This window comes from Variovorax sp. 160MFSha2.1, assembly GCF_048305075.1.
GTDB lineage: Bacteria > Pseudomonadota > Gammaproteobacteria > Burkholderiales > Burkholderiaceae_C > Variovorax > Variovorax guangxiensis.
Map to the genome: position 1 here is coordinate 6550974 of NZ_CP157624.1, position 56135 is coordinate 6607108.

The 56135-nt window shown below is 68.7% G+C and carries 48 protein-coding genes (2 of these 48 cut by a window edge); 20 read left to right on the forward strand and 28 right to left on the reverse strand.

Annotation, left to right across the window (positions count from 1 at the left end):
• The 3 genes from secF to yajC form a co-directional block, all read right to left on the reverse strand.
• Positions 1-481 carry the 5' portion of a protein translocase subunit SecF gene (secF, locus tag ABL838_RS30350; RefSeq protein WP_126021111.1) on the reverse strand. The gene continues 473 nt to the left of window position 1, outside the view, so only the first 481 of its 954 coding nucleotides appear in the window; it begins with the start codon at positions 479-481; the stop codon falls past the left edge of the window.
• Between the two features lie 24 nt (positions 482-505).
• Entirely contained in the window at positions 506-2389 is a 1884-nt protein-coding gene (gene secD / locus ABL838_RS30355; protein WP_418123312.1) for a protein translocase subunit SecD, read from the reverse strand.
• A gap of 78 nt (positions 2390-2467) precedes the next feature.
• The gene (gene yajC / locus ABL838_RS30360; RefSeq protein ID WP_093196024.1) at positions 2468-2797 is read right to left on the reverse strand and encodes a preprotein translocase subunit YajC; all 330 of its coding nucleotides are present in this window, start codon (positions 2795-2797) and stop codon (positions 2468-2470) included.
• Positions 2798-3160: 363 nt separating this feature from the next.
• On the opposite strand from yajC, the gene ABL838_RS30365 reads away from it, so the two are divergent.
• Positions 3161-4249, forward strand: coding sequence for a PDDEXK nuclease domain-containing protein (locus tag ABL838_RS30365; RefSeq protein ID WP_418123313.1), 1089 nt, complete (start codon positions 3161-3163; stop codon positions 4247-4249).
• A 22-nt stretch (positions 4250-4271) separates the two neighbouring features.
• Here the strand turns inward: ABL838_RS30365 and ABL838_RS30370 are convergent, their stop codons facing one another.
• Positions 4272-7883 (reverse strand): indolepyruvate ferredoxin oxidoreductase family protein, encoded by a 3612-nt coding sequence (locus ABL838_RS30370; RefSeq protein ID WP_418123314.1) that lies wholly within the window; start codon positions 7881-7883, stop codon positions 4272-4274.
• Between the two features lie 175 nt (positions 7884-8058).
• Here ABL838_RS30370 and ABL838_RS30375 point away from each other — a divergent pair, with 175 nt between their 5' ends.
• Entirely contained in the window at positions 8059-8559 is a 501-nt protein-coding gene (locus ABL838_RS30375) for an Lrp/AsnC family transcriptional regulator (protein WP_418123315.1), read from the forward strand.
• Positions 8560-8565: 6 nt separating this feature from the next.
• Here the strand turns inward: ABL838_RS30375 and ABL838_RS30380 are convergent, their stop codons facing one another.
• The 5 genes from ABL838_RS30380 to ABL838_RS30400 all read right to left on the reverse strand — a co-directional run bounded on the left by ABL838_RS30380 (position 8566) and on the right by ABL838_RS30400 (position 12491).
• A complete protein-coding gene (locus ABL838_RS30380; RefSeq protein ID WP_418123316.1) occupies positions 8566-10251 on the reverse strand; it encodes a M28 family metallopeptidase in 1686 nt (561 codons plus the stop codon).
• A 190-nt stretch (positions 10252-10441) separates the two neighbouring features.
• The gene (locus ABL838_RS30385) at positions 10442-10801 is read right to left on the reverse strand and encodes a hypothetical protein (RefSeq protein ID WP_418123318.1); all 360 of its coding nucleotides are present in this window, start codon (positions 10799-10801) and stop codon (positions 10442-10444) included.
• Positions 10802-10904: 103 nt separating this feature from the next.
• Positions 10905-11288, reverse strand: coding sequence for a roadblock/LC7 domain-containing protein (locus ABL838_RS30390; protein WP_418123320.1), 384 nt, complete (start codon positions 11286-11288; stop codon positions 10905-10907).
• Positions 11285-11827 (reverse strand): GTP-binding protein, encoded by a 543-nt coding sequence (locus ABL838_RS30395; RefSeq protein ID WP_184639425.1) that lies wholly within the window; start codon positions 11825-11827, stop codon positions 11285-11287. The genes ABL838_RS30390 and ABL838_RS30395 overlap by 4 nt, the downstream gene beginning before the upstream one ends.
• 13 nt (positions 11828-11840) lie before the next feature.
• Positions 11841-12491, reverse strand: a complete 651-nt coding sequence (locus ABL838_RS30400) for a hypothetical protein (protein WP_418123322.1) — start codon at positions 12489-12491, stop codon at positions 11841-11843.
• 280 nt (positions 12492-12771) lie between these two features.
• On the opposite strand from ABL838_RS30400, the gene ABL838_RS30405 reads away from it, so the two are divergent.
• The 11 genes from ABL838_RS30405 to ABL838_RS30455 all read left to right on the forward strand — a co-directional run bounded on the left by ABL838_RS30405 (position 12772) and on the right by ABL838_RS30455 (position 23605).
• A complete protein-coding gene (locus ABL838_RS30405) occupies positions 12772-13536 on the forward strand; it encodes a basic amino acid ABC transporter substrate-binding protein (RefSeq protein WP_418123324.1) in 765 nt (254 codons plus the stop codon).
• A gap of 89 nt (positions 13537-13625) precedes the next feature.
• Entirely contained in the window at positions 13626-14396 is a 771-nt protein-coding gene (locus ABL838_RS30410) for an amino acid ABC transporter permease (RefSeq protein WP_418125931.1), read from the forward strand.
• A gap of 29 nt (positions 14397-14425) precedes the next feature.
• Entirely contained in the window at positions 14426-16051 is a 1626-nt protein-coding gene (locus ABL838_RS30415) for an MFS transporter (RefSeq protein WP_418123325.1), read from the forward strand.
• A 178-nt stretch (positions 16052-16229) separates the two neighbouring features.
• Positions 16230-17051 (forward strand): creatininase family protein, encoded by an 822-nt coding sequence (locus ABL838_RS30420; RefSeq protein WP_418123327.1) that lies wholly within the window; start codon positions 16230-16232, stop codon positions 17049-17051.
• On the forward strand, positions 17048-17860 hold the full coding sequence (locus ABL838_RS30425) for an ABC transporter ATP-binding protein (protein WP_418123329.1): 813 nt from the start codon (positions 17048-17050) through the stop codon (positions 17858-17860). The genes ABL838_RS30420 and ABL838_RS30425 overlap by 4 nt, the downstream gene beginning before the upstream one ends.
• Complete coding sequence (locus ABL838_RS30430) at positions 17838-18728, forward strand: ABC transporter permease (protein WP_418123331.1); 891 nt, start codon at positions 17838-17840, stop codon at positions 18726-18728. The genes ABL838_RS30425 and ABL838_RS30430 overlap by 23 nt, the downstream gene beginning before the upstream one ends.
• The gene (locus ABL838_RS30435) at positions 18718-20103 is read left to right on the forward strand and encodes an FAD-binding oxidoreductase (protein ID WP_418123333.1); all 1386 of its coding nucleotides are present in this window, start codon (positions 18718-18720) and stop codon (positions 20101-20103) included. Before ABL838_RS30430 ends, ABL838_RS30435 begins: the two co-directional genes overlap by 11 nt.
• 59 nt (positions 20104-20162) lie before the next feature.
• Positions 20163-21191: an ABC transporter substrate-binding protein gene (locus tag ABL838_RS30440; protein WP_126021091.1), complete on the forward strand. Its 1029-nt coding sequence runs from the start codon at positions 20163-20165 to the stop codon at positions 21189-21191.
• Between the two features lie 155 nt (positions 21192-21346).
• Entirely contained in the window at positions 21347-21937 is a 591-nt protein-coding gene (locus ABL838_RS30445) for an NAD(P)H-dependent oxidoreductase (RefSeq protein ID WP_184639409.1), read from the forward strand.
• Between the two features lie 31 nt (positions 21938-21968).
• A complete protein-coding gene (locus ABL838_RS30450; RefSeq protein ID WP_418123336.1) occupies positions 21969-22943 on the forward strand; it encodes a PDR/VanB family oxidoreductase in 975 nt (324 codons plus the stop codon).
• Positions 22940-23605, forward strand: coding sequence for a TetR family transcriptional regulator C-terminal domain-containing protein (locus ABL838_RS30455; RefSeq protein WP_418123338.1), 666 nt, complete (start codon positions 22940-22942; stop codon positions 23603-23605). Before ABL838_RS30450 ends, ABL838_RS30455 begins: the two co-directional genes overlap by 4 nt.
• Here ABL838_RS30455 and ABL838_RS30460 read toward each other — a convergent pair.
• From ABL838_RS30460 to mdeB, 10 genes are all read right to left on the reverse strand, one after another.
• Entirely contained in the window at positions 23598-24083 is a 486-nt protein-coding gene (locus ABL838_RS30460; RefSeq protein WP_418123340.1) for a RidA family protein, read from the reverse strand. The two genes, ABL838_RS30455 and ABL838_RS30460, sit on opposite strands and share 8 nt — an antisense overlap.
• Complete coding sequence (locus tag ABL838_RS30465; protein ID WP_418123342.1) at positions 24080-25279, reverse strand: amidohydrolase family protein; 1200 nt, start codon at positions 25277-25279, stop codon at positions 24080-24082. The genes ABL838_RS30460 and ABL838_RS30465 overlap by 4 nt, the downstream gene beginning before the upstream one ends.
• Positions 25276-26097, reverse strand: coding sequence for a 2-oxo-tetronate isomerase (gene otnI / locus ABL838_RS30470; protein ID WP_418123344.1), 822 nt, complete (start codon positions 26095-26097; stop codon positions 25276-25278). Before otnI ends, ABL838_RS30465 begins: the two co-directional genes overlap by 4 nt.
• Before the next feature lie 12 nt (positions 26098-26109).
• Complete coding sequence (locus ABL838_RS30475) at positions 26110-26778, reverse strand: aldolase (protein WP_418125932.1); 669 nt, start codon at positions 26776-26778, stop codon at positions 26110-26112.
• An 8-nt stretch (positions 26779-26786) separates the two neighbouring features.
• Complete coding sequence (gene otnK, locus ABL838_RS30480; RefSeq protein WP_418123346.1) at positions 26787-28058, reverse strand: 3-oxo-tetronate kinase; 1272 nt, start codon at positions 28056-28058, stop codon at positions 26787-26789.
• 4 nt (positions 28059-28062) lie between these two features.
• Positions 28063-29076, reverse strand: a complete 1014-nt coding sequence (denD, locus tag ABL838_RS30485; RefSeq protein WP_418123348.1) for a D-erythronate dehydrogenase — start codon at positions 29074-29076, stop codon at positions 28063-28065.
• Between the two features lie 20 nt (positions 29077-29096).
• A complete protein-coding gene (gene ltnD, locus ABL838_RS30490) occupies positions 29097-30041 on the reverse strand; it encodes an L-threonate dehydrogenase (RefSeq protein WP_418118449.1) in 945 nt (314 codons plus the stop codon).
• Positions 30042-30199: 158 nt separating this feature from the next.
• Positions 30200-31525 carry an MFS transporter gene (locus ABL838_RS30495; RefSeq protein WP_126021080.1) on the reverse strand — a complete coding sequence of 442 codons (1326 nt, stop codon included), beginning with the start codon at positions 31523-31525 and terminating at the stop codon, positions 30200-30202.
• 130 nt (positions 31526-31655) lie between these two features.
• Positions 31656-32432 (reverse strand): FadR/GntR family transcriptional regulator, encoded by a 777-nt coding sequence (locus tag ABL838_RS30500; RefSeq protein ID WP_184639389.1) that lies wholly within the window; start codon positions 32430-32432, stop codon positions 31656-31658.
• Positions 32433-32498: 66 nt separating this feature from the next.
• Positions 32499-35153 (reverse strand): alpha-ketoglutarate dehydrogenase, encoded by a 2655-nt coding sequence (gene mdeB, locus ABL838_RS30505; RefSeq protein WP_418123350.1) that lies wholly within the window; start codon positions 35151-35153, stop codon positions 32499-32501.
• Between the two features lie 105 nt (positions 35154-35258).
• On the opposite strand from mdeB, the gene ABL838_RS30510 reads away from it, so the two are divergent.
• Positions 35259-35726 carry an Lrp/AsnC family transcriptional regulator gene (locus ABL838_RS30510; RefSeq protein ID WP_184639385.1) on the forward strand — a complete coding sequence of 156 codons (468 nt, stop codon included), beginning with the start codon at positions 35259-35261 and terminating at the stop codon, positions 35724-35726.
• A gap of 121 nt (positions 35727-35847) precedes the next feature.
• On the opposite strand, the gene ABL838_RS30515 is transcribed toward ABL838_RS30510, so the two are convergent.
• Positions 35848-38094 (reverse strand): PhoX family protein, encoded by a 2247-nt coding sequence (locus ABL838_RS30515; RefSeq protein ID WP_184639383.1) that lies wholly within the window; start codon positions 38092-38094, stop codon positions 35848-35850.
• Positions 38095-38252: 158 nt separating this feature from the next.
• The gene (locus ABL838_RS30520) at positions 38253-39401 is read right to left on the reverse strand and encodes a murein transglycosylase A (RefSeq protein WP_418123353.1); all 1149 of its coding nucleotides are present in this window, start codon (positions 39399-39401) and stop codon (positions 38253-38255) included.
• Between ABL838_RS30520 and ABL838_RS30525 the strand changes: the two genes are divergently transcribed.
• From ABL838_RS30525 to ABL838_RS30535, 3 genes are all read left to right on the forward strand, one after another.
• Positions 39400-39564: a hypothetical protein gene (locus tag ABL838_RS30525; protein ID WP_165909574.1), complete on the forward strand. Its 165-nt coding sequence runs from the start codon at positions 39400-39402 to the stop codon at positions 39562-39564. The genes ABL838_RS30520 and ABL838_RS30525 overlap by 2 nt on opposite strands.
• Before the next feature lie 195 nt (positions 39565-39759).
• Positions 39760-40419: an OmpA family protein gene (locus ABL838_RS30530; RefSeq protein WP_126021074.1), complete on the forward strand. Its 660-nt coding sequence runs from the start codon at positions 39760-39762 to the stop codon at positions 40417-40419.
• Positions 40420-40507: 88 nt separating this feature from the next.
• Complete coding sequence (locus tag ABL838_RS30535; RefSeq protein WP_126021073.1) at positions 40508-41071, forward strand: OmpA family protein; 564 nt, start codon at positions 40508-40510, stop codon at positions 41069-41071.
• 108 nt (positions 41072-41179) lie between these two features.
• Here ABL838_RS30535 and ABL838_RS30540 read toward each other — a convergent pair whose 3' ends face one another.
• The 4 genes from ABL838_RS30540 to ABL838_RS30555 form a co-directional block, all read right to left on the reverse strand.
• The gene (locus ABL838_RS30540) at positions 41180-41806 is read right to left on the reverse strand and encodes a response regulator transcription factor (RefSeq protein ID WP_126021072.1); all 627 of its coding nucleotides are present in this window, start codon (positions 41804-41806) and stop codon (positions 41180-41182) included.
• 124 nt (positions 41807-41930) lie between these two features.
• Complete coding sequence (locus ABL838_RS30545; protein WP_418123356.1) at positions 41931-43973, reverse strand: two-component system sensor histidine kinase NtrB; 2043 nt, start codon at positions 43971-43973, stop codon at positions 41931-41933.
• A gap of 135 nt (positions 43974-44108) precedes the next feature.
• On the reverse strand, positions 44109-44924 hold the full coding sequence (locus ABL838_RS30550) for a carbon-nitrogen hydrolase family protein (RefSeq protein ID WP_418123358.1): 816 nt from the start codon (positions 44922-44924) through the stop codon (positions 44109-44111).
• Complete coding sequence (locus tag ABL838_RS30555) at positions 44921-49120, reverse strand: YhdP family protein (RefSeq protein WP_418123360.1); 4200 nt, start codon at positions 49118-49120, stop codon at positions 44921-44923. The genes ABL838_RS30550 and ABL838_RS30555 overlap by 4 nt, the downstream gene beginning before the upstream one ends.
• Positions 49121-49145: 25 nt before the next feature.
• Here ABL838_RS30555 and glnE point away from each other — a divergent pair, with 25 nt between their 5' ends.
• Positions 49146-51959 (forward strand): bifunctional [glutamate--ammonia ligase]-adenylyl-L-tyrosine phosphorylase/[glutamate--ammonia-ligase] adenylyltransferase, encoded by a 2814-nt coding sequence (glnE, locus tag ABL838_RS30560; RefSeq protein WP_418123362.1) that lies wholly within the window; start codon positions 49146-49148, stop codon positions 51957-51959.
• Positions 51952-53127 carry a septal ring lytic transglycosylase RlpA family protein gene (locus ABL838_RS30565; RefSeq protein ID WP_418123364.1) on the forward strand — a complete coding sequence of 392 codons (1176 nt, stop codon included), beginning with the start codon at positions 51952-51954 and terminating at the stop codon, positions 53125-53127. The genes glnE and ABL838_RS30565 overlap by 8 nt, the downstream gene beginning before the upstream one ends.
• A 3-nt stretch (positions 53128-53130) precedes the next feature.
• Here the strand turns inward: ABL838_RS30565 and ABL838_RS30570 are convergent, their stop codons facing one another.
• The 3 genes from ABL838_RS30570 to ABL838_RS30580 form a co-directional block, all read right to left on the reverse strand.
• The gene (locus ABL838_RS30570; protein ID WP_126021066.1) at positions 53131-53592 is read right to left on the reverse strand and encodes a carboxymuconolactone decarboxylase family protein; all 462 of its coding nucleotides are present in this window, start codon (positions 53590-53592) and stop codon (positions 53131-53133) included.
• Positions 53593-53682: 90 nt separating this feature from the next.
• The gene (locus tag ABL838_RS30575) at positions 53683-54573 is read right to left on the reverse strand and encodes an RNA polymerase sigma-70 factor (protein WP_184639367.1); all 891 of its coding nucleotides are present in this window, start codon (positions 54571-54573) and stop codon (positions 53683-53685) included.
• Between the two features lie 94 nt (positions 54574-54667).
• Positions 54668-55525, reverse strand: coding sequence for a ferritin (locus ABL838_RS30580; protein WP_093195975.1), 858 nt, complete (start codon positions 55523-55525; stop codon positions 54668-54670).
• Positions 55526-55654: 129 nt separating this feature from the next.
• On the opposite strand from ABL838_RS30580, the gene ABL838_RS30585 reads away from it, so the two are divergent.
• Positions 55655-56135: the 5' portion of a glutathione peroxidase gene (locus ABL838_RS30585; RefSeq protein WP_184639364.1), read on the forward strand. Its footprint extends 134 nt past the window's final position; 481 of the gene's 615 nt are visible here — the first part of the coding sequence; its start codon is at positions 55655-55657; its stop codon lies beyond the right edge, outside the window.

Genomic DNA, 56135 nt, shown 5'->3' on the forward strand with positions numbered 1-56135 from the left:
CCAGCGCGAACTTCCACTCGAAGCGGAACGCCAGGTAGATCATGATGCCGACGACCACCATGCCCAGCGCCTTCAGGCCGTTGGTGGTGAGTTCGTCGCCGACCTGCGGGCCGACGAATTCGTTGCTGCGCAGTTCCACCGACGGGTCGGCCGCCTTCAGCGAGTCCATCACCTCGGCGCTCTGCTGGGCGGAGGTCACGCCCTTCTTCACCGGCAGGCGGATCTGCACCGACTTGCCGAAGCTCTGCACCTGCACTTCGGTGTAGCCCAGCTTGCCGACGATGTCGCGTACCTTGCCGACGTCGGCCGACTGGTTGTAGGCGACTTCCATCACCGTGCCGCCGGTGAACTCCACCGACAGGTGCAGCCCGCGGTGGAACAGGAAGAACACCGCCAGCGCGAACGTGACGACGGAGACGATGTTCAGCACCAGCGCGTGGCGCATGAACGGAATGGTCTTGTGGATGCGGAAGAATTCCATGGCTGTGCGTCCTTCTTCTGCCGCTTACTTGATTTCGGCCGCGGCCGTGCCGTCGGTCGAGGGGCGCCACACCGTACCGATGGACACCGACTTGAGCTTCTTCTTCTGGCCGTACCAGAAGTTCACGAGGCCGCGCGAGAAGAACACGGCCGAGAACATCGAGGTGACGATGCCGATGCAGTGCACCACCGCGAAGCCGCGCACCGGGCCCGAGCCGAAGGCCAGCAGTGCGATACCCGCGATCAGCGTGGTCACGTTGGAGTCCAGGATGGTGCCCCAGGCGCGTTCGTAGCCCGCGTGGATCGCCGCCTGCGGCGACGCCCCGTTGCGCAGTTCCTCGCGCACGCGCTCGTTGATCAGCACGTTGGAGTCGATCGCCACGCCGATGGCCAGGGCCATGGCCGCGATGCCCGGCAGCGTGAGCGTGGCCTGCAGGATCGAGAGGATGGCCACCAGCAGCAGCAGGTTGACGGCCAGCGCGATCGACGAGAACAGGCCGAACAGCGCGTAGTAGATGCACATGAACACCATGATCGCGGCGAAGCCGTACATCACGCTGTCGAAGCCCTTCTTGATGTTCTCGGCACCCTGCGTCGGGCCGATGGTGCGTTCCTGGATGATTTCCATGGGCGCGGCCAGCGAGCCGGCGCGCAGCAGCAGCGCGAGGTCGTTGGCCTCGGCCACGCTCATCGAGCCCGAGACCTGGAAGCGGTTGCCCAGTTCGCCGTTGATCGAGGGAGCCGTGAGCACTTCGCCCTTGCCCTTCTCGAAGATCAGCATGGCCATGCGCTTCTTGTAATTCTCGCGGCTGACGTCACGCATGATGGTGCCGCCCTTGGAGTCCATGGTCAGGTCGACCTTGGGCTGGTTGCTCTGCTGGTCGAAGCCGGGCTGCGCGTCGGTGAGGTTCTCGCCGGTGACCAGCACCTGCTTCTTCACGATCACAGGGCGACCCGAGCGGTCGAGGAACTTCTCGGAGCCGAAGGGCACCGGGCCGCCGCTCAGTTCGGCGGCGCGGCCTTCGGCGCTTTCGTCCACCAGGCGCATCTCGAGCGTGGCGGTGCGGCCGATGATGCGCTTGGCCTGGGCCGGGTCCTGCATGCCGGGCAGTTGCACGACGATGCGGTCGATGCCCTGCTGCTGGATCACGGGTTCGGCCACGCCGAGTTCGTTGATCCGGTTGTGCAGCGTGGTCACGTTCTGCTTGAGCGCCGCGTCCTGGAAGCGGCGGGCGGCCTCGGGCTTGATGCTGGCCACGATGCGCCATTCGCTGCCCTGCTGGGTCTCGACGGTGCTCAGGTCTGGCATCTGGTCCTGGATCAGGCGCCGGGCGATCTCGACGCTGTCGGCGTCGCGCAGGGTGATCTCGACGGTCTGGCCGTTGCGGTTCACGGCGCTGCCGCGCACCTTCTTCTCGCGCAGGCCCATGCGGATGTCGCCGGCGAAGGACTCGGCCTTCTTGTCGAGCACGCCGCGCATGTCGACCTGCAGCAGGAAGTCGACGCCGCCGCGCAGGTCGAGGCCCAGGTACATCGGGAAGGCGTGCAGCGCCGTCAGCCACGAGGGCGAGCGCGACACGAGGTTGAGCGCCACCGTGTATGAAGCGTCGTCGGCGTCGGGCACCAGCGCCTGCTGGAGCGTGTCGCGCGCCTTGATCTGGTCGTCGGTGGTCGCGAAGCGGGCGCGCACCGCGGTGGGTTCGAGGGTCAGCAGGTCGGGCGTGAGGCCCGCCGTCTTGAGCAGCCCCTCCACCTTGGCCTGGGTCGACGCGTCGATCTTGACGGTCGACTTGGCTGCCGACACCTGCACCGCAGGCGCCTCACCGAAGAAATTGGGGAGGGCGTAGATGAGCCCCACGAGCAGCACGACCACGATGATCGCGTACTTCCAGACCGGGTAACGGTTCATGAGAAAGCGCTTTTTCTGAAACGGAACACGGCGTGAATTGGGGCCCCGCGCCCGAAGGCGCAAGGTCAGCTCACGCCTTTATTTGACGGTGCCCTTGGGCAGGACCTGCACTACCGCGCTGCGCTGGATCTTGATCTCGACGCCGTTGGCGATCTCGAGGCCCAGGTACTGGTCGTTCAGCGAGGTGATCTTGCCGAGCAGGCCGCCGGCGGTGGCGACTTCGTCGCCCTTGGCGAGCGCCTCGATCATGGCGCGGGCTTCCTTCTGGCGCTTCATCTGGGGCCGGATCATGACGAAGTACAGCACCACGAACATCAGCACCAGCGGCAGCATGCTGCCGAGCGAGGACATCATGTCGCCGCCGCCTGCAGCGGGCGCGGTCTGGGCGAAAGCAGAGGAAATGAACAAGAGAGTCTCCAGCAGAGGGAAGAGAAAGAAAACGTGTGGGAGCGCGGGCCACGCCCGCGGTTCCTTGGGGTTCGCGGCCACGCGGGATGCGGGTGCGCCAAGTCAAAGCGCGGCGGGGCCTGGCCGCGCACAGCACCGGGCATTGTATTCGGCGCGGATGGCCGCCCGGAGCGCTTATCCGGCGCGGCGGGGAGGGCTTTCAGCAAGCTTCCGGGCACCGCATTTGCTACACATTTGATAGCAACCTCAAGGGGCGTTCCCGACTTTTGACTTTTTTGCGGACTGCGCCCATTGCGCGAGGAAGCTTGGGTCCACGGCCGCCGGAGAATTCCCGCCGCACCACCCGAAAAGCAAGGAGCCTTCATGAGCAAGCGCAACAGCTTGACGACAGCCAGCGCCACACCGGCGCTTCACAAGGAGCCAGGCGCCCTCCTCGCGGACCTGCGGCAATTGATCGAGCAGGCCCGGCAGGCGGCCGTCGCCTCCGTGAACGCGGGGATGACGCTCATGTACTGGCGCATCGGCCAGCGCATTCGCACCGAAGTGCTGGGAGGCCGGCGCGCCGGCTACGGAGAAGAAATTGTCGCAACGCTGTCACGACAATTGGCGAGCGACTACGGCCGCGGCTTCGAAGAGAAAAACCTCCGGCGCATGGTGCAGTTCGCCGAGGTGTTCCCGTCCGAGCAAATTGTCGTACCGCTGGTGCGACATTTGAGCTGGACGCACTTTCTCGCACTGCTGCCGGTCAAGGACCCGCTCGCGCGCGACTTCTATGCACAGATGTGCCAGTTGGAAGGCTGGAGCGTTCGCACGCTGCGTGAGCGCATCGGCTCGCTGCTCTACGAACGCACTGCGGTGTCGCGCCAGCCCGACGTGCTGATCCGCCAGGAACTCGACGAGCTTCAGCGCCAGAACTCCACCGAGCCGGCACTACTGCTGAAAGATCCTTATGTGCTCGACTTCCTGGGCCTGCAGGACCGCCACCTGGAGAAGGATCTCGAGGACGCCATCCTGCGCGAGTTGGAAAGCTTTCTGCTCGAGCTCGGGGCGGGCTTCAGCTTTGTCGCCCGGCAACGGCGCATCCAGCTCGACAACGACGATTTCTACATCGACCTGCTCTTCTACAACCGCAAGCTGCGCCGGCTGGTGGCGATCGAGCTGAAGCTGGGCGAATTCCGCGCCGAGTACAAGGGGCAGATGGAGCTCTACCTGCGCTGGCTGGCCCGTCACGACCAGGAGCCGGGCGACGCGCCTCCGCTCGGCATCATTCTTTGCACAGGCAAGAAGCAGGAACAGATCGAACTGCTCGAGCTGGACAAGTCAGGCATCCACGTGGCGGAATACCTCACCGTCCTGCCGCCTCGCGAAGTGTTCGAACAGAAGATCCACGGCGCCCTGGTGGCTGCACGCGCCCGGCTGGACGGCCGGCTCGCCGACAACCGGCCCGACTGAGCCGGCCTCCTGCGATCCTGGCTCAGGCCGCCGCGCGCTGCCCCTGCGGGTTGCGCCACTTGGCCATCAGCTCGCTCCAGCGGGTGCGGGCGGCCGCCAGGTTGCGGTCCTTCACGTGGCCGTAGCCGCGGATCTGCTCCGGCAGGCTCGCGATCTCCAGCGCCAGCGCGTGGTTGTCGGCACGCAGGGCGCCGATGACTTCCTCGATGGCGGCGCGGTATTCGCCGATCAGTGCGCGCTCGGTCTTGCGCTCTTCCGTGCGGCCGAAGATGTCGAGCCCCGTGCCGCGCAGGCCCTTGAGCTTGGCCAGCAGCCTGAAGCCAGTCAGCATCCAGGGGCCGAACTTCTGCTTCTGCAGCTGCCCCTTGGAGTTCTTCTTCGCGATGATCGGCGGCGCCAGGTGGTAGTTGAGCTTGTAGTCGCCTTCGAACATGCCCTCGATGCGATCGAGGAAAGTGCGGTCGGTATGCAGGCGGGCGACTTCGTACTCGTCCTTGTATGCCATCAGCTTGAAGAGGTAGCGCGCGACCGCCTCGGTCAGCGCGGTGCTCTTGCCCACGGCCGACTCGGCCTGGCGCACCTTGCCCACGAAGCGCTTGTATTCGTCGGCGTAGGCGGCGTTCTGGTAGCCGGTGAGGAACTCCGCGCGGCGCTCGACGATGCTCTCCACCGACTCGCGCTTCTTGAACTCGATGACCTGCCCCGGGCGCACGCGCTTGACCAGCTCTTCCGGCCGCACGGCTGCCTGGCGACCCCATTCGAAAGCCGCCTTGTTGTTCTCGACGGCCACGGCGTTCAGCTCGATGGCGCGCATCAGCGACTCGTGCGCCAGCGGGATCCAGCCCTTCTGCCAGGCGTAGCCCAGGATCATCGGGTTGACGTAGATGGTGTCGCCCATCAGCGCGGTCGCGGTGGCATCGGCGTCGAAGCTGCCTACGCCGTCCACGCCCACGGCACGCGCGATCTCGGCGGCGCAGGCTTCCTCGGGGTTCTTCCAGTTGGCATTACGCACGAAGGCGGCCGTCGGAGAACTGTGGCTGTTGAGCGCGACGTGCGTGCGCCCTTCGCGCATGCGCGCCATGGTCTCGGCGTTCACCGTGACCAGCGGGTCGCAGGCCAGGATCAGGTCGGCCGCCGCCGTACCCACGCGGGTGGTGCGGATGTCGTCCTGCGTGTCGCCGATGAGCACGTGGCTCCAGGTGGCGCCGCCCTTCTGCGCGAGGCCGGCCGCGTCCTGCGTGACGATGCCCTTGGCCTCGATGTGCGCCGCCATGCCCAGCAGCTGGCCGATGGTGATGACGCCGGTGCCGCCGACGCCCGCCACCACTACGCCCCAGACCCTGCCGCCGGCCAGCGACGGAATCGAGGGTTCGGGCAGCAGGCCGAACTCGGCCGGCGTGGCCGCCTTGTTCTTGCCCTTCTTCTTCAGTTGGCCGCCCTCGACAGTCACGAAGCTCGGGCAGAAGCCCTTGAGGCAGCTCATATCCTTGTTGCAGCTGCTCTGGTTGATGGTGCGCTTGCGGCCGAACTCGGTCTCCAGCGGCTCCACGCTCAGGCAGTTGCTCTGCACGCTGCAGTCGCCGCAGCCTTCGCAGACCAGTTCGTTGATGACCACGCGCTTGGCCGGATCGACCGCCGTGCCGCGCTTGCGGCGGCGGCGCTTCTCGGTGGCGCAGGTCTGGTCGTAGATGATGGCCGTGGTGCCCGGAATGGCGCGGAACTCGCGCTGCACGTCATCGAGCAGGTCGCGGTGCTTCACCTGCACGTGGTCGCCGGGGATGCTCACGCCCTCGTACTTCTCGGGCTCGTCGGTGACGATCACCACCTTCTTCGCGCCCTCGGCATGCAGGCTCTCGGCGATCTGCAGCACCGAGTGCCCTTCGGGCCGCTCGCCGACCTGCTGGCCGCCGGTCATGGCGACCGCGTCGTTGTAGAGGATCTTGTAGGTGATGTTCACGCCCGCCGCGATGCTCTGGCGGATGGCCAGCAGGCCGCTGTGGAAGTAGGTGCCGTCGCCCAGGTTCGCGAAGATGTGCTGGTCGGTGGTGAAGGGCTGCTGGCCCACCCACGGCACGCCCTCGCCGCCCATCTGCGTGAAGCCGATGGTGGAGCGGTCCATCCAGGTCGCCATGAAGTGGCAGCCGATGCCGCCCATCGCGCGCGAGCCCTCGGGCACCACAGTGCTGGTGTTGTGCGGGCAACCCGAGCAGAACCAGGGCTGGCGCGTGGCGTCGGCCACGCCGGTGGAGGCCTGCTGCAGCGCCATCGAGCGCTCCTTGGCTTCCAGGATGGCGAGCTGCGCGTCGATGCGCGCGGCCATGTCGGCGCCGGCCGCGGCCAGGAGGCCGGTCTTCTTCAGGCGCGAGGCGATGGCCTTGGCGATGAGCGCCGGGTTCAGGTCGGCGTTGGCGCGCAGCAACGTGTGCGAGGTCGGGTTGGGCATCGACCATTCGCCGCCCGAGTAGCCCTCGGCCGCATGCACCTCGCCCTCGTCGAACTTGCCGACCACGTTGGGCCGCACGTCGGGGCGCCAGTTGTAGAGCTCTTCCTTGAGCTGGTATTCGATGACCTGGCGCTTCTCTTCCACCACCAGGATCTCCTGCAGGCCGGTGGCGAACTGGCGCGTGAGCTGCGCCTCCAGCGGCCACACCACGCCCACCTTGTGCAGGCGGATGCCGAGCTGGCGGCAGGCCGCGTCGTCCAGGCCCAGGTCGATGAGCGCCTGGCGGGTGTCGTTGTAGGCCTTGCCGCTGGCCATGATGCCGAAGCGGTCGTTGGGGCCCTCGATCACGTTGTGGTTGAGCCGGTTGGCGCGGATGTAGGCCAGCGCGGCGTACCACTTGTAGTGCATGAGCCGGGCTTCCTGCTCCAGCGCGTGGTCGGGCCAGCGGATGTGCAGGCCGCCGGGCGGCATCTCGAAGTCGGTGGGAATGACGATCTCGACGCGGTCGGGGTCGATCATGGCCGTGGCGCTCGACTCGACGATCTCCTGGATCGTCTTCATGCCCGACCACACGCCCGCGAAGCGGCTCATGGCGAAGGCGTGGATGCCCAGGTCCAGGATTTCCTGCACGTTCGCCGGGAAGAACACCGGCGTGCCGCAGGCCTTGAAGATGTGGTCGCTCTGGTGCGCGGCGGTGGAGCTCTTGGAGATGTGGTCGTCGCCCGCCACCGCGATCACGCCGCCGTACTCGGTGGTGCCGGCCATGTTGGCGTGCTTGAAGACGTCGGAGCAGCGGTCCACGCCCGGGCCCTTGCCGTACCAGATGCCGAAGACGCCGTCGAACTTGTTGGTGCCCTGCGGGGAGAAGCCCAGCTGCTGGGTGCCCCAGAGCGCGGTGGCCGCGAGCTCTTCATTGACGCCGGGCTGGAAGACGATGTTCTGCTCTTTGAGGAACTTGCTGGCTTTCCACAGCGCCTGGTCGTAGCCGCCGAGCGGGGAGCCGCGGTAGCCGCTGATGAAGCCGGCGGTGTTCTTGCCGGCCTGCTGGTCGCGCAGCCGCTGCAGCATGGGCAGCTTCACCAGGGCCTGCACGCCGCTCATGAATGCGCGGCCGTAGTCGAGGGAGTACTTGTCGTCGAGCGTGACGGTTTCTAGGGCCTTGCGAATGTGCGCGGGTAGCGGTGCATTCATGTCGTCTGTCTCCGTTTGGCAGGGCCTCGTGGGCCTGGCTGTTTCTGGGTCTGTGCCCGGGTAGGGCACGAGCCCATGATCACGCAAAGTGTATGCCGGGGTTCGCGACAGGTGTTTGCGTTCTTTGCCTGAAAAAACGAGCTTCCAGAAAGAATCTTGCTTAACATCGGCACCCATGGAAAGCATCGACAAGTTCGACCTCGCAATCCTGCAAGAACTGCAGGCCGACGGACGCCTTACCAACGCCGAGCTTGCGCAGCGCGTGGGCCTGTCGGCCGCGCCCTGCTGGCGCCGGGTGCGCGCGCTGGAGGAAGCGGGCTTCATCAAGGGCTACCACGCCGAGATCGACCGCCACAAGATCGGCCTGGGCGTGCTCGCCTTCGTGCGGGTCGATACGGAGCGTGTCACCCACGAGGCCACGCGCCGGCTGGAGGACGCGATCCGCAAGCTGCCCGACGTGATCGCCTGCCACTACATCAGCGGCACCGGCACCTTCGAGCTGCAGGTGGTGGCGCAGGACCTCGACAGCTTCTCTGCCTTCGCGCGCCAGCACCTGATGAACCTGCCGAACGTGAAGGACCTGCACACCAGCTTCTCGCTGGGCGAGGTGAAGGCCAGCAGTGCGCTGCCGCTGGCGCATCTGGACGGCGGCGCCGGCCGGCCTCGCGCGGCCTAGGACGGATCAGCGCCGCTCGGCCCTGCTCGCCTCGCGCACCGCGCGGAATTCCGAAGACTGCCCCCACTCCGGCCAGCGCCGGCTGTTCGCCAGCGTCTCGCCCACGCGGTAGAGCAGTGGCAGGTCGTGCGCCATGCCGGTGAAGGACCAGTCCGCGCGCCACTCGTCGGCCGGCTGGTGGTAGCGCTCGGCGGTGTAGGCCTTGCTGGCCGCCTCGCCGGCCGCGAGGCCGCCGTCCACGAGGTCGTTGCCCGAGGCGAAGGACAGCGCGGGCACGCCGCGCTTGGCAAAGGAGAAATGGTCGGAGCGGAAGAAGTAGCCGGCCTCCGGATGCGGATCGGGCGCGTAGGCCAGACCGAAGCCGCGGGCCTGCTCGACCAGCAGGTCCTGCAGCTGCGAAACCGCGCTGCCCGAGGTGCTGAAGTTGCGCGCCGGGCCTTCGGGGCTGAGCGCGTCCATGTTGATGACGGCCACCGTCTTCCCGAGCGGGTAGAGCGGCTTCGCGCCGTAGAACTCCGAGCCGAGCAGGCCGCGCTCCTCGGCCGTCACCGCGAGGAAGACGACCGAGCGCTCGGGCTTGTGGCGCGCGTTCGCGAAGGCACGGCCCATCTCGATGAGCGCGGCCAGGCCGGTGCCGTTGTCGACGGCGCCGTTGTAGATGCGGTCGCCCTTCGCGTCGGGCGCGCCCACGCCGAGGTGGTCCCAGTGGGCGCTGTAGATCACCGTCTCGTCCGCGTGCTTGCGGCCCTCGACCCGGCCCACCACGTTCTTCGAGACGATCACCTGCCGATCGATCGCGTACTCGGCCGACAGGCTCGCGTCCTTGAGCAGCTGCGGCTGGAACTCGCGCGTCTGCGCCAGCTTCTTCTGCGCCTCGAAGTCCAGCCCCGCGCGGCGCAGCAGCTCGACCGCCACGTCGCGCTGTATCCAGCCCTCCAGCTTCGGATGCACCGCAGCAGGCTGCTCGCGCTCGATGTCGAGCATGGTCGCGGTGTTGGAGTTCTTGACCGTGGCCCAGCCGTAGGCGGCCGGCGCGGTCTCGTGGACGATCAGCACGCCGAGAGCGCCACGGCGCGCGGCCTCCTCGAACTTGTAGGTCCAGCGGCCGTAGTAGGTCATGGCCTTGCCGCCGAAGTCGCCGCTGCCGGTCTCGAAGTCGGGGTCGTTCACCAGCACGACGGCGATCTTGCCCTTGAGGTCCACGCCCTTGTAGTCGTCCCAGCGCCGCTCGGGCGCGCTCACGCCGTAGCCCACGAAGACCAGCGGCGCCTGCTGGATCGACACTGCGGTCGAGCCGTCGAGCGCCGCGCGCACCGCGATCTGCTCGCCCTGCGCCAGCGCGTCGCGCTGTGTGCCCACCTGCAGCGTGATCTGCGGCGTGCCGCGGAACTCGGTCTTCACCAGCGGCACCGACTGCGTCCAGCCGCGCCGGCCGCCTTCGAGATCGCCGCCGGGCACGAGGCCCGCGGCCTTGAACTGCGCGATGAGGTAGTCGACCGTCTTCGCTTCCGCCGGCGTGGCCGGCGCGCGGCCCTCGAAGTCGTCGCCCGAGACCGTCTTCACGATCTGCGAGAGGCGCTGCGGATCGAAGCGCGGCGCCGGAGGGTCGGCCGCGGCCAGCGCGACTGCCGCGCCCGACGCGAGGCCGATGCCACAGAGAAGATGGGAAGCAAGCCGCTGGATCGTCGTCATGCAAGGCTCCTGAACCGCAAAGCCCCGGATGCTAGCCAGCGGGCCGTGCCCTTGCGCCGATGTCCTTCGCGCCGCGCCGAGAACCTTGGTTGTCCCATCGGCGCGCGACAAGCCGGATGGAATGAAAAAGGCCGGCCCCGTGAGGGTGCCGGCCCGGCGATCCGCCCGAGGCCGGGCGACTCGTTCCTGCTCAGAAGCTCATTTCCTTCTCGACGTCCTGCAGCTTGCGGCGGGCCAGCGCGAGGTTCGACTTGGCCTTGTCCAGCACGAAGTAGATGAACACGCCTTCCTTCTGCGCCATCGGGCGCAGCAGGTGGTACTGCTTGCCGAGGGTGATCAGGATGTCCTCGATGGTGTCGCTCAGGCCGAGCGCGCGCATCGTCTTGAGCTTGGCGCGCACCACCTCGGTGTTGCCCGCGGCCGCCACTTCGAGATCGACACCGGTGCCGATGGCGCCGAGCATCATGCCGCTGGCGGAATCGACCACGGCTGCGCACAGGGCGCCGTCGGCGGTCAGGAGGTTTTCGAGGCTGTTCTGGATCGAGGCCATTTCAGTGTTTTCCTGTGGATCGGTTCAAGTCATGCGAATGAAGGGATGAAGCGGGGGCGTCGCATGCAACCCGTCCCCGCCTGATGTTTTTTCTGCAGGCCGCTCAGGGTGCCTCAAGCACGCGAACGCAGGCGGCGGTCCGATACATCACCTGGGCCAGCACGGCGCTAGCGTCGGCGATGACGTTCACCACCAGTTCGGTCTCGCCATTGCGCACCGGGCTGACGAGCGCGAAGCCCTTGTCGGTGGCCACCGTGATGCAGGTGCAGCGGCCCAGCCGCGCCTCCTGCGACACGACGGCGCCGATGGCGGAGATCGAACTCGCCATCGCGGCGATGCGCGCGGGCTCGAAGTGACGCTGGCTGGCGCTGGCGATCTCGAAGCCGTCGGGCGTGGCGATCACCACGGAGGCGATGCCGTTCACGTCTTCCAGCACGCGCAGCACCTCGGCCGCGGCGCGCAGCTTGATCTCGTGGGGAATCCTCATGGCGCGATCTCTTCGTCGAGCGCCTCGATCTGCATCAGCAGCGTCTCGATCAGCGCGACCACGTCGTCCCTGTTGCGCGGATCGGTCGCCATCACCGGCAGCACCAGGCCACGCCCCGCCAGGGCGCGCGCGTAGTCGTCGAGCGTGGGAAAGGGATGGCTGGGCAGCCGGCTCACGCCGATCGCGCAGGGCATCTGCTGGAGCGCGCCCGCGAAGCCGTCGAGGTAGGCAGCGAGGTCGGCGAGCGGGTCGGGCCGGCTGTTGTCGATGAGGATGGCGAAGCCCAGCGCGTCGCGCACCAGGATCTTCCACATGAAGTCGAAGCGGGCCTGCCCCGGCGTGCCGTACAGGCGCAGCCGGTCGCCGTTGTCCAGCGTGACCTGGCCGAAGTCGAGCCCGACGGTGGTGGTGGCCTTGGCGATCGAGGCGTCGGCATTGGCGACCTCGGTGCTGACCGGCGGTGTTTCGCTGATGGCGGCGATGGCCGTGGTCTTGCCCACGCCCATCGGGCCCGTGAAGACGAGCTTGTAGTCCCTCATGGCAGCGCTCCGCTCAGGCCAGCCCGAGGCGCTGCCGGATGCGCGAGAGCAGGCCCTGCTTGCGCCGCGCGGCCTCGCCGCCGGCGTGCGCACGGGACGCGGAAGATGCGGAAGGCGCTGGTGCCTGCTCGGCCCAGGCCAGGGCGCCTTCGCCGTCGAGCAGGCCGAGAAAGGTGCTGCACACCTCGACGTCGACGCGGCCGAGCACGCTGAGGCTCTCGGCCGATTGCATGCTCCTGGCAAGGGCGGCCGCGAGCCGCACGAAGGCCGGATGGCGCCGCAGCGTCGCCTGCGAAGGCCAGCGCACCAGCGAGGCACGCATGCCGGGCGTGCGCACCGCGGCACGCGCGGCTTCGGCGGGCGCATTGCCCGGACCCACCTCGTTGAGCAGCTCCACCAGCTCTTCGGCATAGATGGGCCGCGCGAGCGCGCGGCTCGCGCTCCTGGCGGCGGCGTCGCCGCGGGTCACCATGGGCACCACGAAGCGCGCCCTGAGCGCCTGCCATTCGGAGGCGGGGAAATCGCCGTCCATCAGCAGCAGATCGCAGGATCGCGATTCGCTGACGGTCCAGCGCGAACGGAGATTGGAGCTGAGGCGGACGATGATTCTCAGGAGCTCGACCTCAACCTGAGGGAGCCCCATGACGCCCAGTACGAGAGACATACCTTCTTCTTCCCTGATTACTTGTTTTCAAAGCTTCGCCATTGTTGGTGTTGTTAACTATTGGAGTATTCAAAAACGGGCCGATGCCCGAAATTGGGGCAAGCATCGAGAAGAAATCCACAGCATTTGTTACCAGCAAAGGCGTCGGCGCCACACCCGTGCGAGCCGGAACGCGCCAGGGGCCCCGCGGCCGGGGGCCTAAAATCCCGCACCTTTGCCCTTTTGGATGGCCATAGCCGCCCAAAGCCTCCCCAAAGCCTCATTTCCCCGGAGATACCCCATGAACCGCATCCGGCGCGCCCTGTCGCTAGTTCTTCTTTCCGCCAGCGCGGCCTTCTCGCTGGGCACCCAGGCCCAGAACCGCGAGCTGATCGTGGCCTCCAGCGCCACCTACGCGCCCTTCGCCTTCGAGAACAAGGACAAGCAGATCGTCGGCTTCGACATCGACATCATCAACGCCATCGCCAAGCAGCAGGGCCTGAAGATCAAGATCGTCAACACGCCCTTCACCGGCATCTTCGGCGCGCTGAACAACGGCGACGTCGACCTCGTGATCTCGGGCGTGACCATCAACGAGAAGCGTAAACAGAGCTACGATTTCACGCCGCCGTACTTCGCGGCCCGCCAGCTGATCGCGCTGCCGAAGAACAGCAAGGTCGCCTCGCTGAAGGACCTGGCCGGCAAGAAGATCGCCGTGGTCAGCGCCTCCACCGCCGACGACATCGCCTCGCGCGAGTTCGGCAAGACCAGCCCCGACATCCGCCGCTTCGAAAGCACGCCGCTCATCATTTCCGAGCTGGCCGGCGGCGGCGTCGACGCAGCCATGGGCGACAACGGCGTGATCGCCTACCGCGTGGCGCAGAACCCCGACCTGAAGACGCTGGACGACAAGTCCTTCCCCGAAGAAGGCTTCGGCATCGTCGTGAAGAAGGGCGACAAGCCTCTGCTCGACAAGCTCACTGCCGGCCTCGCCGCCATCCGCGCCGATGGCAGCTACGTGACGATCTACAAGAAGTGGTTCAACAAGGACCCGAACGTGCGCTGAGCCGCACGGCATTTTTCCGAACACGGCCGCGCCCCCACGCGGCCGTTTCGTTTTCAGTTGATTGATCGAGAGAGTTTGAGGACTTGAGCATGGAACAACCGGTGCTGCTGTTCGGATGGTTCCGCTGGGACATCCTGGTCGAATACAAGGACCTGTTCTGGCAGGGCGCATGGATGACGCTGCGCATGACGGTGGTCTGCGTGCTGCTGGGCGCGAGCTGGGGGCTGTGCCTCGCGCTTGCGCGGCTCGCGCATCCGCGCCATGCGCCGTGGACCTGGGTGGCGCGCTTCTTCCTGCGCTGGCCCGCCACGGTGTACGTGAGCTTCTTCCGGGGCACGCCGCTGTTCGTTCAGATCCTCCTGATCCACTTCGCGGTGATGCCGGTGTTCATCCACCCGACCTCAGGCCTGCTGATCGACGGCGAGCTCGCGCGCACGCTCAAGCAGGAGCACGGCGCGCTCATCTCGGGCGTGGTGGCGCTCACGCTCAACTCGGCGGCCTACATCTCCGAAGTGTTCCGCGCTGGCATCCAGTCGATCTCGCGCGGCCAGTTCGACGCGGGCCGCTCGCTGGGCTTCTCGCCCGCGCAGGTGATGCGCTACGTGGTGCTGCCGCAGGCCTTCCGCCGCATGCTGCCGCCGCTGGGCAACAACGCGATCGCGCTGCTGAAGGACACGTCGCTGGTCTCCGCCATCGGCCTCGCCGAACTGGCCTACGCCGCGCGCACCGTGGCCGGCGCGTATGCGCGCTACTGGGAGCCGTACCTCGCGATCTCGGTCATCTACTGGGTGATGACGCTGATCCTCACCACCCTGCTGCGCCGCCTCGAGCACCGCCTGGCCCGAAGCGACAGGGGCTGACGACGGCGGCCGCGCCAAAATAGCGCCACATGCCGCCCATATCCCCCGAAGAGACGCCCATCCCGCCCGCGAGGCCGCAGCCGACGAAGTTCGCGGCCCTCGTGCCCCTGAAGCTCCCCGTGTTCCGCATGCTGTGGAGCACCTGGCTCGTCGCGAACATCTGCATGTGGATGAACGACGTGGCGGCAGCGTGGATGATGACCACGCTCACGTCCTCGCCCATCTGGGTGGCGCTGGTGCAGTCGGCCTCCACGCTGCCGGTGTTCCTGCTGGGCCTGCCCAGCGGCGCGCTGGCAGACATCCTCGACCGCAGGCGCTGGCTGGTGGCCACGCAGTTCTGGCTGGCCGGCACCGCCATCGTGCTGTGCGCCGCGCTGGCGCTCGACCTGATGACCGCGCCGCTGCTGCTGGCGCTGACTTTCGCCAACGGCATCGGGCTGGCGCTGCGCTGGCCGGTGTTCGCGGCCATCGTGCCCGAGCTGGTGCCGCGCACGCAGCTGCCGGCCGCGCTGGGGCTGAACGGCATCGCCATGAACGCTTCGCGCATCGTGGGCCCGCTCACCGCCGGCATGCTGATCGCGAGCGCGGGCAGCATCTGGGTGTTCGCACTGAACGCGGTGCTGTCTGTGGCCTCGGGCTTCGTGGTGCTGCGCTGGCGGCGCGAGCACACGCCCAACCCGCTGGGCCGCGAGAAGCTCGTCAGCGCGATGCGCGTGGGCGTGCAGTTCGTGCGGCAGTCGCAGCGCATGCGCGCGGTGCTCACGCGCATCTCGATCTTCTTCTTCCACTCGACCGCGCTGCTGGCGCTGCTGCCTCTGCTGGCGCGCAACCTCCAGGGCGGCGGCGCGGGCACCTTCACGCTGCTGCTGGCGGCCATGGGCGCGGGCGCGATCGTCGCGGTGCTGTTTTTGCCCCGGCTGCGCCAGGCGATGGGACGCGACCAGCTGGTGCTGCGCGGCACGCTGCTGCAGTCGGGCGCCACGGCTGTGATGGCCTTCGCGCCCAACGCATGGGTCGCGGTGCCGGCGATGTTCTTCGGCGGCATGGCGTGGATCACGGTGGCCAACTCGCTGTCGGTATCGGCCCAGCTCGCGCTGCCCGACTGGGTGCGCGCGCGCGGCATGTCGATGTACCAGATGGCGATCATGGGCGCGAGCGCGATCGGCGCGGCCATCTGGGGGCAGGTGGCCACCGTCAGCTCGCTGGTCGTGAGCCTGTGCGTGGCGGCCGCGAGCGGCACGCTGCTGATGCTCGCGGCGCTGCGCTGGGTGACCGACCTGAGCGGCGAGGACGACACCAGCCCCGCGCAGGCCGGCTGGGCCGTCGGTCCGCCCGCGGAAGCGCCCGAGGAAAGCGGCCGCGTGGTGATCACCGTCGAGTACCTGATCGATCCGGCGCGCGCCGCCGCCTTCCACCTCGTGATGCAGCAGACGCGCCGCGCGCGCCTGAGCCAGGGCGCCATCGGCTGGGAGCTGCTGCACGACATCGCGCAGCCCGAGCGCTACGTGGAGCAGATCGTCGACGAGTCGTGGACCGACCACCTGCGCCGCTTCAACCGTGCGACGGCCAGCGACATGGCGCTGCGCGAACGCAGGCTCGCCTTCCACATCGGCGAGTCGGGGCCGGTCGTCACGCGCTACATCGTGCGGCGCTGACCCGGCACCGCGGCGTGGGCGGGGCCGTGCGGACGGCTATTTCATACCATATGGGCAAATTTGATGGCACGACGCTTGCATGGCGAAATTTGCCGGGTATCCACGGATAGCCCTTCTTTTTTGACCGTATGGATAATTTAAGCCACCGCCACGCCCGGCGGCACGAGGTACACCCACGATGAATCCGCCGCCCCTGCGCAGCCGCTTCTGGTCCGACCTGACCAGCGAAGAGTTCTCCCGCCTCGACCGCGAACGGCTCATCGCCGTGCTGCCGGTGGGCGCCACCGAGCAGCACGGTCCGCATCTGCCGATGTCGACCGACACCGCCACCATCGACGGCATGGTGCGCGCCACGCTGCCGCACCTGCCCGCCGACCTGCCGGTGCTGTTCCTGCCCACCGTGCCCTACGGCAAGAGCAACGAGCATTCGCGCTACCCCGGCACGCTCACGGTGTCGGCGAACACGCTGATCTCGATGTGGAAGGACATCGGCGCCTGTGTCGCGAAGGCCGGCGTGCGCAAGCTGGTGCTCTACAACAGCCACGGCGGCCAGATGAGCGTGATGGACATCGTCGCGCGCGACCTGCGCGAGGAGCACGACATGATGGTCGTGGCCGCCAACTGGTACACGCTGGGCCTGCCCGAGGGCCTGTTCACGGCGCATGAAGGCAGGCACGGCATCCACGCCGGCGACCTCGAAAGCTCGGTGATGCTGCACCTCACGCCTGACTACGTGCGCAAGGACCAGTTCCGCAACTTCAGTTCCATGACCGAGCAGCTGGCCGAGGAGAACAAGTTCCTCTCGATCACGCCCAGCGGCAAGCTCGGCTGGCAGATGCACGACATCAACCCCGCGGGCGCCGCCGGCGACGCCACGCGCGCCACTGCAGAGAAGGGCGCCGCCGTGCTCGACCACGTGGGCCGACGCTTCGTCGGGCTGCTGCAGGAGGTCGACCGCTTCCCGCTCTCGCGCCTGGCCAACCAGCCCGCCTGGAAATGAGCGCCGACGCCACCACCGCCGCCGGCACGCCGCTGGTCGGCCTGCGCAACGTCAGCAAGCGTTTCGCCAACGGCACGCTCGCGCTGCAGGGCATGTCGCTGGACATCGGCGAGCACGACTTCATCAGCTTCCTCGGCCCCTCGGGCTGCGGCAAGAGCACCGCGCTGCGCCTCATCGCGGGGCTCACGCGCCTGAGCTCGGGCGACATGCACTGGAGCGGTGCCGCCGCCGGCACCAAGAACGGCAAGACCGACCGCGACCTGGGCTTCGTGTTCCAGGAGCCCACGCTCATGCCCTGGGCCAAGGTGTTCGACAACGTCTGGCTGCCGCTGAAGCTGGCCGGCACCAGCCGAGACGCCGCCGCGCCGGTGGTGAAGCAGGCGCTGGAGATGGTCGGCCTCTCGCGCTTCGCCGACGTGTATCCGCGCGAACTTTCGGGCGGCATGAAGATGCGCGTGTCGATCGCGCGCGCGCTGGTCACGCACCCGCGCCTCCTGCTGATGGACGAGCCCTTCGCCGCGCTCGACGAGATGACGCGCATCAAGCTCAACAACGACCTGCTGGCCATCTGGCGCGAGCACCGCTTCTCGGTGGTGTTCGTCACGCACAGCGTGTACGAGTCGGTGTACCTGTCGAACCGCATCGTGGTGATGGCCGCGCGGCCCGGGCGCGTGATCGACGAGATCCGCATCGACGAGCCCTATCCGCGCGGCGAAAACTTCCGCACCTCGACCCGTTACAACGCGCACTGCACCGCCGTGTCGCAATCCCTGCATGGAGCCCTGCATGGCGTCGACATCGATCACTGAGCCCGCCGTCGCCGTGCCCGCTTCCGAAGCGGACGCCGCGCCTTCCGAGGCCGCGCTGCGCGCGCACGAGGACCGGCTGCGCCGGCGCGAGTCGATGCTGCGCATCGTGGTGCCCGCGGCCATCGTCGCGCTGCTGCTGCTGGCGTGGGAATGGACGGTTCGCGCCAACAACATCCCGCACTACATCCTGCCCGCGCCCTCGCTCATCATCCGCACGCTGTTCGACAACTGGGAGTCGCTCTCCAGCGCGCTGTGGTTCACCGTCAAGCTCACGCTGCTGGCGCTGCTCGCGGCCATCGTGGGCGGCGTGCTGCTGGCCATTGCCTTCGCGCTGTTCAAGTGGGTGGAGATCGGCCTGTTCCCCATCGCGGTGATCCTGCAGGTGACGCCGATCATTGCGATCGCGCCGCTGATCCTGATCTACGTGTCGAGCACCACGGCCGCGCTGCTGCTTTGCGCATGGATCGTGGCCTTCTTCCCGATTTTGTCGAACACGGTCATCGGCCTGAAGAGCGCCGACAGCAACCTGCGCGACCTGTTCCAGCTCTACAAGGCCTCGCCCTGGCAGACCTTCCGCTACCTGCTCGCGCCGAGCGCGCTGCCCTACTTCATGGCGGGCCTGAAGATCGCGGGCGGGCTGAGCCTGATCGGCGCGGTGGTGGCCGAGTTCACCGCCGGCACGGCGGGCAAGGAGACGGGGCTGGCCTCGCGCATCCTCGAATCGAGCTTCCGCACCGAGATCCCGATGATGTTCGCGGCGCTGTTGCTGGTGTCCCTGCTGGGCATCGTGATCTTCATCGTGTTCGCGGCACTGTCGCGCCTGGTGTTGGGCCACTGGCACGAAAGCGAGATGCGCCGTGAACGCTAGGACGCCCACCCCTGCGCCGGCAGTCGACTGGGACGCCGTGCGCGAGGACCTGCACGGCCTCAATGTGATCACCGCGCCGGGCCAGCGCAAGCAGCTGTCGAAGGACTTCTACTGGTACAGCCCCATCCTCACCGCGCAGCTCGCGGGCTGCGTGGCCGACCTGGTGGTGAAGGTCGGCACCGAGGACGACGTGCGCCAGGCCGCGGCCGTGGCCGCGAAGTGGAAGCTGCCGCTCACCGTGCGCGCGGGCGGCACCGGCAACTACGGCCAGTGCGTGCCGCTGGAAGGCGGCATCGTGCTCGACGTGACGCAGATGTGCCGCGTGCTCGACATCCAGTCCGGCAGCATCCGCGTGGAGGCCGGCGCGCGCATGCACGACATCGACCTCGCCGCGCGCGAGACCGGGCAGGCGCTGCGCATGTGGCCCTCGACCTGGCATGTGGCCTCCATCGGCGGCTTCATCGCGGGCGGCTTCGGCGGCATCGGCTCGTTCCGCCACGGCATCCTGCGCGACCCCGGCAACCTGCTGCGCGCGCGCGTGATGACGGTGGAGCGCGAGCCGCGCGTCATCGAGCTGCACGGCGACGAGATCCAGCAGGTGCACCATGCCTACGGCACCAACGGCGTGATCCTCGACGTGGAAGTGGCGCTGAGCCCGGCCGTCGACTGGGTGCACTGCACGGTGCTGTTCGACACCTACCGCGGCGCGCTCGACTTCGGCATCGCCGCGCAGGCGCCCTCGCTCGACATCTTCCTGCTCTCGACGGTGGAGGCGCGTTTCTCGCCCTACTACACCGCCATGCGCGACCGCTTCCCGGCCGACCGGCACGCGGTGTTCGCGATGGTCTCGCCCGAATCGATGGCCGACTTCCGAGCGCTCGCCGCAGCGCAAGGCGGCACCATCTCGGTCGCTGGCACCGAGGCCGAGCTGCTCGCCGAAGGGCTGCCGCCGGCCTACGAGTGCGCCTTCAACCACACCACGCTGCAGGCGCTGAAGGCCGACCGCGGCTGGACCTACCTGCAGGTGGCCTACGCGCAGCCTTTCGATCCGGCCGTGGTCGAGAGGCACCTGAAGATCTTCGGCGACGACGTGCTGCAGCACCAGGACTTCGCGCGCGCCAACGGCGAGTGCGGCACCTTCGGCATCCTGCTGGTGCGCTGGAAGGGCGAGGCGCACCAGTACGAGGTGATCCGCGAGATCGAGTCGCAGGGCGGCTGCGTGATCTTCAACCCGCACGTCGTGACCATCGAGGACGGCGGCATGAAGACCATCGACACGCAGCAGATCGAGTTCAAGAAGCGCAGCGACCCCATGGGCCTGATGAACCCCGGAAAAACACGCGGATGGCGTGCCGACATGGCCGTCGGGCGCTGAAAAGCCTTAGTCTCCGCATCCCGTACTTTTCAACGAAACCTCCACAGGAGCACGTTCCCATGCGCATTCCCGCCTTCGCTCTCCGTCCGCTCGTTCTCGGCCTCGCCCTCGCGGGCGCCGCCTTCGCCGCGCAGGCGCAGGAAAAAGTGGTGTTCGCCACCAACTGGAAGGCGCAGGCCGGCCACGGCGGCTTCTACCAGGCGCTGGTGGACGGCACCTACAAGAAGTACGGCCTCGACGTCGACATCCAGCAGGGCGGCCCGATGGTCAACAACCGGCCGATGCTGCCGGCCGGCAAGGTCGACTTCCTGATGACCGGCAACCTGCTGCAGTCCTTCGACAACGTGAAGAACGGCGTGCCCACCGTGGTGGTTGCGGCCTTCTTCCAGAAAGACCCGCAGGCCATGTTCGCGCACCCCGGCCAGGGCTTCGACACCTTCAAGGACATGACCAAGGCGCCGGTGGCCTTCATCGGCAAGGACGGCCAGTTCAGCTTCTGGCAGTGGATGAAGTCGGAGCACGGCTTCAAGGACTCGCAGCTCAAGCCCTACACCTTCAACGTGGGCCCCTTCCTGGCCGACAAGAAGTCCATTCAACAGGGCTACGCCATCTCGGAGCCGCTGTCGATCAAGGCCCAGGCCGGCTTCGACCCGGTGGTGCAGCTGCTGGCCGACAACGGCTTCTCGACCTACTCCACCACCATCGAGACGCGCGCCGACCTGGTGAAGACCAAGCCCGAGACGGTGCGCAAGTTCATCGAGGCATCGATCATCGGCTGGAACAACTACCTCTACGGCGACAACAAGGCCGCCAACGAGATGATCGCCAGGATCAACCCCGACTCGCCCGTGGCCTCCTCGCAGGGCTCCATCGAGCTGATGAAGAAGATGGGCATCGTCGACAGCGGCGAGTCGCTCACCAAGGGCATCGGCGCGATGGACGAGGCCCGCGTGAAGGACTTCTACGACAAGATGGTCAAGGCCGGCCTGTACAAGCCCGGCGAGGTCGACCTGTCGAAGGTGGTCACCACGCAGTTCGTGAACAAGGGCGTCGGCATCGACGTGCGCAAGAAGCTCACGGGCAAGTAGGCACACCGGTTTTTCCCGCGGGTCGCGCGGGGCTTGCGCCGGGGTCAGATGCCGGCGCCTGGGTTGCCATAAGGCACCGCGCGGCCTTTCACCCCCTGGGCTCTGACCCCGTCTCGCCGGCGGCCAACAACCGCCGGGCGAACCGGCCCTCAACCATGAAAACGCTCGTCGTCCATTGCCATCCGAACCCTGACAGCTTCAACCACGCGCTCTACCGCACCGCCCTCGAGGCGCTCTCGCCGCGACATCCCGTCAAGGCCATCGACCTGTACGCCGAGGGCTTCGACCCCACGCTGACATGCGAAGAGCGCATCGCCTACCTCGACAACCCCGACCTGATACGCGAGCGTGTGAAACCCCACGTCGAAGCGCTGCTGTGGGCCGAGCACCTGGTGTTCGTGTTTCCCACCTGGTTCCACGGGCCGCCGTCGATGCTCAAGGGCTGGCTGGAACGGGTGTGGCTGCCGGGCGTGGCTTTCCTGCCCGCGCAACGCAAGGGACAGCTCGCGAAGTCGGGCATGCGGCACATCAGGCGGCTCACGGTGGTGACCACCGGCGGCTCGCCGCGCTGGTTCGTGATGGTCATCGGCGACCCGGGCAGGCGGCTCTTCACGCGGGCGCTGCGCGCGCTGTTCGCGTGGCGCTGCAAGGTGACGTGGCTGCAGCTGCACGACATGAACGCCGTCACCGCGAGCGACCGCACCCATTTCATCGAACGCGTCTCGCGCAAGCTGGGCAGCATCTAGGCGGCAGAAACGACCGCAGGGAGACACATCCATGAGCCTCGAACGCACGCTCACCGTCCGCGTCGAACGCATCTCGCGCCAGACGCCCGAAATCCTGGCCTTCGAACTGGCCCACCCGTGGGGCCGGCCGCTGCCTTCCTACGAGGCCGGCGCGCACATCGACGTGCACATGCCCGGTGGCTTCTCGCGCCAGTACTCGCTGGCGCGCGCGCCATCGGCCGCCAGCGCGGGGCGCTACGTGATCGGCGTGAAGCGCGAGCTCGCGAGCCGCGGCGGCTCGGCGTCGATGCACGAGCGCGTGCGCGAGGGCGACCTGCTGCCGATCAGCGCGCCGCGCAACACCTTCCCGCTGCGCGAGGAGGCCACGCACCACCTGCTGCTGGCCGGCGGCATCGGCATGACGCCGCTGCTGGCGATGGCGCAGGCCCTCGCTGCGCGCGGCGCGGCCTTCACGCTGTGCGTGTTCGCGCGCAGCGAGGAGCACCTGGCCTTCGCCGATGCACTGCGCGCCCCGGCGCTGGCGCCGCACCTGCGGCTGCACCTGGACCAGGGCGATGCCTCTTCGCAGCGCATCGACCTGCGCTCGCTGCTGGCCGAGCGCGCTCCCGGCACGCACCTGTACGTGTGCGGCCCCGGCGGCTTCATGCAGGCGGTGCGCGACGCCGCCGCGCACTGGCCCGAGGACGCGCTGCACGCCGAATACTTCGCCGCGCCCACCGACGCGGGCGCGGGCGCGGCCGCCGGCCTGCCCTTCACGCTGAAGCTCGCCAGGCGCGGCATCACGGTGCCGGTGGCGGCCGACCAGACCGCCGTCGACGCGCTGCACGAGGTCGGCATCGACATTCCGGTGTCGTGCCAGCAGGGCCTGTGCGGCACCTGCGTGGTCGAAGGCAATGGCGAGGGCGCCGAGCACCGCGACTTCTGCCTCACGGGCAGCGAGCGCCGCCACAAGGTGGCGCTGTGCTGCTCGCGCGCCAAGGGGCTGGAACTGGAACTGCAGCTGTGAACGCACGCGCCGCGATTACCGAAGAGAGCGACGGCGAAGCCCCCGCTACGCGCGGCCGCTCGCGCAAGTACACGCAGGTGCTCGGCCTCATCAACCAGGCCGCCATCGAGGTGTTCGCGAGCGAGGGGCTGGCCGGCGCGTCGACCCAGGCCATCGCCGACAAGGCGGGACTCTCGAAGGCGCAGCTGCACTACTACATCGACAGCAAGGAGGCGCTGTACCGCCAGGTGCTGCAGGACATCCTCAACGACTGGATCGTGGTGTTCGGCTTCAGCGACGAGGCCTTCGGCCCGCGCAAGGTGCTGGGCGACCTGATCCGGCGCAAGATGATGTTCTCGTTCGAGCACCCGCTGCGCTCGCGCATCTTCACCGCCGAGATGATGCGCGGCGCGCCGGTGCTCAACAGCATGATGGACACGAGCAAGCAGCGCACCGACCAGGCCGCCGCCGTGATCCGCAACTGGATGAGCCAGGGCCTGATGGACGAGGCCGACCCGATGCTGGTGCTGTTCCACATCTGGGCCGTGACCCAGTTCTACGCCGACCACGCGACGCAGGCCGCCTACTTCCGCGACACCGCCCAGCAGGGGGAGGACAAGGACCGGCGCTACCTGATCGAGCAGGTGACCGAGTTCCTGCTCAAGGGCGCGGGCGTCAGGTAGACGAGGAAGACGACGAGAAGGAGGTCCGGGGCAGGAACATGGTGGCTTCGACTTCCACCAGAACCTCGTCGCCCGGCAGGAAGCGCGACACCTCCACCACCGTGCTCACCGGCGGCTCGCCCGGATAGAACAGGCCGCGCACGCGGTTGTAGAAGGCGTAGTGCGGCAGGTGGCGGAAGTACTGCACCAGCTTCACCACGTCTTCCATCGTGCCGCCGTGCTCGGCCGCGATCTGGCGGATGCGCTCCAGCACGAACCAGCTCTGCGCGACGATGGGCGCCTCGAACACGTCCACCGACATCTGGCCGGTGGCATAGCCCACGCTCTGCAGCGCGGTGCGCGCCTCTTCGGGAATGGCGTCGTAGCCGGCGACCGCGCGGCGCGTGGCCGGGTCGACGGCGACCACGCCGCTCATGAAGACGAAATCGCCCACGCGCTTGGCGGCCGCGTAGTTGGCCATCGGCTTGCCCATGCTCATCGTTCGTCGCTCTCCAGTGGCTGGCCGGCGCGGATGACGGTGCGTTGCCGTCCGCGCGGGCCGATCAGTTCATGTTCCCCGGTGGCCGACAGCACCAGCAGGTCGGCCGGGCAGCCCGGCGCGATGCGTCCGTCCCACGCGAGCCCCAGCGCCTTCGCGGGGCTCACGGTGATGGTGTCGAGCCAGTCGTCGGCCGGCGCAAGATGCGCCGCCTGCACGCCGAGGCCGAAGGTCTCCAGCAGGTCGTAGCTGCCGTAGGGATAGAAGGCGTCCTGCACGTTGTCGGTCGCCAGGCTCGCACGCAAGCCCCGTGCCGCCGCCTCGTGGATGCGCGTAATGCCGCGGCTCACCGGCGTACGGTCCCAGGCGCCCTGCAGGTAGAGGTTGGTGGTGGGCAGCGCGACGATGTGGATGCCCGCTCCGGCGCACAGCGCCAGCGTTTCGCCGGCCACAGTGTCGTCCTGCACCGAGAGCGAGCAGGCATGGCCGCAAACCACGCCGCGCCGGAAGTCGCGCGCACGCACCAGCTGGGCGATGCTGCGCAGGCCGGTGGCCTCGACGTCCAGGCCTTCGTCGACGTGGAAGTCCAGCGCCAGTCCGTGCTGCTGCGCGAGGTCGAACACGCGGCCCAGCTTGTGGACGATGCCCTCGTTGCGGTAGACGAAGGCGCCGAGCACGCCGCCCGCGCGCCTCACCTCGCGCGCGATGCGCTCGCCCGCCTCGATGTCGGCGAACAGGTCCAGCGGCGTGAGCGAGACGAACTGCAGTTCGATGCGCCCGCGCCACTCTTCGCGCAGTGCCTCGAACACTGTTAGCGCGGCCGGCGGCTCGGGCTGCACCCAGTCGAGGTGCGTGCGCAGCGCGCGCGTGCCCGACAGCCAGGCGTCGTGCAGCGCGCGCTCCATGCGCAAGCGCAGCGACTCGCCGGTCCAGCTCTCGCGGTGGCGGTTCATGCGGTCGATGGCGACGAACAGGTTGCCTTGCGCGGCGCCCACGTCCTGCACGGTGTAGTTCTTGTCGATGTGCGCATGCGCCTCGACCAGCGCGCTCAGCAGCGTGCCCTTTGCTTGCTGCTGTTGCGCGGCGGCCGTGATGGCGGCGACCTTGTCGCCCTCGATGGTGACGTCGAACAGCTGCGCCTCGCCCGCCGCGAAGCCACGCAGCGGCGCCGGAATGCGCAGCGCTTCGAGCTTCATGCGTGCCGCTGCCGCCACTCGCGCAGCCAGCCCAGCCCGGCCGAGGTGCCGCCGGGCTCCGTGCCGCGCTTCGGCCGGTACTCGCAGCCGACCCAGCCCTGCCAGCCGCACTGCGCCGACACCTCGTCGAGCACGTCGAAGAGGTACGGGTAGTTCTGCTCGCCGATGTCGGGCTCGTTGCGGTCGGGCACGCCGGCGATCTGGATGTGGCCGACGCGACCGGTCGGCAGGTACTTGCGGATCTTCATCGCCACGTCGCCCTCGACGATCTGGCAGTGGTACAGGTCCATCTGCACCTTGAGGTTGGGCGCGCCCACGGTCTCGACGATCTCGTGCGCATGGTCCTGCCGGTTGATGAAGAAGCCCGGGATGTCGCGCGTGTTGATTGGCTCGATGAGCACGTCGCGGCCCGCCTTGGCGGCCTCGGCCGCGGCCCAGCGCAGGTTGTCGACGTACACCGGCTGCAGCGCGTCGCGCTGTTGGCCTGCGGGCACGAGGCCTGCCATGACGTGGATGCGCGGGCAGTCAAGCGCCACTGCGTAGTCGATGGCCTTGGCGATGCCTTCGCGGAACTCGGCCTCGCGCCCCGGCAGGCAGGCCAGGCCGCGCTCGCCGCCGTTCCAGTCGCCCGGCGGCCCGTTGAACAGCACCTGCTGCAGGCCGTTGTGCTTCAGCCGGGCGACGATTTCTTCCTTGGCGAAGTCGTAGGGGAAGAGGTACTCCACGGCCTTGAAGCCGTCCTCCGCGGCGGCGTCGAAGCGGTCGAGGAAGGCGAGCTCCGGGTAGAGCATCGAGAGGTTGGCTGCGAATTGGGGCATGGGGTGTTTTTACTACCAGCGCGCGCCGAAAGTGCGGCGCAGTTCATCGATCTGTCGGGCATCCAGCGGCTCGGGCCTTGCGGCCTGCGCGAGCTGCTGGAGCCTGGCGGTTTCCTCGAGTTCCTCGAGCACGGCCATGGCGGCGCCCGGTGTGTCGTGCCACACGTTGGGGCCCAGGCGCGTGAGCATCACGGCGCGGATCGGCGTGCCGGCCGCGCCGAAGCGCTCGATGGCCTGGGCCACCTGTTCGGCTGCTTCGGGCGCGCCCGGGCGGTGATACGGGATGACCGGCACATGGCCCACCTTCATCACGAAATAGGGCGTGAGCGCGGGCAGCAGTTCGTCGCCGGGCGACTGCAGCGTGAGCGCCACGCAGTGCGTGCTGTGGGTGTGGATCACGCAGGCGGTGTTCGCATCGAAGCTGCGCGCGGCGGCATAGATGCGCGTGTGCAGCGCGATGGTCTTGCTGGCGCGGTCGCCGCCGGTCTGGCGGCCCTGCGCGTCGAGCCGTGCGAGCCGCGCAGGGTCGAGGAAGCCGAGGCAGGCATCGGTGGGCGTGATGAGGAAGCCGCCGTCGTCCAGCCGCACGCTGATGTTGCCGGCCGTGGCATGCACGTAGCCGCGCTCGAACAGGCTGCGGCCGACGCGGCAGATTTCCTCGCGGGCTTCGTTCTCGTTCATGCTCTCGGTCATCCGAGCACTGTAAATGCCTTGGTGAAGAAATCGTCGCTGCCGAAGTTGCCGGACTTCAGCGCGATGTGCAGGCCGGCCTCGGGTGCGGCTTCGGAGCGCGCATGGCACCACGGCACGCCGGGGTCGATCTGCGGGCCGATCTGCATCTGCGCGATGCCCAGCGCCTGCACGCAGGCACCCGAAGTCTCGCCGCCGGCCACCACCAGCCGGTGCACGCCCCTCTCGACCAGTCCGCGCGCGATGGCGGCGATGGTGCGCTCGACCATCGCGCCGGCCTCTTCCACGCCGAGCCGGCCCTGCACCGACTTCACGGAGCCGGCCTCGGCGGTGGAGTAGACGAGCACCGGGCCCTTGTCGATGAGCGGCGTGGCCCACGCCAATGCCTCGGCCGCAACATCCACGCCCGCCGCGATGCGCAGCGGATCGATGGCCAGCGCCGCGCCGCCGCGCTGGATGAAGTCGAGCACCTGCCGGTTGGTGGCGAGCGAGCAGCTGCCCGAGACCACCGCCGACTTGCCGCCCGCCTTGGGCAGCGCGCTCGCCTGCGACGAGGGCGCGAGGCCGAAGTTGGCAGGCAGGCCGATGGCCACGCCCGAGCCGGCCGTCACCAGCGGCATCTTCGCGAGCGCCGGGCCCATGCGCAGCAGGTCGTCGTTCGACACCGCGTCGACGATGGCGATGGAAACGCCCTCGGCCTTGAGCTGCGCGATGCGCTCCCCGATGGCGGCGGCGCCGCGCGCCACCACCGCGTAGTCGACCAGCCCCACCTTGCGCGTGCACTGCGCCTGCAGCACGCGCACGAGGTTCGGGTCGGTCATGGGCGTGAGCGGGTGGTTCTGCATGCCGCTCTCGTTGAGCAGCACGTCGCCCGCGAACAGGTAGCCCTTGAACACGGTGCGCTTGTTGTCGGGGAAGGCGGGCGTGGCGATGGTGAAGTCGCACGCCATCGCGTCCATCAGCGCCTCGGTCACGGGGCCGATGTTGCCTTGGGGCGTGCTGTCGAAGGTGGAGCAGTACTTGAAGTAGATCTGCTGCGCGCCCTGCGACTGCAGCCAGCGCAGCGCGGCCAGAGACTGCGCGATGGCCTCGGCCGGCGCGATGGTGCGCGACTTGAGGGCAACGACCACGGCGTCTACATCAGCATCAAGTGGACCTTCCGGCACGCCGATGGCCTGCACCACGCGCATCCCGGCGCGCACGAGGTTATTGGCGAGGTCGGTGGCGCCGGTGAAGTCGTCGGCGATGCAGCCGAGCACGAGCTTTGCCATGGCGTCAGTCCTTCAGCGCAAGCTTCACCGCTTGCGCGTTCTCGCGCACGTAGTCGCGCAGGATCGCGTCGAAGCTGGCGTCGGCCTTCAGGCCCAGCGCCTCGGCGCGCGCGGCGTGGATGCGGCTGGGCCAGCTGGTGACGATCTTCGCGATGGCGGCATCGGGCTCCCAGTCGATCAGGCCGGTGGCTTCCTTGCCGGCGATGCGTTCGAGCGCCTGCGCCATCTCGCGCACGGTGGTGGTCAGCGCGGGCAGGTTGACCGCCGTGCGAGCGCCCCATTCGGCGGCGCTGGCGGTGGCCGCGCGCACGATGCCGGCGACGGTGTTGCCGGGCGAGGCCAGCGCGACGGGCGTGTCGGGCGACACGGGGCAGCGCGCACGCTCGCCGGCCAGCGGCTCGCGCAGCATGCCGCTCAGAAAGCTGGAGGCCGCGCCGTTGGGCCGGCCGGGGCGCACCGATACCGTCATCAGCCGCACGTTGCGGCCCTGCACGAAGCCCTTGCGCGTGAAGTCGGCCACCAGCTGCTCGCCGATGAACTTCTGGATGCCGTAGCTGTTCTGCGGCGTCGGCAGCGTGGTGTCTTCGATGACGGCAGGCAGGCGCTGCTCGGGCGAATCGCCGAACACCGCGACCGAGCTGGAGAACACGAACACCGGCGCATGGCCCGCGCGGCGCGCGGCTTCGAGCAGGCCGCGCGTGGCGTCGAGGTTGCTGCGCATGCCAAGGTCGAAGTCGGCCTCGCACTCGCCGCTCACGGCGGCGGCGAGGTGGAACACGAGCTGCGTGTCGGCGATGGGCAGCGCGCCGTTCGAAAGCTGCTCCAGCAGGTCGCCCTGCACGAACTGCACGCGCGCGTCGGAAGCCAGGTCGGCGGGCGGCGGCACGCGATCGGCCAGGGTGATGCGCGAGACGGGCTGCGCGGCCGATCCGGCCAGCGCGAGGCTGCCGCCCGCGAGCAGAGTGCGTGCGAGGCGGGCGCCCAGGAAGCCGCAGCCGCCGGTGATGAGGATGTTCATGTGCGTGTCTCTTCTTTCTTTCAGGCTTCTTTCTTCGGACCCGGCACCTCGATGCCGGGGAAGATCTTGATTACCGCGCTGTCGTCCTCGCGAGCGTAGCCCGCCGTCGAGGCCTGCATGAACATCTGGTGCGCGGTGGACGACAGCGGCAGCGGAAACTTGCTCGCGCGCGCCACGTCGAGCACCAGGCCCAGGTCCTTCACGAAGATGTCCACGGCCGACAGCGGCGTGTAGTCGCCCGCGAGCACGTGCGCCATGCGGTTCTCGAACATCCAGCTGTTGCCCGCGCTGTGGGTGATGACCTCGTACAGCGCCGCCGGGTCGACGCCCTCGCGCAGGCCCAGCGCCATGGCCTCGGCCGCCACCGCGATGTGCACGCCGGCCAGCAGCTGGTTGATGATCTTCACCTTGCTGCCCGCGCCCGCCTTGTCGCCCAGCCGGTAGACCTTGGCGGCCATGGCGTCGAGCACCGCGCCGGCCTTCTCGTACGCGGCGGGCCTGGCGGCGGTCATCATCGTCATCTGGCCGCTCGCGGCCTTGGCAGCGCCGCCGGAGATGGGCGCGTCGATGTAGAGGATGCCCAGCTTCTCCAGGCGTGCCTCCAGCGCCACCGACCAGTTCGGATCGACGGTGGAGCACATCACGAAGACGCTGCCGGGCTTCATCGACGCGGCGCAGCCGGGCGTGGTGCCGTCGCCGAACAGCACCGACTCGGTCTGCGCGGCGTTCACCACCACGCTGACCACGATGTCGCATTGCGCGCCGAGCTCGGCCAGCGTGGCGCAGGCCGTGCCGCCTTCTCGCGCGAAGGCTTCGGCGGCCTCGCGGCGCACGTCGAACACATGCGGCGCATGGCCCGCGCGGCGCAGCGACTGCGCCATGCCGGCGCCCATGGCGCCCAGGCCCACGAGGCCGACGACGGGAGTGGCAGCGGAGATGGTGGAAGGGGTCTTTTCTTGGTTCATTGCGTTGCTTCCGTTCAGTTGCAAGGCCGGGCACCCGGTGCGACGCGCCCCGTTCGGGAAACACCGCGGAACCGGCTTTGCCGGGCCGCAGGTGTTGCCCCCGGCGAGGGGGTTGGCGCAGCGACACGAAGTGCGCGAAGCCTGGGGGTGTACTTCATCTAACGGTTGACCAGTTGCTTGGGCGTGAACCACACGCCGATGGCGCCGAGCACCAGCGCGCCGGCCAGCACGTACATGCCGATCTGCGTGCTGCCCGTGAGGTCCTTCAGGTAGCCGATGAGGTAGGGGCTCACGAAGCCCGCGAGGTTGCCCACCGAGTTGATGGCGGCGATGCCGGCGGCGGCGGCCGTGCCCGTGAGGAAGGCGGTGGGCAGCGACCAGAACAGCGGCGCGCAGGTCAGCACGCCGGCCGCGGCGAGCGAGAGGAAGGCCAGCGACACGGCCGTGTTCTGCGTGTACGAAGCGGCCACGGTGAAGCCCACGGCGCCCATCATGGCCGGCACGATCAGGTGCCAGCGGCGCTCCTGGCGGCGGTCGGCGCTGCGGCCGAAGAGGTTCATCGCGACGATGGCGCAGAGGAACGGAATCGCGCTGAGCAGCCCGATGTTCAGGTTGCCCTGCACGCCCGTGGCCTTGACCAGCGTGGGCAGCCAGAAGGTGAGTGCGTACTGGCCCATGACGAAGGCGAAGTAGATGAACGCCATCCACCAGATGCGCGCATCGCGGAACACGCCGGCCACCGAGTGCGGGCCCTTGGCGCCGTGGGCGGCGTCGTTCGCCACCTCGCGCTGCAGCAGGGCCTTTTCCTCGGCGCTGAGCCAGCGCGCCTGGGCGATGCCGTTGTCCAGGTACAGCAGCACCATCACGCCGATGAGCACGGCGGGGATGGCTTCGATGAGGAACATCCACTGCCAGCCGCTCATGGCCGACACGCCATGGAAGCTGTCCATGATCCAGCCCGACAGCGGGTTGCCGAAGATGCCCGCCACCGGAATGGCCGACATGAACACCGCGATGATCCGCGCGCGCCGGTGCGCCGGGTACCAGTGCGTGAGGTAGAGGATCACGCCCGGATAGAAGCCCGCCTCGGCCAGCCCGAGCAGGAAGCGCAGGATGTAGAAGCTCGTGGGCGTCTTCACGAACATGAAGCAGGCCGAGAGCAGCCCCCAGGTGATCATGATCCGCGCGATCCAGATGCGCGCGCCCACGCGGTTGAGCAGCAGGTTGCTCGGCACCTCGAACAGGAAGTAGCCCAGGAAGAAGATGCCCGCGCCAAGACCGAACACGGTTTCGCTGAAACCCAGGTCCTGGCCCATCTGCAGCTTGGCGAAGCCGACGTTCACGCGGTCGAGGTACGCGATCACGTAGCAGAGCATGAGGAAGGGCACGAGGCGCCAGAACACCTTGGAGTAGGCGCGCTTTTCGAGCGCGGCATCGGCGGCGGCGGGCGACATGGCGCTGGCCTGGAGGGTCGAGGAAGTCATGAGGAAGCTGCGTCTCGGGTGATTTGTCAGGTCATCATACAAATCTGACTTTTGCTGGCCGACCCGGGTAAACCCTCGGAATGGCCGCCTTCCGGCGCCTTTCTGGTGACTTCGTGTATCGGCGCCGGGCTCAGCCGCCGACCGGCCAGCCTTCGACCAGCGGACGGGCGAGCTGCTCGCCCTCCTGCTGCCAGAACACCGGATCGGCCAGCTCGATGCGGCGGATCGCGTTGTCCATGTGGCTCTTGGCGGCCTCGCGCGCGCGCAGCGGATCGCCGGCCTCGATGGCCTCGACGATGCGCGCGTGCTCCTGTGCCACCTCGCGCGCGAAGTCGGCGCGGCGCGCCTCGTTGGCGCGCGTGACGCGAGTGGCGCCGTGCAGGAACTGCCGCAGGTACTGCAGCGTGCCGATCAGGAAGGGGTTGCGCGCCGCCTCGGCGATGGCGCGGTGGAAGCGCACGTCTTCGTCCGCGCCGTTGCCGCCCGCCTCGACCGCCGCGTGCAATGCGGCGATGGCGTCGCCGATGCGCTGCACGTCTTCGTCCGTGCGGCGCTCGGCGGCCAGCGCGGCCACTTCGGCTTCGAGCGCGCGGCGCAGCTCGACCATCTGGATCACCGCCTCGCGCGAGGCCACATGCGGCATCTCGAAGCGCAGCGGCTCGACGCCGGCAGCGCGCACGTAGACGCCGCTGCCCTGGCGCGAATCGAGCAGCCCCAGCGACTTCAGCCGCGACACCGCCTCGCGCACCACGGTGCGGCTCACGCCGAACTGCTCGGCCAGCGCGGTCTCCGTGGGCAGCCGGTCGCCTTCGGACAAGCGCCCGCTGCGCACCTCGGCCGCGAGCGCATCGGCCACCTGGTCGGCCAGGCGGACGGCGGGGGCGATGGACTGGAAGCGGGCGGTCATGGGCGCGAAGGTGGTGGGCCTGCGACTCTAACGCAGGGCCCACCCCATCGCGGAGCCCGAAGTAATTCAGCTCAGCGCGTGACGCGCGGCCTTCGCGATGCTCTGCGCATCGACGCCGAAGAAGCCGCGCAGCGCCGCACGCGTGTCGCTGCGGCCGAACCCATCGGTGCCCAGCGTGATGTAGCGGCGGCCTTCGGGCAGGAAGGCGCGCACGCTCTCGGGCACGGCGCGCACGTAGTCGGTGGCGGCGATGATCGGCGCCTTTCCAGCGCCGAGCTGCCGCGCGATGAACGGTGTATCGGCCTTCTCGCCAGCCAAGGCGCGCTGCTCGCACGCCAGCCCGTCACGCGCGAGTTCGCTCCAGCTCGTCACGCTGAACACCTCGGCCTCGATGCCCTCTTCGGCCAGCTGCTGCGCGGCCTTCACGACCTCGGTGAGGATCGCGCCCGAGCCCATCAGCGTCACTTTCTTCTTCGCCTTGCCCGAAGCCGGCGCATAGGTGCCGAAGCGATAGCAGCCGCGCAGGATGTCGGCTTCCGCGCCGGCCGGCACGTCGGGCTGCGCGTAGTTCTCGTTCATGAGCGTGACGTAATAGAACACGTCCTGCTGCTCGACCATCATTTCGCGGATGCCCGCGTCGACGATCACCGCCATCTCGCCCGCGAAGGCCGGGTCGTAGGCCTTGCAGTTGGGGATGGTCGCGGCCACGAGGTGGCTGCTGCCGTCCTGGTGCTGCAGGCCTTCGCCGCCGAGCGTGGTGCGCCCCGAGGTGGCGCCCAGCAGGAAGCCGCGCGCACGCTGATCGGCCGCGGCCCAGATCGCGTCGCCCACGCGCTGGAAGCCGAACATCGAGTAGTAGATGTAGAAGGGCAGCATCGCCAGGCCGTGCACGCTGTAGCTGGTGGCGGCGGCCGTCCAGCTCGCGATGGCGCCGGCCTCGCTGATGCCCTCTTCGAGGATCTGGCCGTCGGTGGCTTCGCGGTAGCTCAGCACCGAGCCGATGTCCTCCGGCGCATAGCGCTGGCCCACGCTCGAATAGATGCCGACCTGCTTGAACAGGTTGGCCATGCCGAAGGTGCGCGCCTCGTCGGCCACGATGGGCACGATGCGCGGGCCCAGGGCCTTGTCCTTCATCAGGTTGCCCAGCATGCGCACGAAGGCCATGGTGGTGCTCATCTCCTTGCCGGCCGCGACGGTGGCGAACTGCGCGTAGCTCGCGATGTCGGGCTTGGCGACCACCTCGCAGGCGGTCTCGCGGCGCGGCATGGCGCCGCCGAGGGCCTCGCGGTGCTGGCGCAGGTAGCGCATCTCGGCGCTGTCCTCGGCCGGGCGGTAGAAGTCCATCGCGGTGGCCTGCGCGTCGGTCAGCGGGAGGTTGAAGCGGTCGCGGAACTCGATGAGGTCCACGTCGCCCATCTTCTTGTGCGAGTGCGTGGTCATCTTGCCCTGCGCGGCGCTACCCATGCCGTAGCCCTTCTTGGTGTGGGCGAGGATCACGGTGGGCTGGCCGCGATGCGCCGCGGCTGCGGCATAGGCGGCGTGGATCTTCACGAGGTCGTGGCCGCCGCGCTTGAGGCGGTCGATCTGCTCGTCGGTCATGCCTTCGGCCAGGCGCGCGAGCTCGGGGTTCTGGCCGAAGAAGTTGTCGCGGTTGAAGCGGCCGTCCTTGGCGGCGAAGGTCTGCATCTGGCCGTCGACGGTGTTGGCGAACACGCGCGCCAGCGCGCCGCTCGCGTCCTGCGCGAAGAGGCCGTCCCAGTCGCTGCCCCACACCAGCTTGATGACGTTCCAGCCGGCGCCCGCGAACAGCTTCTCGAGCTCGTCGATGATGCGGCCGTTGCCGCGCACCGGGCCGTCGAGGCGCTGCAGGTTGCAGTTGACCACCCACACGAGGTTGTCGAGCCTCTCGCGCGCGGCGAGCGTCAGTGCGCTCATCGACTCGGGCTCGTCCATCTCGCCGTCGCCGAACACGCCCCACACCTTGCGGCCTTCGCAGTTCAGCAGGTTGCGGTGCGTGAGGTAGCGCATGAAGCGCGCGTGATAGATCGAGCTGATGGGGCCGATGCCCATCGAGCCGGTCGGGAACTGCCAGAAGTCCGGCATCAGGTACGGATGCGGGTAGCTGCACAGGCCGCGCGCGCCGCTGCCGTCGACGAAGGCGGGCGCGGTGAGTTCCTGGCGGTAGTGCTTCAGGTCTTCCTCGCTCAGGCGGCCTTCGAGGTACGCGCGGGCGTACACGCCCGGTGCGCTGTGCGGCTGGAAGAACACGAGGTCGCCGCGATGGTGCTCGCTGCGCGCATGGAAGAAGTGGTTGAAGCCGGTCTCGAACAGGTCGGCCGCGCTCGCGTAGCTTGCGATGTGGCCGCCGAGCTCGCCGTACGCCTGGTTGGCCTTGGCCACCATCGCGAGCGCGTTCCAGCGCATCAGCGAGGCGAGCTTCTCCTCGATGGCAAGGTCGCCCGGGAACGGCGGCTGGTCTTCCACCGCGATGGTGTTGACGTACGGCGTCGCCAGCTCGGGCTGCCAGCCGATGCGCTGCTGCCGCGCGAGGCGGGCCAGTTCGGCCAGCATCTGCCTGGCGCGCTGCGGCCCCTGCGTCTGCGCCAGCGCCACGAAGGCATCGCGCCACTCGGCGGTCTCGGCGGGGTCGGGGTCGTGCGAGAGCTGCGTTTCATCCAGCAGCAGTGCGCGCATCTGGTCGGGCGAAATCGGGGCGTTCATGACGGCACTTTAGGCCGCCGTGAGGAAAATTAGCTACCGGCAGCGCCAAGCCCATGAACGCGCCGCAGCATAAAATTCCGCAAAACCAAATTTATACGGCATTTCATGCAACTCGACGCCATCGACCTGCGCATCCTGGACGAGCTTCAGCGCGACGGCGCGCTGTCGAACGTGGAGCTGGCGCGGCGCGTGCACCTCTCGCCGTCGCCCTGCCTGGCTCGCGTGAAGGTGCTCGAGGCCAACGGCGTGATCGACCGTTACGTCGCCCTCGCCAGCGCCAAGGCGCTGGGCCTGGGGCTCAACGTGTTCATCTCGATCAGCCTCACCACGCAGAGCAAGCAGTCGCTCGCCGACTTCGAGCAACGCATCGCCGAGCACGACGAGGTGATGGAGTGCTACCTGATGACGGGCGACAGCGACTACCTGATCCGCATCGCGGTGGCGGACATGGCGGCGCTGGAGAAATTCATCCTGGAGCAACTCACGCCGATCCCGGGGATCGAGAAGATCCGCTCCAGCTTTGCGCTGAAGCAGGTGAGATACAAGACGGCGCTGCCGTTGCCGAGGGAGTAGGCACTCCCCCGGGGCTTCGCGCACTTCGTGTCGCTGCGCCACCCCCTCGCCGGGGCGACACCTGCGGCCCGACGAAGCCGGTTCCGCGGTGTCTCCCGGAAGAGGCAGGTTGTTGCGCCGATCAGAGGCCGATCAGGCCTCCGTCGTTCTTCGTGATGACGATGGTCGCCGAGCGCGGGCGGGCGTTGCCGCCATCGGGCCAGTGGCTGAGGAACTTCGTCGGATCCGAGATGTTCGTGCTGGCCGTGTTCTCACCCGGGTGCTGGATGTTCACGAACAGCGCGCGGCCGTCGCCGGATTCGGCGATGCCGGTGATCTCGCAGTCGATGGGACCGACGAGAAAGCGGCGCAGGCCATCGGTGCCGGGGGCCTTGCCGATGAACGTAGCCTGAGTTGCGGTGGTGGAACCGTCGACGTTGGTGATGGTCTTCGCGCCGCCGTCGCCGACCTTGCCCGGCAGGGCGGCCAGCAGCATGCAGTTGGTCACGTCGGTGTACGCGCCGTCGTCGGTCTCCAGCCACAGCAGGCCGGGAGCGGCCTGGCTGAACCACATGCCGTCGGGGCTGGAGAAGTCGTTGTCGGCGCCCAGCTGCGAGAGGTTGACATCGGCCGACGCGGTGGAACGCGCGCCGAAGAGGTACACGTCCCACTTGAAGGTGACGGAGGTCGGATCGCCGTTGGTGTCGGCAAAGCGCACGATGTGGCCGTTCGGGTTGCCCTTCTGGTCCTTGCCGGCGGTCGTCTTGTCGTTGTAGAAGCGCGGGTTGGCGGCGTCGGTCTTGCCGATCGGACGCGAGCTCGAGTTGGTGTTGGTCAGCGTGACGTAGACCTCGCCGGTCTTCGGGTTGACGGCCGTCCACTCGGGGCGGTCCATCTTGGTAGCGCCGGCGGCATCGGCGGCGTGGCGCGCATTGACCACCACGTCGGCCGCGTCGGCGAACGCATAGGCGGAATAGCTCGCGGTGATGTTGTTGACGCCGAGCTTCAGCTCGAGCCAGTCGCCCGTGCCGTCGGCCTTGAACTTGGCGACGTAGAGCTTGCCGTCGTCCATGTACTTGTCGCCAGCGGCCATGCCGCCACCGATGTCGGCCGCGTCCCAGTTCTTGGTCGACACGAACTTGTAGATGTACTCGTTGCGCGAGTCGTCGCCCATGTACCAGACCAGCGGCTTGCCGACCACGACCGGCCCCAGGCAAGCGCCTTCGTGGCCGAAGCGGCCGAGCGCAGTGCGCTTCTTCGGGGTGCTCGACGGGTTGAACGGGTCGATCTCGACCACCCAGCCGTAGGTGTTGGCGCCGTTGCGGTAGTCGTCGACGGCGGTGCCGCTCGTGGCCACGACTTCGGTGTTCCAGCGGCCGTACAGGTTGTCGGCGGTGTCGGGCGTGACGGTGGCCCAGAGTTCGCGGCCGGTGCTGGCCACGCCGTAGCGGCTGAAGGAAGCCAGTTCCTTGGCCGTGCGGTTGGTATCGTCGTTGGCGGCGATGCGGCGGAAGTACCCGGCCCAGTTCTCCTCGCAGGTGAGGTACGTTCCCCACGGCGTGGTGCCGTTGGCGCAGTTGTTGAGCGTGCCGCGGGTCTTGCTGCCGTCGGTCGAGTACTTGGTCTTCAGGTAGTCGGTCTTGGCGGCGGGGCCCGAAAAGCTCATCTCGGTGAGCGTGTGGACGCGGCGATTCAAGGTCGAGTCCTGCTTGTAGCTCCAGGTGCTGCCGCTCTTGTTGACCTCGATCACGCTCACGCCGTGCAGGTAGAACTCGCGCAGCACTTCGTCGGCCACGGTGCGCGCGCCGCTGACGATGGTCTGGCCGGTGGGATGCAGGAACAGCGGCGTGATGGCTTCGTGGTTCATCACGAGCAGGCCGCGCGATGCGCCGGTGGCGTCCCACTTGTTCGACGCGTTCATGCCGAAGTAGGTCATGCCGTCGTGATGGTCGCCCGCGCGGCGGTCGTAGGTGTCGGCTGCGTCGGTGCCGTCGTTCCTGTAGGCGGCCACGCTCGTGGCGATCGGGTCGCCCAGGCGGTACAGCACGCTGGCGGTGTAGCCGGCGGGCACGGTGACGACGTCGGCGAGGCTCTTGGCAACGGCATTGAAGCCGAGCTTCATCGGCGCGGGGCTGGGCGCCGGAGTGGGTGCGGGCGCCGGGGCAGGCGCCGGAGCCGGAGGAAGGACGGGGAAGGCAGTACCGCCGCCGCCACCGCCGCCGCATGCCTGGAGCAACGCGGTGCCGGCGGTGCCGACGCCCAGGCCGAACAGGTGGCGACGGCTCAGGCGCGAGGCGATCAGGTCGGTGAAGGAGGGGTTCGACGTGGTGTTGGTGCCGATGTCTTCGATTTCGACCGGGCGATCGTCGGAGCGGGTGTTTGCGGTCATGCGCAATGTCTTTCTTCGTGGGTTGGGGAAAAACCAGCCCGCGAAGTTAGGCACTTCGTATGACGACTCCGTGAATTGATCAGCCTCCAGTCAGGTTAAATCAGGTCTTTTCAGAAACCCTTCATCGAAACCTGGTCCGGATCTGCCCGCCTGGCGATTCAGGGCGCGGGCAATTGGCGCGGCCACAGCGCCCACAGCCGCAGCGGCTGGTTCATGCTCGCCGCGAAGCGGCCGGCCTCGGCGCCGGTGCCTGCGAAGTAGTCGGCGCGCACCGCGCCGAGGATGGCGCTGCCGGTGTCCTGCGCCACCACGAGCTTCTGCAGCTGCGCCGCCGGTCCGCTGGAGGCCAGCCACACCGGCGTGCCGTAGGGAATGCTCTCGCGGTCCACCGCGATGGACCGGCCGGCCGTGAGCGGCACGCCCTGCGCACCGCGCGGGCCGAATGCGGCATCGACCTCGCTCATCGTTTCCTCGCGGAAGAACACGTAGCGCGGGTTGCTCCACATCATCTGCGCCACGCGCTGCGGGTTCTGCGCGGCCCAGGCCTTGGTGTCGTCGGGCCACTTGCCGACCTTGGTCACGCCCTGGCTGACGAGCCACTGCTGCACGCTGCGGTAGGGCTGCTCGTTGGTGGCCGAGAAGGCCATGCGCACGGTGTGCTGCCAGCCGTTGGCCTCGGTGATGCGCAGCCGGCCGGAGCCCTGGATGTGCAGCATCAGCGCGTCGATCGGGTCGGCCATCCAGGCGATCTCGCGCCCGCGCAGCGCGGCCTGTGCCTCGGGCAGGGTCTCGATCTCCTGGCGCGTGTACCAGGGGCGGCGCGGCACGAGGCCGTCGGGCGCCTGGTAGATCGGCACGTTGAAGGTGGCGGTGGGCACGCGCGAGGCCTCGTACACCGGCTCGTAGTAGCTGGTGAGCTTGCCCTCGATCTGGCCATTGAGCGCCTCGACGCGATAGGGCTGCAGCCGCTCGGTCATCCACTGGCGCTGCTCTTCGGGGGTGGCGATGGCGAGCTGGCGCACGTCGCGGCACAGCGGCGCGAAGGCGGCGTTGGGGCGTGAGCAGTTCGCCAGCAGCGCGATCCACGCTTCGTGCAGCGGGTCTTCGCCGAAGCCGGGCAGCTCGCCCCAACCCACGGGCACCCACCGGCTCTTGGGGTGCGCGAGCGAGCCTGTGAGCGGACCGAGGTCGCGCGGCTGGCTGACAGGGGGGCGGATAGGCGGCTCGGGGGGGCGCGGGCCGGTGGAACAAGCGGCGAGCGTTGCTACGATCACAAGCCCGACCAGCCACAGGAGTCCATTTCTCATGGGTTTGATTCTGCTTGAAGCCCTCGCCGCGGGACTCGTGTTCATCCTGATCATCTGGTGGACCATGTTTTCCGGGCGCAACAAGGGTGAATTGCACGATGACGGCGACGAGCCCGAAGCCGGCCGCGTTACCGAAGAAGGGAAGCGCCCGCCCGAAGCGTGAATTGCTCGTGCAGTCCCCTGCCGCTGCGCACTGTCGGACAACCACTCCATTGCTATTACTTTGGTAGCAATCATCGCAGCATTCATGCGCGATGACGAAACTTTTCTTATTTTCCGTAGGGCTTTGAGCCCGTACCATCACGCACTCCCCGAAGGCTAAGCTGTGCCGCCTGATCCAACCTTGAAAGGGAACGCCATGAAAAAGTTCGTACTCGCCACCACTGCCGCCGCGCTCGTCCTGTCCGGCTGCGCGGGCGGCATGACCGACACGCAGCGCAACACCGGCATCGGTGCCGGCATCGGTGCGCTCGGCGGCGCCGCGATCGGCTCGGCCACTGGCGGCAACCGCGGCGCCATCGGCACCGGTGCGGTGGTCGGCGCGGCAGCCGGCGCGCTGGGCGGCTACCTGTGGTCGCAGCGCATGGAAAACCAGAAGCGCCAGATGGAGGCCGCCACCCAGGGCACCGGCGTGGCCGTGACGCAAACGCAAAACAACGAGCTGAAGCTGCAGATTCCGAGCGACGTGTCCTTCGACGTGGGCCGCGCCAACATCAAGCCAAATTTCGCGCCGGTGCTCGACCAGTTCGCCAGCGGCCTGCGCGGCAACCCGAACGCCGAGGTGCGCATCATCGGCCACACCGACAGCACCGGCTCGGACGCCATCAACAACCCGCTGTCGGTCGAACGCGCCGCCAGCACCCGCGACTACCTCGTGGCGCGCGGCGTGAACGCTGCGATCTTCCGCATCGAAGGCCGCGGTTCGCACGAACCGATCGCCGACAACAACAGCGACGCCGGCAGGGCACAGAACCGCCGCGTCGAAATCTACGTGGGCGAGCGCGCGCCGCGAGGCTGACGATCTCCAGCACACGAAGGGAAACCGGCCGCGCTGAAAGGCCGGTTCCCGCCATCACCGTTCCATTGGTCCATTAAGAGGGAATCTCATGAGGAAGTTTGTTGTTTCTGGCGCGGCCGCCGCCGCGTTGCTGTTCATCGCGGGCTGCGCATCGCAGTCGGCGCCGCCGCCGGCCCCCGCGCCCGCAGTTGCTCCGGCCGCACCGGCCAACAGCTGGACAGCCCGCCTGGCCGCCCTGAAGACAGACCTCGAGACCTCCACCAAGGGCACGGGCGTCGTGATCGAGCAGACCGCCGACAACCAGCTTCACCTGGTGATCCCGAACGAGCTGTCGTTCGACACCGGCCGCGCCAACGTCAAGCGCAACCTGGCGCAGGTGCTCGACAAGGTCGCCGAAGGCCTGAAGAGCGCCACCGCCGCCAGCGTGCGCGTGGTCGGCCACACCGACAGCACCGGCAGCGAGGAAGGCAACGAGCGCCTCTCGGTGAGCCGCGCCGACAGCGTGCGCAACCACCTCGTGAGCCGCGGCGTCTCGACCACCGTCATCACCACCGATGGCCGCGGCTCGCGCGAACCGCTGGCGGACAACGGCACGGCAGCCGGCCGCGCGCAGAACCGCCGCGTGGAAATCTTCGTCGCGGAAAAGGGCTAACCCCCAGGCTTCGCGCACTTCGTGTCGCTGCGCCAACCCCCCCTTGCAGGGGGTAATACCAGCGGCCCGGCGAAGCCGGTTCCGCGGTGTTCCGCGAAGAATCCGGCGCTAGAGTTCTCGTAGACGGTTGGCCAGTTCGACGGCCGACTTCACTTCCATCTTTTCGAACACGCGCGCGCGGTGGACCTCCACCGTGCGCACGCTGATCGCGAGCTGGTCGGCGATGAGCTTGTTGGGCAGGCCCTCGATCACCAGCCGCATCACGTCGCGCTCGCGCTCGGTCAGCTCGCTGACGCGCTCGGCAAGGCCCCGGCGCGCGCGCTGCACTTCCAGCGCCTGGAGCGACGCGTTGAGCGCGTGCTCGATGCGGTCGACCAGCGCGTTGTCCGAAAAAGGCTTCTCGCAGAAATCGAAGGCGCCGCGCTTGACCGCGTCGACGGCCGTGGGCACATCGGCGTGGCCCGTGAGAAAGATCACCGGCATCGCCGGCAGCAGGCCGCGCTCCACGATGCGGTCGAACAGCACCAGCCCGCTGGTGCCGGGCATGCGCACGTCCAGCAGCAGGCACAGCGGCTGCTGCGGCAGCGGGCCCTGGTCGAGAAACTGCTCGAACGCCTCCGCGCTCGCGAAGTGCTCGCTGGCCAGCCGCCGCGAACGCAGCAGCCAGGCCAGCGCCTCGCGCACGCTGGCGTCGTCGTCCACGATGAAGATCAAGCCGTCGATCAGCGGTTGCATATCAATTCCAAATCAAACGCGTGCCCTTTCCGGGGCGCCGCGGAACCGGCTTTGCCGGGCCGCTGGCGCCGCCCCCTGCAGGGGGTTGGCGTAGCGACACGAAGTGCGCGAAGCCTGGGGGTGATCATGTACTCGGCAGCGTGAACCGGAACACGGTGCCGCGCGGCTTGTTGGGCTCGTACACGAGCGCCCCGCCGTGCTGCTCCACCACCGTGCGGCACAGGCTCAGGCCGAGCCCCATGCCGTCGGCGCGCGTGGTGAAGAAGGGCGTGAAGAGCCGCTCGGCCACGTCCTGGCCGATGCCGCTGCCGAGATCGGCCACCGAGAACTCCAGCCAGCGCCGGCCGTCCTCCTGCACCGCGCCGCCGACCGCCGTGGCGCGCGCCACGCGCAGCCGCAGCACGCGGCTGCCGACATTGTCGGGGCTGTCCATGGCCTGCATCGCGTTGCGCGCGAGGTTCAGCAGCACCTGCTCGACCAGGGTGCGGTCGCACATGGCCGCGGGCAGCCGGTCTTCCAGCACCACCTCGATGATCACGCCCAGCTTGCGCGCCTGCAGCCGCACCAGCGGCAGCACCGCGTCGATCAGCGCCTGCGGCGCCACGGCCTCGCGCGTGCGGTCGCGCCGGCGCACGAAGTCGTGCACGCTGCGGATCACCTGGCCGGCTCGGTCGGCCTGCTCGGCGATGCGCTTCACCGCCATCGCCACCTCGCCCTGGTCGCCCCTGGCGTCGGGGCCCAGCAGATTGAGCGAGCCGCTCGCGTAGCTGGCAATGGCGGCCAGCGGCTGGGTCAGCTCGTGGCTCAGCAGCGAGGCCATCTCGCCCACCGTGGCCAGCCGCGCGCTGGCCTGCAGCCGCTCCTGGCTGGCGCGCGAGAGCTCCTCGATGCGGCGCTGCTCGCTCACGTCGATGAATGCGCTCATCCAGCCGGTCTGCACCTTGTGCGCGTTGATCAGCGGCGCCTCGAAGATCAGCACCGGAAAGCGCGTGCCGTCCTTGCGCATGAAGACCGATTCGAAGCCCTCGCGCGGCGGCATGCCGCCCGCGAGCCGGCGCGCCTGCCGCTGCTGGTACTCATGGGCCAGCTCGGTGGGCCAGTAGGGCGCCTCCGCGTTGTCCGCCATGAGTTCCTCGGGGCTGAAGCCCACCATCTCGCAGAAGGCCGGGTTCACGTAGGTGATGCGGCCCTGCAGGTCGCGCGCGCGCAGGCCGGTGATGACCGAGTCTTCCATCGCCTTGCGGAAGGCCAGCGCGTCGGCCAGGTCGCGCTCGGCGCGCAGGCGGCGGCGCGTGTCGCGCGCCAGCAGCACCAGCACCGACACCAGTGCGATGGAGATCGCCGTGACCAGCGCCGTCAGCATGTTCGGGAACAGGTCGGGCGCCGCACGCCAGCCGTCCACGCGCAGCATCAGCGAGGTGCCCGGCAGGTCGATGAGCTGCTGCGAGGTGAACACGCGCGTGCCGGTGCGCCGCGAGCTGCCAAGCGCCACCAGCCGCGTGCCGTCGGCCTCGGTGAAGGCCACTTCCTGGCCGCGCGTGAGCGTGGGGCCGACCAGCTCGATCAGCGCGTCGCGCAGCGAATAGCTCGCCACCAGATAGCCGCCTGCGTCGATCGGCACGCACAGTTCCATCACCTCGATGCCGCCGCCGCCCGCGATGGGCACGTAGTGGCTCGGCGAATAGGCCGACGCACCCAGCTTGCGCGCGGCGGCGCAGGCCAGCGTCACGTCGGACTGATCGGGGCCGCGCGTGTCCTCGTCGAGCACGCGCATGCGGTAGGGCGTATTGACGGCCTGAAGCGGGCGCAGCGCGGAGTCGCGCCATTCGAGCCGCAGCCATTCGCGGTGCTCGCGCAGCAATGCCGAGGCCACCTCCGACCACTTCGCGGCATCGGCGCCCGGCGCCTGCGTGGCGCGCAGGCTCTGCGCGTTGCGCTGGAAGCCGCTGCGCAGGTCGGAGACCGCGTCGGCGGTGTCGCGGTCGAGCGCGGCCTGCACCTGCTCGACCTCGTGCCGGCCCGCGAGCCACACCACTGTGACCAGCAGCACCGACACCAGCACCGCCAGCAGCAGCCACAGGAACCAGCGCTGCCACAGCGAGCGCAGCCGCGCATAGGCCAGCAGCGCCCATCGCTGCGGTGCAACGGTCAGCAGCGCATCAGACATACCGGCAACACCGCCGCACGCAAGGTACGTGGCTTGTTCCAGGAACACCGCGGAACCGGCTTTGCCGGCCCGCAGGTGTTGCCCCCTGGAAGGGGGTTGGCGGCCACACGAAGTGGGCAAGCCTGGGGGTCATTCCTAGATCACGCTGTGCGAGAGCACGGGCAGTTGAGTGCGCGTGCTCTGCACCTTCGCGGCGTCGATGTCGAACAGCACCACGCCTTCTTCGGTGGCCTGCTGCGCCACCACCGTGCCCCAGGGGTCGACGATCAGCGACTGGCCCCAGGTCTGGCGGCCGTTCTCGTGCGTGCCGCCCTGCGCGGGCGCGACCACCCAGGCCAGGTTCTCGATGGCGCGGGCGCGCAGCAGCACCTCCCAGTGCGCGGCGCCGGTGGTGCGGGTGAAGGCGCTGGGCACCAGCAGCAGGTCGGCGCCCTGCTTCGCGAGCGCGCGGTACAGCTCGGGAAAGCGCAGGTCGTAGCACACGCTCATGCCCACGCGCCAGCGGTGGCCGTCGCGCGAGGGCAGCTCGAACACCACCGGTTTCGCACCGGGCGCGATGACGCGGCGCTCGTCGTAGCGCTCGGTGCCGTTGTCGAAGAAGAAGAGATGGATCTTGTCGTAGCGCACCACGCAGCGGCCGTCGGGCGAGAAGGCCAGCGAGCTGTTGAACACGTGCTCGGCATCGGTGCTCTCGATGGGCAGCGTGCCACCGACGATCCACAGCCCGAACTCGCGCGCCGCATCGGCCAGGAAGCCCTGCACCATGCCCGCGCCGGCGGTTTCGCGCAGGCCCAGCTTGTCGGTGTCGCGCGCGCCCATCATGCAGAAGTACTCGGGCAGCACCGCGAGCTCGGCACCGGCCGCGGCGGCCTGCGCGAGCAGGTCGTGGGCGCGCGCGAGGTTGGCTTCGCGGGCGATGGCCGACACCATCTGGATGGCTGCGACTTTCATTGCTTGTTCTCCGTTTTCTTGCCGTCGTCCGCGGTCTGCGAGGCGGGCGGCAGGCCGGGCGCGCCGGGAATGCTCTGCGGCAGCAGCTGCAGCGTGCGCGGCACCTTCGCTATTTTGGGGTCGGTCCAGGTGCCCTCGATGTGGAACTCCTGCGTGGCCGCGGCCGCGAGCGGCTTGCTCAGCACCCACTGCGCAAGAAAGGTGCCCAGGCCGATGGCAGGGTTGATGGCGGTGGCCACCAGCGCCGCGGTGCCGGCGTTGATCTCGGGCACCACCACCACGCGCAGGTTCTGCGTCTCGCGCACGATGTCGGCCGAGCCGTCCATCAGCGCGGCGGCGTTGACGCCCTTCATCTGCAGGTTGTTGGTGCTGGCGATGCCCTTGCTGATCTTCGCGTCGCCGCGGATGAAGTCGAAGGCGAAGCCTTCGCTGAACACGTCGCGGAAATCGAGCGTGAGCCGGCGCGGCAGCGCCTGCAGGCTCAGCACGCCCAGCAGCTTGGCCAGGCCGGGGTCGGCCTTGAGGAACTGGCCCTGCTCCACGTCGACCTGCAGCTGCCCGCCCAGGCTCGGGTAGTCGAGCGAGAAGGGCGAGCCGCGCCAGTTGACGTCGCCCTCCATCCGCCCGCGCCCGCGCCGCAGCACGCCCGGCATGCCGAAGCGCGTGAGCAGCTCGCCGGCATCGGCGACGTCGAGCCTGAAGGTCATGGCGGTGCGGCGCTGGCCGGCCGGCGCGCCGGGCACCGCGGCCCAGGTGCCCTTGGCCGCGAAGCTGGCCTCGGGCATGGTGAAGGTCAGCTTGTTGAGCAGCCATTCGCGGCCCGCGCCGCCGCGGTTGACCGCGTCGATCTCGGCGCGGCCCAGGCGCTTGCCCAGCAGCTCGAAGTCGTCGATGACGATGTCCAGCGCCGGCAGGTTGCCGGGCTGCTCGTCGAGCAGGGTCTCGACCTGCGTGGCCTCGGAGGGCGCGATCTTCAGCCGCGCGAGCCGCGCGTAGAGGCGCCCGGCCTGCGCATGGCGGTACTCGGCATAGCCGCTGAGTTCGGTGGCGTCGACGTTGGCGCGCCAGACGCTGCCCTCGCGCGTGCCGCCGAGCACCACGTTGTGCAGCGTGCGGCCCGCGATGCCCAGCTGCTGCGCGCGCACCGCGATGCGCGTGGGCAGGTAGGCCATCGACGGATCGTCGGGACGCTCGGGGGCATCCGCGCTCGTGCCGGTGGCCTCGCCCAGCAGGGCCTGCCAGGCCGCCATGTCGAGCTTGGCGACGTTGACGTTGGCGAACACACCCTTGTCGGGCAGGCTTGCCGTCTCGCCCTGCGCCAGCCCCACGCCGATGCTGCCGCGCAGCACGCGTGCCTCGTTGCCCACGAGGTCGCGTACGTACTGGATGGCGCCGACGCGGCCGAGGTCCAGCGAGAGCTGGTCCTGCGTGGCCACCGTCGCGCCGTGCTTCGTGGTCTCGCGCGCGAGCACCTTCTTCTCGATGCGCAGCGGCATCTGTTCCTCGGCCGTCTTCACCAGCGGCGGCGGCAGCTGCAGCGCCAGGCCCTGCAGGCTGCTGGTGAGGGAGAACTCGGGCGCGCCGTCGCGCACCGAGAAGGTGGCGGCATAGGGCGTGCTGCCGGTCGCCTTCTTCGCCAGGCGCGCGAGCCAGTCGACCTCGCGCGCGCCGCGCAGGCCGTCGGCGGTGGCCGTGCCCTGGGCCTTCAGCGCGACCTCGCGATTGGGGCCGCTGAAGCGGCCGCGGCCTTCGACACGGATGTCTCCGCCCAGCAGCCTGGCCTGCACGCCTGCCAGCGAGAAGCCGGTCTCGGTGAAGCTGACCGTGCCCTTCGTCTGCGTGAACGACGGTGCCTCGGGCACCACCTGCAGCTCGTTGTCGGCCAGCGCCACGCTGGCCTGCACCCTGGCGTTGTCCATGGCCTCCAGGGGCAGCTCGAGGTGCAGCTTGTAGTCGGCCGAGCCGGTGGCGCGCGCGGCCTGCATGATCTCGCCCACGCCGCCCGGCTCGAGGCCGGCCAGCGGCGCGCCCGCGCGCAGCACCTCGCCCAGCGGGCCCTTGGCCTGCACGTCGACGCGAAGCACCTGCGCGTGGTGCGACAGCTCCGGAATCAGCGCCTCGCCCTTGGTCACCTCGACGCCGTTGGTGCCGGCCAGGCGGCCGCGCGCGTTGCGCACCAGCATGCTGTCGCGCTCGAACACCAGCTCGCCCGACAGGCCCGTGAGCGCAGGCCAGACGCGAGGGGGCGTGCCGTTGCGCGAAGGCGCGGCGTTGGCGATGGAGGGCGGCGCGTAGGCGTAGTTGACGTCCGACACCTTGGCGGCGATGCGGAAGTCGCCCTGCTTCGGGTCCTTGAACGGCATGTCGTGCAGGTCGCCGCGCACGCGGAAGTCGACGCTGCTCGCGACGCCCTTGGTGACGGCCTCGCGCACGTAGTCGCGCGTGTGCTGGGGAATGTCCATCGGCAGGTAGCGGAACACGCGCGTGCCGTCGGCGCGCGTGAGCTTGCCCTGCAGGTCGAGCACGCCCGGAAAGCGTGACTTGCTGCTCGAGGTGGCCGGATCGCTGGTACGCCAGCTGGCCTGGGCCTCGCCCTCGGCGTCGACGTTGGCGAAGCTGAGCTTGGACATCTGCAGCTGGGCGTTGCCATTGCCGTTGTCGAGCTTCCATTGCAGCTGCGTGGAGAGACGATCGACGGGAATGACCGGCTCCTCGAACACGCCGGGGAATTCGAGCGTGCCCTTCGCAATGGCGAGCGTGGCGGTGCCGCCGGTGTGGGTGGCGTCGAAGTCGACGGTGGCGCCGCTGAGGCCGGGGGTGCCGGTGTGGATCCTGTGCGGTGCCGTGGTGGTGGTGGCGGTGGTCGTCGTTGCCGTTGTTGCAGCGGGCGTCGCTGCATCGGCCGCCGCCGGCTGGGAAGCGATGCGCAGCCCGCTGACCCGGCCCTTGGCCTGGTAGCGGGTGGGCGCGCCCAGCGAGCCCTGCCAGTTCAGGTCGACGTGCTCGACCAGGCCGCGCGGCCCGTAGCTGTCGAGCAGGCGGTGCGTGGCGTCGCCCAGCGGCAGCCGGTCGGCAATGAGGGCGAGCGCGGCCAGGTCGAGCCGGTCGGCGCGCAGCGCGCCGTGCTCGGGGGTACGGCCCCTGGCGGGCGTGTGCTGCAGCCAGAGGTTGCCGCCGGGCCAGCGCAGGCCGTCGGTGGTGTCGAACTGCAGCGCGGTGGTGGCGAACTCCAGCGTCTCCTCGGTGAGCTGGCCCGAGAGTCGGCCCGTGACGGCGCGCAGCACCAGCGGCTGCAGGCCCTTGTCGAGCGAGACGTCGACCTTGTCGAGCCCGAGGTCGGCCGCGCCGCCGACGACCTGGCCGTCGTCCACGTCGGCCCACAGTCGCAGCGCGCCGTTGCCTTCGCGGATGCGCGCGTCGAGCGAGACGTACTGGCCGAGCCGGGTGACGTCGATGTAGGGCAGGTCGACATAGATCTGGCCGTCCCAGGTCTGCCAGTGGCCGCTGCGGATGGACAGCAGAGGCTGGCGGAACTGGCCGCGCAGCGTGAAGCGCTCGCCCCAGCCGGCAGGCGGCGTGGCGTCCAGGCGCAGGCCGTGGCGCCGGGCGCTGTTGCGCGCGACGAAGCGCACGTCGGTCAGCAGCAGGGGCTCGGCCTGGCGCTGCTCGTCGGTCCAGCGCACGGTGCCGCCTTCGATGACCAGCTCGCGCTGCGCGAAAAACCAGTCGGCACCCCGGGTTTCTCCGGTCGTATCGGTGGCCATGTGCAAACCAGCCACATGGAGTTTTCCCTGAGAGTCGCGGCGCACATCGAGCTGCGGGCGCTCGATGTAGAGCTGCTCGAAGTTGAGCCGCCAGAGCGAGCGCGGCGACACGCTGGCCACCACGCGCGCGAGGCGAAGGGCCTCGCGGTTGTCGGAATCCTGCAGCACCACGTCGCGCAGTTCGAAGGCTGGGAAAAGCCCTTCGGAGCGGGCGGTGATCGATCCGATGCGCACCGGCACGCCGATGGCCTTGCTAGCCTGCGCCTCCAGCGCGTCTCGGAAATCGCCGATTCGCGGCACAATCCACGCGTGTAGGACAACGACCGACAGCGCCAGCAGAAGCCATGCAGCGATCAACAGACCCAGCAGCCAGCGCGCCGTCACAGCGGTGATTTTGAGCAGACGTGAAGGGGAAGACGCCGTGTCGTTCATTGAGGATCGCGCTGTGTCCGGAATTATGACCGCCAGCTTTCAGACGGGTTCCACGGAAACCAGCATCGGTGTGAACCAGTTGCCAGACACCATTTCTCCCAATTCTTCGGCGCCGAAAGACGCCTTCTCTTCGTATTCGAGGTTCGTGCAGCGCCTGCGCCGCAGGTATGCAGCCGAGCTTTCATTGCTTCCCCCTGGCGCGCCGCGGCGCGAATCGATGACGGTGGCCTACGAGGCACTGCGCCAGCGCGGGGACGGCGTCGGCGACGCTCTGCGCATTGTGCGGCAGCTCGTGATGGAGCGGCTTGTAACTCTTGATTGCGACGAGCAGGCCCCGCTGGCCGTGGTGACCACCGCCGTCACCGAGCTGGCAGAGCTGGCGCTCGACATCGCGTGCCAAGAGGCCTGCCGCGAACTCGACGCGTCGCACGGCGCCCCGCTGGGCCCCGAAGGCCAGCGCGCGCAGCTGTGGATCGTGGGCATGGGCAAGCTCGGCGCGCGCGAGCTCAACGTGTCGAGCGACATCGACCTGATTTATCTCTACGACGTCGACGGCGAGACCCAGGGCGATGCCGACGGGCGCGGCCGGCTGGCCAACCAGGAGTACTTCGCGCGGGCGGTCAAACGCATCTATGCGCTGGTGGGCGACACCACCGAGCACGGCTTCGTGTTCCGCGTCGACCTGGCGCTGCGGCCCAACGGCAACTCGGGCCCGAGCGTGGTCTCGCTCGATGCGCTGGAAGAGTATTTCCAGGTGCAGGGACGCGAGTGGGAGCGCTTCGCCTGGATGAAGAGCCGCGTGGTCGCGCCGCGCGACATCGTGCTCGCAGGCCAGGCCCAGGGGCTGCGCGGCGCGGTGCTGCCCTTCGTGTTCCGCCGCTATCTCGACTACAGCGTGTTCGATTCGCTGCGGGTGCTGCACCGGCAGATCCGCGAGCAGTCGGCGCGCCGCAGCGCCGGACGCCCGGAGCGCGCCAACGACGTGAAGCTCTCGCGCGGCGGCATCCGCGAGATCGAGTTCACGGTGCAGTTGCTGCAGGTGGTGCGCGGCGGCCAGTTTCCGGAGCTGCGCACGCGGCCCACGCTCGACGCGCTGCAGCGCCTTGCGCGCGCCAACCTCATGCCGCAGGAAACGGCCGATTCGCTGGCCGCGGCCTACGAGTTCCTGCGCCGCGTCGAGCACCGCATCCAGTACCTCGACGACCAGCAGACCCACGTGCTGCCGGTGTCCGACGACGACCTGCGCTGGATCGCCCAGAGCATGGGCTACCCCAGCTGCTGCCCCTTCCTCGAGCAGCTCGACACGCACCGCGAGTTCGTCGCGCAGGAGTTCGACAAGCTGCTGGGCGGCGAGAAGCCCTGCAACGGCAAGTGCAATGGCAAGAAGGCCGCCGCGCCCGCCGACCTGGCCGACCTGCTCGGCGACCTGCCCCCGGTGTTCGCCGAGCGCATCCGCGACTGGTGCGAGCAGCCCCGCGTGCTGGCCCTGCGCGAGGAAACCCGCGCGCGCCTGCGCCAGCTGGTGCAGCGCACCGGCCAGTGGCTGAAGGAACCCGACGGCGACGGCGCGGGCCAGACCCCGCGCCATGTCGACGCTGCCATGCGCTGGGCCGACTGGATCGAGCCGCTGCTGCGCCGCGAAAGCTACCTGGCGCTGCTGGTCGAGCGCCCCGCCGTGCAGGAACGCCTGCTGCGCCTGCTGGGCGCCGCCAAGTGGCCCGCGCGCTACCTGATGCAGCACCCCGGCGTGATCGACGAGCTCGCGAGCGACGAGATGCTCTCGGGCCGCTTCGTCGCGGCCGAGTTCGAGCGCGAACTCGACGCGCGCCACGCATCGCTCACCCGTACCGGCGAAGCCGACGAGGAGCGGCTGCTGAACCTGCTGCGCCATGCGCATCACGCCGAGGTGTTCCGCACGCTGGCGCGCGACGTGGACGGCCGCCTCACCGTCGAGCAGGTGGCCGACGACCTCAGCGCGCTGGCCGACGCCACGCTGCGCGTGACCGCCCGCTGGTGCTGGCCGCACGTGCGCAACCGGCATCGCGAGGTGCCGCAGTTCGCGATCATCGGCTACGGCAAGCTGGGCGGAAAGGAGCTGGGCTACGGCAGCGACCTCGACATCGTGTTCGTCTACGACGACGACGACGAGCGCGCCGGCGAGGTCTATGCGGCCTACGTGCGCAAGCTCATCAACTGGCTCACGGTGAAGACCCGCGAGGGCGACCTCTTCGAGATCGACACCGCCCTGCGGCCCAACGGCAACTCCGGCCTGCTGACCACCAGCTTCGAGGCCTACGAAAAGTACCAGCTCGGCCGCGGCAGCAACACCGCGTGGACCTGGGAGCACCAGGCCATGACGCGCGCGCGCTTCGTGCTGGGCAGCGAGGACCACGGCGCCGAACTGGGCGCGCGATTCGACCAGGTGCGCGAGGCCGTGCTGGTGGCGCCGCGCGACCGCGAGGCGCTGAAGGCCGAGATCATCGCGATGCGCAACAAGCTGCGCGGCGCGCGGCCGGTGAAGGCCGACCGCTTCGACGTGAAGCACAGCCCGGGCGGCATGGTCGATGCCGAGTTCGCGGTGCAGTTCCTGGTGCTGTCGTCCTCGGCCGAGCACCCCGAGCTGATTCCGAACGTGGGCAACATCGCCCTGCTGCTGCGCGCCGAACTGGCCGGGCTGCTGCCCGAGGGCGTGGGCCGTGGCGCGGCGCGCGCCTACCGCGAGCTGCGCCGCGTGCAGCACCGCGCGCGCCTCAACGAGGAGCCCACGCAGGTCACGCCGCCCGCGCTGGCGGCCGAGCGCGATGCCATGCTGGCGCTCTGGAAGGCGGTATTTGGCTGAGGGAACCCGTTCCCCGGCCACCACCGCGCTGGCGGCGTGCGCGGTAGCCGTCGCCGTTCTTCTTGCGGGCTGTGCCAGCGGCCCGCGCAGCGGCGGCGGTGTGGCCAGCGGCCGCGACGGCCCCGGCACCAACATTCCGCCCGACCTCGCCAACGTGCCCGACGCCGAGCCCCGCGTCGAGCCGATCCGCAGCATGGGCGGCACCAGCAAGCCCTACACGGTGCTGGGCCGCGGCTATGTGCCGATCACCGACGACCGGCCGTTCCGCGAATCGGGACTGGCCTCGTGGTACGGGCGCAAGTTCCACGCGGCGTCCACGTCCAGCGGCGAGCCCTACGACATGTACGCCATGACGGCCGCGCACAAGACGCTGCCGCTGCCGAGCTACGTTCGGGTGCGCAATCCGGCCAACGGGCGCGAGGTGATCGTGCGCGTGAACGACCGCGGGCCCTTCGTGGACGGCCGCATCATCGACCTGAGCTACACGGCCGCGCTCAAGCTCGACCTGCTGCGCGGCGTAGCGCCGGTGGAGATCGAGCGGATCACGAACGACGACATCCGCACGGGCGCATGGCGGCGCGATTCGGGGACTGCGTATGCGGCGGCTCCGGTTCCGGCTGCTGTTCCTGCTGCTGTTCCTGCGCCCGTGCGTGTGCCGTCGGCGCGCGCGCCACAACAACCGGTGCAGGTGCCGGCCGAATGGACGGCGCCCGTCGCAGCAGCGGGCAACGATGCATCGCAGGTTTCGACGATGCCGGTGGCGCCGCAGACGCCGATGGCCGCTGCACTGCCGCCCGGGGCAGAGTCCGAATCGGCGCAGTCGCCGCCATCGATTCCGCCCTCTCGGCAGGCCATCGTGGTCAATGACCTGGCGCCGCTGCAGGCTGCGCCGGCGTCACCCTCTCCTAGCGCCGCGCAACCCTCGGCGGCGCTGCCGGGCTTCTGGGTTCAGCTCGGCGCTTTTCGCGAGCGGGATGGTGCACAGAGCCTGCTGACCCAGGCCGCGCGCGGCGTACCATCGCTGGCGTCGCAGCTTCGCGTGTTCAGCGAAGCCGGAACGCATCGGCTGCAGGCGGGGCCCTTTGCCTCGCGCAACGCGGCCGGCGAAGTCATCGCCCAGCTGCGCGAGAGCCTGCACATCTCGCCGATGGTGGTGGAGCGCCGGTAGCAATCAGAGCAGCGGCTTGACCGCCACCGGCACGCCGCTGGCGACGTTGAGGCGATTCCAGGTGTTGATCTGCGCGATCGCCACCGACAGCTCGGCAATTTCCAGGTCGCTGAAGTTGGCCTTGAGCGCCGCGAATTCGGCTTCGCGCGCATCGTAGCGGTCGGCCAGCCGCGTGAGCGACTCGGCCCATGCCAGCGCGGCGCGTTCGCGCTCGTTGAAGAAGCTCACCTCGCGCCAGGTGGCGAGGCTGTTGATGCGCTGCCATTCCTCGCCCTGCTTGCGCAGGTCGCGCACGTGCATGTCGAGGCAATAGGCGCAGCCGTTGATCTGCGAGACGCGGGCGTAGACGTAGTCGACCAGCACCTTGCCGAGCGTGCTCGACTCGATGGTGGCGTTGACGCCGAGGATGGCCTCGAAGGACTTCGGGACGAGCTTGAACCAGTTCAGGCGTGCGGTGGTGTTCATGGTTTGGTTTCTCCGGTGGGTTGCGATGGAATCGATCTGCTTACCTACCGAAGACGGGCGAGCCGGGCGCCCTGTGACACGCCGCGCGAATTATTTCGAGGAAAAGATCTGAGCGATGCGCGCGAGCTTGTCGGGGTTGCGCTGCGCGCGGATGCGCACGATGCGGTCGTTCTCGATCTCGAAGGTCTGGGCCGATTCGAGCTCGCCGTCGAGAAAGCGCAGCATGCCGGGCTCGCCGTTGATGTCGACGATCTCCATGCGCACCGCCGGGCCCATGCGGCGCCACAGCGAGTAGTAGAGCTGCGCGAGGCGCTGGCTGCCGCGCAGGATCTTGCTGAAGGTCTGCACCTTGCCGCCGCCGTCGCCGATGAGTTCGACATCCTCGGACATCAGCGCCTTCAGCTCATGCAGGCTGCCGCGCGCGGCAGCGTCGGCGAAGGCGCGCAGCAGGCGCTCGTGGGTCTCGCGCGGCACGGTGAAGCGCGGGCGCCCTTCCTGCACCTGGAGCTTGGCGCGGTGCACGATCTGGCGGCAGGCGGCCTCGGTCTTGCCGAGGGTGAGGGCGATCTCGCCGTAGTCGGCGTCGAACACCTCGCGCAGCAGGAAGGCGGCGCGTGCCTCGGGCGCAAGGCGCTCCAGCATGGCGAGAAAGGCGACGGAGATGTTGTCGGCGCGCTCGAGCAGCTGTTCGGGCGTGGCGGGCGAATCAGGCTGGCCGGTCAGCGTGGGCTCGGGCATCCAGGCGCCGATGTAGTGCTCGCGCTGGATCTTGGCGGCGCGCAGCCGGTCGATCGACAGGCGCGTGACCACGGTCACGAGCCAGGCTTCGGCGCTGTCGAGGGTGTCCCTGGCGGCTTCATGCCAGCGCAACCAGGCGTCCTGCACGACCTCTTCCGCCTCGGCCATGGAGCCGAGCATGCGGTAGGCGATGCCCTGCAGGCGCGGGCGGTGGCGGTCGAAGGTGAGGGTTGCGTCGTCCATGCGGGAAAGACGGCCAGCGTCCCCGGTTTGTGACATGGATTCTGCAAAAAAACGCCCCGGCATGCGGGGCGTTTTCTGGTCTAGGCGCCTGGGCTTATGCGCCCTGGTATTCAGGCTTGGGGCCGAGGGTGGCCGCCAGTTCCTTGCGGTAGCGGTTCAGCTCCTGGACAGTCTTGAAGCTGCGGTTCATCAGCAGGCTCAGGTTGTGCAGGATGCGCTCGCCGACCTTGGTTTCCCAGACGGCGTCGAACTTGATCTGCTTGTCGAGCCAGTGCTCGAGCCAGTCGGGGTCGGGCATGCGGCTCTGCACGGTGTCGCGGGGGAAGTGCGCCTTGCTCACGTGCAGGTTGGTCGGGTGCAGGGCCTGGGCCGTGCGGCGGGCGCTGGCCATCAGGACGCCGACCTTGGTGAAGGCGGCACGGGCCTCGTCGCCGAACTTCTCCATGGCGCGCTTCATGTAGCGCAGGTAGGCGCCGCCGTGGCGGGCTTCGTCCTGGCTCAGCGTGGTGTAGATGTGCTTGATGACCGGCTCGGTGTGCCACTGGGCGGCACGGCGGTACCAGTGGTTGAGGCGGATTTCGCCGCAGAAGTGCAGCATGAGGGTTTCCAGCGGCGGGGCCGGGTCGAAGTCGAAGCGCACCTCGTGCAGCTCTTCCTCGGTGGGCGCGTGCTTGGGGCTGAAGCGCTTCAGGTACTCCATGAGCACCAGCGAGTGCTTCTGCTCCTCGAAGAACCAGATCGACATGAAAGCGGAAAAGTCGCTATCGTGGCGGTTGTCGCGCAGGAACATCTCGGTGGCCGGCAGTGCCGCCCACTCGGTGATGGCATTCATCTTGATGGTCTGCGCCTGCTCTTCCGACAGCAAGGAGGCGTCGAACGACTGCCAGGGAATGTCCTTGTCCATGTCCCAGCGGACGGATTCGAGTTGTCTGAAGAGTTCCGGATAGAGCATCTATATCTTTCTAAGGCCGTCGATTTTAATCGGCCCGTTTGGCGCGCCCATGACAGAAGCGCGATGATGCGGATACGCGCGCCGTCGCGGCACGGATGCGCACATCCCTTTTTGATTCAGGAGCCCGCCATGCGAACCCCCTTCCGATTGTCGATGCTGTGGCGTTGCGCCCCTGCGGTTTCCCTCGTGGCGAGCCTCGTTTCGACCGTTCCGGCCCACGCCCAGACGGCAGCCGCAGCGCCCGCTCCGGCAGAGGCCGCGGGATGCCCGGCGATCCTGCAACACACCTTCCCGCGGCTGCAGGATGAAAAACCCCAGTCCCTGTGCCAGTACTCCGGCAAGGTGGTCCTTGTGGTCAATACGGCCAGCTTCTGCGGCTTCACGCCGCAGTACAAGGGCCTGGAGTCGCTGGACATGAAGTACCGCTCGCGCGGCCTGGTGGTGCTGGGCTTCCCGTCGAACGATTTCGCCCAGGAATCGGGCTCCAACAAGGAAATCGCCGATTTCTGCGAAAGCACCTTCGGCGTGAAATTCCCGATGTTCGCCAAGTCCTCGGTGCGCGGCACCGACGCGAATCCGCTGTTCAAGCAGCTCGCGCAGGCCTCGGGCA

What these genes read in the sequence shown, in the direction of transcription:
- ABL838_RS30390 (WP_418123320.1), bottom strand. Translation starts at nt 11,288, where the DNA reads ATGAGGATTCCCCACGAGATCAAGCTGCGCGCCGCGGCCGAGGTGCTG.
- otnK (WP_418123346.1), bottom strand. Translation starts at nt 28,058, where the DNA reads ATGGCAAAGCTCGTGCTCGGCTGCATCGCCGACGACTTCACCGGCGCC.
- ABL838_RS30375 (WP_418123315.1), top strand. Translation starts at nt 8,059, where the DNA reads ATGGAAAGCATCGACAAGTTCGACCTCGCAATCCTGCAAGAACTGCAG.
- ABL838_RS30520 (WP_418123353.1), bottom strand. Translation starts at nt 39,401, where the DNA reads ATGAGAAATGGACTCCTGTGGCTGGTCGGGCTTGTGATCGTAGCAACG.
- ABL838_RS30500 (WP_184639389.1), bottom strand. Translation starts at nt 32,432, where the DNA reads ATGACCGCCCGCTTCCAGTCCATCGCCCCCGCCGTCCGCCTGGCCGAC.
- ABL838_RS30395 (WP_184639425.1), bottom strand. Translation starts at nt 11,827, where the DNA reads ATGAGGGACTACAAGCTCGTCTTCACGGGCCCGATGGGCGTGGGCAAG.
- ABL838_RS30450 (WP_418123336.1), top strand. Translation starts at nt 21,969, where the DNA reads ATGAGCCTCGAACGCACGCTCACCGTCCGCGTCGAACGCATCTCGCGC.
- ABL838_RS30380 (WP_418123316.1), bottom strand. Translation starts at nt 10,251, where the DNA reads ATGACGACGATCCAGCGGCTTGCTTCCCATCTTCTCTGTGGCATCGGC.
- denD (WP_418123348.1), bottom strand. Translation starts at nt 29,076, where the DNA reads ATGAACATCCTCATCACCGGCGGCTGCGGCTTCCTGGGCGCCCGCCTC.
- ABL838_RS30495 (WP_126021080.1), bottom strand. Translation starts at nt 31,525, where the DNA reads ATGACTTCCTCGACCCTCCAGGCCAGCGCCATGTCGCCCGCCGCCGCC.
- ABL838_RS30445 (WP_184639409.1), top strand. Translation starts at nt 21,347, where the DNA reads ATGAAAACGCTCGTCGTCCATTGCCATCCGAACCCTGACAGCTTCAAC.
- ABL838_RS30475 (WP_418125932.1), bottom strand. Translation starts at nt 26,778, where the DNA reads ATGAACGAGAACGAAGCCCGCGAGGAAATCTGCCGCGTCGGCCGCAGC.
- mdeB (WP_418123350.1), bottom strand. Translation starts at nt 35,153, where the DNA reads ATGAACGCCCCGATTTCGCCCGACCAGATGCGCGCACTGCTGCTGGAT.
- ABL838_RS30420 (WP_418123327.1), top strand. Translation starts at nt 16,230, where the DNA reads ATGAATCCGCCGCCCCTGCGCAGCCGCTTCTGGTCCGACCTGACCAGC.
- ltnD (WP_418118449.1), bottom strand. Translation starts at nt 30,041, where the DNA reads ATGAACCAAGAAAAGACCCCTTCCACCATCTCCGCTGCCACTCCCGTC.
- ABL838_RS30580 (WP_093195975.1), bottom strand. Translation starts at nt 55,525, where the DNA reads ATGCTCTATCCGGAACTCTTCAGACAACTCGAATCCGTCCGCTGGGAC.
- ABL838_RS30400 (WP_418123322.1), bottom strand. Translation starts at nt 12,491, where the DNA reads ATGTCTCTCGTACTGGGCGTCATGGGGCTCCCTCAGGTTGAGGTCGAG.
- ABL838_RS30460 (WP_418123340.1), bottom strand. Translation starts at nt 24,083, where the DNA reads ATGAGCATGGGCAAGCCGATGGCCAACTACGCGGCCGCCAAGCGCGTG.
- secD (WP_418123312.1), bottom strand. Translation starts at nt 2,389, where the DNA reads ATGAACCGTTACCCGGTCTGGAAGTACGCGATCATCGTGGTCGTGCTG.
- ABL838_RS30410 (WP_418125931.1), top strand. Translation starts at nt 13,626, where the DNA reads ATGGAACAACCGGTGCTGCTGTTCGGATGGTTCCGCTGGGACATCCTG.
- ABL838_RS30550 (WP_418123358.1), bottom strand. Translation starts at nt 44,924, where the DNA reads ATGAAAGTCGCAGCCATCCAGATGGTGTCGGCCATCGCCCGCGAAGCC.
- ABL838_RS30525 (WP_165909574.1), top strand. Translation starts at nt 39,400, where the DNA reads ATGGGTTTGATTCTGCTTGAAGCCCTCGCCGCGGGACTCGTGTTCATC.
- ABL838_RS30540 (WP_126021072.1), bottom strand. Translation starts at nt 41,806, where the DNA reads ATGCAACCGCTGATCGACGGCTTGATCTTCATCGTGGACGACGACGCC.
- ABL838_RS30575 (WP_184639367.1), bottom strand. Translation starts at nt 54,573, where the DNA reads ATGGACGACGCAACCCTCACCTTCGACCGCCACCGCCCGCGCCTGCAG.
- ABL838_RS30465 (WP_418123342.1), bottom strand. Translation starts at nt 25,279, where the DNA reads ATGAAGCTCGAAGCGCTGCGCATTCCGGCGCCGCTGCGTGGCTTCGCG.
- ABL838_RS30510 (WP_184639385.1), top strand. Translation starts at nt 35,259, where the DNA reads ATGCAACTCGACGCCATCGACCTGCGCATCCTGGACGAGCTTCAGCGC.
- ABL838_RS30370 (WP_418123314.1), bottom strand. Translation starts at nt 7,883, where the DNA reads ATGAATGCACCGCTACCCGCGCACATTCGCAAGGCCCTAGAAACCGTC.
- ABL838_RS30415 (WP_418123325.1), top strand. Translation starts at nt 14,426, where the DNA reads ATGCCGCCCATATCCCCCGAAGAGACGCCCATCCCGCCCGCGAGGCCG.
- ABL838_RS30555 (WP_418123360.1), bottom strand. Translation starts at nt 49,120, where the DNA reads ATGAACGACACGGCGTCTTCCCCTTCACGTCTGCTCAAAATCACCGCT.
- ABL838_RS30530 (WP_126021074.1), top strand. Translation starts at nt 39,760, where the DNA reads ATGAAAAAGTTCGTACTCGCCACCACTGCCGCCGCGCTCGTCCTGTCC.
- ABL838_RS30535 (WP_126021073.1), top strand. Translation starts at nt 40,508, where the DNA reads ATGAGGAAGTTTGTTGTTTCTGGCGCGGCCGCCGCCGCGTTGCTGTTC.
- otnI (WP_418123344.1), bottom strand. Translation starts at nt 26,097, where the DNA reads ATGCCCCAATTCGCAGCCAACCTCTCGATGCTCTACCCGGAGCTCGCC.
- ABL838_RS30405 (WP_418123324.1), top strand. Translation starts at nt 12,772, where the DNA reads ATGAACCGCATCCGGCGCGCCCTGTCGCTAGTTCTTCTTTCCGCCAGC.
- ABL838_RS30515 (WP_184639383.1), bottom strand. Translation starts at nt 38,094, where the DNA reads ATGACCGCAAACACCCGCTCCGACGATCGCCCGGTCGAAATCGAAGAC.
- ABL838_RS30365 (WP_418123313.1), top strand. Translation starts at nt 3,161, where the DNA reads ATGAGCAAGCGCAACAGCTTGACGACAGCCAGCGCCACACCGGCGCTT.
- ABL838_RS30425 (WP_418123329.1), top strand. Translation starts at nt 17,048, where the DNA reads ATGAGCGCCGACGCCACCACCGCCGCCGGCACGCCGCTGGTCGGCCTG.
- ABL838_RS30430 (WP_418123331.1), top strand. Translation starts at nt 17,838, where the DNA reads ATGGCGTCGACATCGATCACTGAGCCCGCCGTCGCCGTGCCCGCTTCC.
- ABL838_RS30440 (WP_126021091.1), top strand. Translation starts at nt 20,163, where the DNA reads ATGCGCATTCCCGCCTTCGCTCTCCGTCCGCTCGTTCTCGGCCTCGCC.
- ABL838_RS30570 (WP_126021066.1), bottom strand. Translation starts at nt 53,592, where the DNA reads ATGAACACCACCGCACGCCTGAACTGGTTCAAGCTCGTCCCGAAGTCC.
- glnE (WP_418123362.1), top strand. Translation starts at nt 49,146, where the DNA reads ATGACCGCCAGCTTTCAGACGGGTTCCACGGAAACCAGCATCGGTGTG.
- ABL838_RS30385 (WP_418123318.1), bottom strand. Translation starts at nt 10,801, where the DNA reads ATGGCCTCGATCCAGAACAGCCTCGAAAACCTCCTGACCGCCGACGGC.
- ABL838_RS30545 (WP_418123356.1), bottom strand. Translation starts at nt 43,973, where the DNA reads ATGTCTGATGCGCTGCTGACCGTTGCACCGCAGCGATGGGCGCTGCTG.